48 protein-coding genes (1 of these 48 running past the window's edge) are annotated in these 57671 nt (G+C 29.2%); 20 read left to right on the forward strand and 28 right to left on the reverse strand.

Features of this window, described 5'->3' with window-relative positions; all coding sequences use genetic code 11:
• The 3 genes from R3342_RS05810 to R3342_RS05820 all read left to right on the forward strand — a co-directional run.
• The coding region (locus R3342_RS05810) for an Ig-like domain-containing protein (RefSeq protein ID WP_318938884.1) at positions 1-2835 on the forward strand (2835 nt) is incomplete at its 5' end.
• Between the two features lie 61 nt (positions 2836-2896).
• Entirely contained in the window at positions 2897-3823 is a 927-nt protein-coding gene (locus tag R3342_RS05815) for a type IX secretion system membrane protein PorP/SprF (protein WP_318938887.1), read from the forward strand.
• 25 nt (positions 3824-3848) lie between these two features.
• A complete protein-coding gene (locus R3342_RS05820; protein WP_318938888.1) occupies positions 3849-5414 on the forward strand; it encodes an OmpA family protein in 1566 nt (521 codons plus the stop codon).
• 268 nt (positions 5415-5682) lie between these two features.
• On the opposite strand, the gene gcvP is transcribed toward R3342_RS05820, so the two are convergent.
• On the reverse strand, positions 5683-8526 hold the full coding sequence (gene gcvP / locus R3342_RS05825; protein WP_318938889.1) for an aminomethyl-transferring glycine dehydrogenase: 2844 nt from the start codon (positions 8524-8526) through the stop codon (positions 5683-5685).
• Positions 8527-8664: 138 nt separating this feature from the next.
• On the opposite strand from gcvP, the gene R3342_RS05830 reads away from it, so the two are divergent.
• The gene (locus R3342_RS05830) at positions 8665-9513 is read left to right on the forward strand and encodes a hypothetical protein (protein ID WP_318938890.1); all 849 of its coding nucleotides are present in this window, start codon (positions 8665-8667) and stop codon (positions 9511-9513) included.
• A 63-nt stretch (positions 9514-9576) separates the two neighbouring features.
• On the opposite strand, the gene R3342_RS05835 is transcribed toward R3342_RS05830, so the two are convergent.
• Together R3342_RS05835 and R3342_RS05840 are read right to left on the reverse strand one after the other, a co-directional pair.
• Positions 9577-10350 (reverse strand): zinc ribbon domain-containing protein, encoded by a 774-nt coding sequence (locus R3342_RS05835; protein ID WP_318938891.1) that lies wholly within the window; start codon positions 10348-10350, stop codon positions 9577-9579.
• A 1-nt stretch (position 10351) separates the two neighbouring features.
• Positions 10352-11446, reverse strand: a complete 1095-nt coding sequence (locus R3342_RS05840; RefSeq protein ID WP_318938892.1) for a Nif3-like dinuclear metal center hexameric protein — start codon at positions 11444-11446, stop codon at positions 10352-10354.
• A 93-nt stretch (positions 11447-11539) separates the two neighbouring features.
• Between R3342_RS05840 and lpxK the strand changes: the two genes are divergently transcribed.
• Positions 11540-12577: a tetraacyldisaccharide 4'-kinase gene (lpxK, locus tag R3342_RS05845; RefSeq protein WP_318938893.1), complete on the forward strand. Its 1038-nt coding sequence runs from the start codon at positions 11540-11542 to the stop codon at positions 12575-12577.
• Positions 12549-13361 carry a purine-nucleoside phosphorylase gene (locus tag R3342_RS05850; RefSeq protein WP_318938895.1) on the forward strand — a complete coding sequence of 271 codons (813 nt, stop codon included), beginning with the start codon at positions 12549-12551 and terminating at the stop codon, positions 13359-13361. Before lpxK ends, R3342_RS05850 begins: the two co-directional genes overlap by 29 nt.
• A gap of 9 nt (positions 13362-13370) precedes the next feature.
• On the opposite strand, the gene R3342_RS05855 is transcribed toward R3342_RS05850, so the two are convergent.
• Genes R3342_RS05855 through R3342_RS05870 form a run of 4 tightly spaced genes read right to left on the reverse strand, consistent with a single transcriptional unit; the run spans position 13371 to position 16945 of the window.
• Entirely contained in the window at positions 13371-14261 is an 891-nt protein-coding gene (locus tag R3342_RS05855; RefSeq protein ID WP_318938897.1) for an exopolyphosphatase, read from the reverse strand.
• A gap of 1 nt (position 14262) precedes the next feature.
• Positions 14263-14751, reverse strand: a complete 489-nt coding sequence (locus R3342_RS05860; RefSeq protein WP_318938899.1) for a SixA phosphatase family protein — start codon at positions 14749-14751, stop codon at positions 14263-14265.
• Between the two features lie 35 nt (positions 14752-14786).
• Entirely contained in the window at positions 14787-15434 is a 648-nt protein-coding gene (pdxH, locus tag R3342_RS05865) for a pyridoxamine 5'-phosphate oxidase (protein WP_318938901.1), read from the reverse strand.
• 50 nt (positions 15435-15484) lie between these two features.
• Complete coding sequence (locus tag R3342_RS05870; protein ID WP_318938903.1) at positions 15485-16945, reverse strand: sodium:solute symporter; 1461 nt, start codon at positions 16943-16945, stop codon at positions 15485-15487.
• 77 nt (positions 16946-17022) lie between these two features.
• On the opposite strand from R3342_RS05870, the gene recR reads away from it, so the two are divergent.
• Together recR and R3342_RS05880 are read left to right on the forward strand one after the other, a co-directional pair.
• On the forward strand, positions 17023-17634 hold the full coding sequence (recR, locus tag R3342_RS05875) for a recombination mediator RecR (RefSeq protein WP_318938904.1): 612 nt from the start codon (positions 17023-17025) through the stop codon (positions 17632-17634).
• Positions 17635-17637: 3 nt separating this feature from the next.
• Positions 17638-18786 (forward strand): glycosyltransferase family 2 protein, encoded by a 1149-nt coding sequence (locus R3342_RS05880; RefSeq protein ID WP_318938906.1) that lies wholly within the window; start codon positions 17638-17640, stop codon positions 18784-18786.
• On the opposite strand, the gene R3342_RS05885 is transcribed toward R3342_RS05880, so the two are convergent.
• From R3342_RS05885 to R3342_RS05910, 6 genes are all read right to left on the reverse strand, one after another.
• The gene (locus tag R3342_RS05885; RefSeq protein ID WP_318938908.1) at positions 18779-20842 is read right to left on the reverse strand and encodes an acetate--CoA ligase family protein; all 2064 of its coding nucleotides are present in this window, start codon (positions 20840-20842) and stop codon (positions 18779-18781) included. The genes R3342_RS05880 and R3342_RS05885 overlap by 8 nt on opposite strands.
• Before the next feature lie 10 nt (positions 20843-20852).
• Positions 20853-21437, reverse strand: a complete 585-nt coding sequence (locus tag R3342_RS05890) for an indolepyruvate oxidoreductase subunit beta (protein ID WP_318938910.1) — start codon at positions 21435-21437, stop codon at positions 20853-20855.
• A gap of 10 nt (positions 21438-21447) precedes the next feature.
• A complete protein-coding gene (locus R3342_RS05895) occupies positions 21448-23064 on the reverse strand; it encodes a thiamine pyrophosphate-dependent enzyme (RefSeq protein WP_318938912.1) in 1617 nt (538 codons plus the stop codon).
• A 230-nt stretch (positions 23065-23294) separates the two neighbouring features.
• Entirely contained in the window at positions 23295-23846 is a 552-nt protein-coding gene (locus R3342_RS05900) for a CopD family protein (RefSeq protein WP_318938913.1), read from the reverse strand.
• A gap of 3 nt (positions 23847-23849) precedes the next feature.
• A complete protein-coding gene (gene hemH / locus R3342_RS05905) occupies positions 23850-24869 on the reverse strand; it encodes a ferrochelatase (protein ID WP_318938914.1) in 1020 nt (339 codons plus the stop codon).
• A 3-nt stretch (positions 24870-24872) separates the two neighbouring features.
• Positions 24873-25766, reverse strand: a complete 894-nt coding sequence (locus R3342_RS05910; RefSeq protein ID WP_318938916.1) for an AraC family transcriptional regulator — start codon at positions 25764-25766, stop codon at positions 24873-24875.
• A 270-nt stretch (positions 25767-26036) separates the two neighbouring features.
• Here R3342_RS05910 and hemA point away from each other — a divergent pair, with 270 nt between their 5' ends.
• The 6 genes from hemA to hemN are packed head-to-tail and all read left to right on the forward strand — an operon-like array spanning position 26037 to position 33597.
• Positions 26037-27302: a glutamyl-tRNA reductase gene (hemA, locus tag R3342_RS05915; protein ID WP_318938918.1), complete on the forward strand. Its 1266-nt coding sequence runs from the start codon at positions 26037-26039 to the stop codon at positions 27300-27302.
• Positions 27289-28869 carry a hydroxymethylbilane synthase gene (gene hemC, locus R3342_RS05920; protein ID WP_318938920.1) on the forward strand — a complete coding sequence of 527 codons (1581 nt, stop codon included), beginning with the start codon at positions 27289-27291 and terminating at the stop codon, positions 28867-28869. Before hemA ends, hemC begins: the two co-directional genes overlap by 14 nt.
• An 11-nt stretch (positions 28870-28880) precedes the next feature.
• Positions 28881-29846 carry a porphobilinogen synthase gene (gene hemB, locus R3342_RS05925; RefSeq protein WP_318938921.1) on the forward strand — a complete coding sequence of 322 codons (966 nt, stop codon included), beginning with the start codon at positions 28881-28883 and terminating at the stop codon, positions 29844-29846.
• A 47-nt stretch (positions 29847-29893) separates the two neighbouring features.
• Positions 29894-31183, forward strand: coding sequence for a glutamate-1-semialdehyde 2,1-aminomutase (gene hemL / locus R3342_RS05930; RefSeq protein WP_318938923.1), 1290 nt, complete (start codon positions 29894-29896; stop codon positions 31181-31183).
• Between the two features lie 6 nt (positions 31184-31189).
• Complete coding sequence (gene hemE / locus R3342_RS05935; RefSeq protein ID WP_318938926.1) at positions 31190-32218, forward strand: uroporphyrinogen decarboxylase; 1029 nt, start codon at positions 31190-31192, stop codon at positions 32216-32218.
• A 20-nt stretch (positions 32219-32238) separates the two neighbouring features.
• The gene (gene hemN, locus R3342_RS05940) at positions 32239-33597 is read left to right on the forward strand and encodes an oxygen-independent coproporphyrinogen III oxidase (RefSeq protein WP_318938927.1); all 1359 of its coding nucleotides are present in this window, start codon (positions 32239-32241) and stop codon (positions 33595-33597) included.
• 91 nt (positions 33598-33688) lie between these two features.
• On the opposite strand, the gene R3342_RS05945 is transcribed toward hemN, so the two are convergent.
• The 12 genes from R3342_RS05945 to R3342_RS06000 all read right to left on the reverse strand — a co-directional run bounded on the left by R3342_RS05945 (position 33689) and on the right by R3342_RS06000 (position 44170).
• Positions 33689-34090 carry a cytochrome c gene (locus R3342_RS05945; protein WP_318938929.1) on the reverse strand — a complete coding sequence of 134 codons (402 nt, stop codon included), beginning with the start codon at positions 34088-34090 and terminating at the stop codon, positions 33689-33691.
• Positions 34091-34149: 59 nt separating this feature from the next.
• Complete coding sequence (locus R3342_RS05950) at positions 34150-35052, reverse strand: hypothetical protein (RefSeq protein ID WP_318938931.1); 903 nt, start codon at positions 35050-35052, stop codon at positions 34150-34152.
• A 21-nt stretch (positions 35053-35073) separates the two neighbouring features.
• Positions 35074-36405 (reverse strand): NrfD/PsrC family molybdoenzyme membrane anchor subunit, encoded by a 1332-nt coding sequence (nrfD, locus tag R3342_RS05955; protein ID WP_318938933.1) that lies wholly within the window; start codon positions 36403-36405, stop codon positions 35074-35076.
• A gap of 12 nt (positions 36406-36417) precedes the next feature.
• Complete coding sequence (locus R3342_RS05960; protein ID WP_318938935.1) at positions 36418-37410, reverse strand: 4Fe-4S dicluster domain-containing protein; 993 nt, start codon at positions 37408-37410, stop codon at positions 36418-36420.
• Between the two features lie 384 nt (positions 37411-37794).
• Positions 37795-38217 carry a cytochrome c gene (locus R3342_RS05965; protein WP_318938936.1) on the reverse strand — a complete coding sequence of 141 codons (423 nt, stop codon included), beginning with the start codon at positions 38215-38217 and terminating at the stop codon, positions 37795-37797.
• A gap of 10 nt (positions 38218-38227) precedes the next feature.
• Positions 38228-39100 (reverse strand): hypothetical protein, encoded by an 873-nt coding sequence (locus R3342_RS05970; protein WP_318938937.1) that lies wholly within the window; start codon positions 39098-39100, stop codon positions 38228-38230.
• Complete coding sequence (gene nrfD / locus R3342_RS05975; RefSeq protein WP_318938938.1) at positions 39090-40412, reverse strand: NrfD/PsrC family molybdoenzyme membrane anchor subunit; 1323 nt, start codon at positions 40410-40412, stop codon at positions 39090-39092. Before nrfD (R3342_RS05975) ends, R3342_RS05970 begins: the two co-directional genes overlap by 11 nt.
• Before the next feature lie 2 nt (positions 40413-40414).
• Complete coding sequence (locus tag R3342_RS05980) at positions 40415-41392, reverse strand: 4Fe-4S dicluster domain-containing protein (protein ID WP_318938940.1); 978 nt, start codon at positions 41390-41392, stop codon at positions 40415-40417.
• A gap of 21 nt (positions 41393-41413) precedes the next feature.
• Positions 41414-41671 carry a hypothetical protein gene (locus R3342_RS05985; RefSeq protein ID WP_318938941.1) on the reverse strand — a complete coding sequence of 86 codons (258 nt, stop codon included), beginning with the start codon at positions 41669-41671 and terminating at the stop codon, positions 41414-41416.
• Positions 41672-41763: 92 nt separating this feature from the next.
• The gene (locus R3342_RS05990; RefSeq protein ID WP_318938943.1) at positions 41764-42612 is read right to left on the reverse strand and encodes a DUF5777 family beta-barrel protein; all 849 of its coding nucleotides are present in this window, start codon (positions 42610-42612) and stop codon (positions 41764-41766) included.
• Positions 42613-42628: 16 nt separating this feature from the next.
• A complete protein-coding gene (locus R3342_RS05995; protein ID WP_318938944.1) occupies positions 42629-43006 on the reverse strand; it encodes a hypothetical protein in 378 nt (125 codons plus the stop codon).
• A 96-nt stretch (positions 43007-43102) separates the two neighbouring features.
• The gene (locus tag R3342_RS06000; protein WP_318938947.1) at positions 43103-44170 is read right to left on the reverse strand and encodes a hypothetical protein; all 1068 of its coding nucleotides are present in this window, start codon (positions 44168-44170) and stop codon (positions 43103-43105) included.
• A gap of 400 nt (positions 44171-44570) precedes the next feature.
• Between R3342_RS06000 and R3342_RS06005 the strand changes: the two genes are divergently transcribed.
• The gene (locus tag R3342_RS06005; protein ID WP_318938948.1) at positions 44571-45887 is read left to right on the forward strand and encodes a dihydrolipoamide acetyltransferase family protein; all 1317 of its coding nucleotides are present in this window, start codon (positions 44571-44573) and stop codon (positions 45885-45887) included.
• A 58-nt stretch (positions 45888-45945) separates the two neighbouring features.
• Here R3342_RS06005 and tsaD read toward each other — a convergent pair whose 3' ends face one another.
• Positions 45946-46980: a tRNA (adenosine(37)-N6)-threonylcarbamoyltransferase complex transferase subunit TsaD gene (tsaD, locus tag R3342_RS06010; RefSeq protein WP_318938950.1), complete on the reverse strand. Its 1035-nt coding sequence runs from the start codon at positions 46978-46980 to the stop codon at positions 45946-45948.
• Positions 46981-47093: 113 nt separating this feature from the next.
• Here tsaD and R3342_RS06015 point away from each other — a divergent pair, with 113 nt between their 5' ends.
• The 5 genes from R3342_RS06015 (at position 47094) to R3342_RS06035 (ending at position 54922) form a co-directional block, all read left to right on the forward strand.
• Positions 47094-51503, forward strand: coding sequence for a translocation/assembly module TamB domain-containing protein (locus tag R3342_RS06015; protein WP_318938951.1), 4410 nt, complete (start codon positions 47094-47096; stop codon positions 51501-51503).
• Positions 51496-52395 (forward strand): sugar phosphate nucleotidyltransferase, encoded by a 900-nt coding sequence (locus tag R3342_RS06020; protein ID WP_318938953.1) that lies wholly within the window; start codon positions 51496-51498, stop codon positions 52393-52395. Before R3342_RS06015 ends, R3342_RS06020 begins: the two co-directional genes overlap by 8 nt.
• Positions 52396-52512: 117 nt before the next feature.
• Positions 52513-53499 (forward strand): 6-phosphofructokinase, encoded by a 987-nt coding sequence (gene pfkA / locus R3342_RS06025; protein ID WP_318938954.1) that lies wholly within the window; start codon positions 52513-52515, stop codon positions 53497-53499.
• Positions 53500-53545: 46 nt separating this feature from the next.
• On the forward strand, positions 53546-54538 hold the full coding sequence (gene gap / locus R3342_RS06030; RefSeq protein ID WP_318938956.1) for a type I glyceraldehyde-3-phosphate dehydrogenase: 993 nt from the start codon (positions 53546-53548) through the stop codon (positions 54536-54538).
• 21 nt (positions 54539-54559) lie between these two features.
• The gene (locus tag R3342_RS06035) at positions 54560-54922 is read left to right on the forward strand and encodes a methylglyoxal synthase (RefSeq protein WP_318938958.1); all 363 of its coding nucleotides are present in this window, start codon (positions 54560-54562) and stop codon (positions 54920-54922) included.
• A 1-nt stretch (position 54923) separates the two neighbouring features.
• Here the strand turns inward: R3342_RS06035 and R3342_RS06040 are convergent, their stop codons facing one another.
• Positions 54924-55304 (reverse strand): Rid family detoxifying hydrolase, encoded by a 381-nt coding sequence (locus R3342_RS06040; RefSeq protein ID WP_318938959.1) that lies wholly within the window; start codon positions 55302-55304, stop codon positions 54924-54926.
• Positions 55305-55395: 91 nt separating this feature from the next.
• Positions 55396-57671: the 3' portion of a putative LPS assembly protein LptD gene (locus R3342_RS06045; protein WP_318938961.1), read on the reverse strand. 313 nt of this gene lie beyond the right edge of the window; the window shows 2276 of its 2589 coding nt (coding positions 314-2589); the start codon falls outside the window, past its right edge — the gene reads right to left on this strand; it ends in the stop codon at positions 55396-55398.

A 57671-nucleotide genomic window follows, 5' to 3' on the forward strand; every position in this document is an offset into this window, starting at 1 on the left:
ACAGGAGGTAGTGTAGTAGCAACTCCAACTTTAAATAGTGTAGGCAGTGCAACATATTATGCAGAATACAGTAATGGTACATGTTCAAGTGTAAGCAGAACATCGGTAACCTTAACGATAACCGGAGCGCCATCCGCACCTGAAATTACGGGAGACTCTTCTGTATGTATGGGTTCAGAATTGTATTTAGAAACTACAGCTACAGGAACAATTACTTGGTATTCTTCTAATACAGATGTAGCAACTGTAAATGCAAATGGTGTTGTTACACCAGTTGCTCCTGGAACAGCAATAATAACATATATGGTTGAAAACTCTGAAACAGGTTGTAGTTCAATATCTGCAGGAAAAGAAATTAAAGTTAACGCTTTACCAGTTGGAAGTGATAAAGAATTAACTATTGATAGTGGAGATACATTAAATGAAATATTGACGACAAATATGTCTAATGTTACTTACGCTTGGCAAGCAGCAGATAATACTAACATTGTAGGAGAGACAACAGTTATGAGTTCATCATCAAGTATTACAGATACGTTAACTAATTTGACTGGATCTGTTCAGGATGTGGTTTATACTATTACGCCAACTTCAGAAGCAGGTTGTTCAGGTGATTCATATACTATTACAGTTCATGTGAATCCTAAGTTACCTACTATAAGTATTGATGATCAGTTAAATATAGCAGAAGGAAATACAGCGAATTTTACTGTAACTTTAAGTAATACATATATTTATGACGTTACATTTACAGTAAACACTGTAGATGGAACAGCGGTAGCTCCAGGTGATTATGTTGCAATTGTTAACCAAACATATACAATTCCGGCAGGTTCAACATCAGTTAATGTTCCAGTAACATTAAATAATGATAATATTTATGAACCTACTGAGTTATATCAAGTAGTTTTATCAAACGCAAAAATTACAACAATAGATACTCCAATAACAACTACTGATTTAGTTGGAGATGGTTCAATAACAAATACAACTGAAGCTCCAGTTGTTAGTATAGTAGCAACAACACAAGCAAGCGAACCTGATAGTAATGGATTGTTTACTATTAACTTAACAAATCCAATGAGTACTTCGACAACAGTAAGTTACACAGTAAGTGGTACAGCTACAAATGGAACAGATTATGAAACTATTACTAATTCAATAGTAATTCCAGCAAATACAACCAGTATCACAATACCAGTGAATGTTATTGATGATGATATTGTTGAAGGAACAGAGAGTGTTATACTAACATTGTTAAATACAGATAACACATCAACTATTACAACAGTTCCTGCTGATGCAACTGCTACAGTAAATATTACTGATGATGATTCTGCAAGTGTATCAATAAATGATGCACCAGTAGTTGTTGAGGGTTCAGATGTAGTATTTACAGTAACATTAACAGGTAATATTCAAGATGCCTTAACAGTTGACTTTTCTACTAATGACGGAACAGCGGTTGCGCCAGATGATTATACAACTCAAAGCGGAGTAGTTACATTTCCTGCAGGTTCTGTAAGTGGAGCAACTCAAACAGTGACTGTAACAACAATTGATAATAGTGTAATTGAGCCAACTGAAAACTTTACGGTGGATTTATCTAATCTAATAAGTTCAGGTTCTGCAAGTATTTCAGATAATCAAGGAATAGGTACAATAATAGATTTGGATATAGCTTTAGTTGATGATGCTACTAGTACAGATGAAGATACTTCAGTTGTGATTTCAGTATTAGAGAATGATACTTATGGATCTGACGATAGTGTTCAAATTACGGAAGTTACTAGTCCTTCTAATGGAACAGTTGTAATTAATGAAGACGGAACAGTAACTTACATACCAAATCCAGATTTTAATGGAGAAGATACTTTTGATTACACAGTTACGGTTACTAATTCAGATGAAAGTACCACAACAGGTACAGCTACTGTTACGGTAACAGTAAATCCAGTGCAGGATGCACAAGATGATACAGCAGAAACTACAGATCAAAATCCAATTGAAATAGATGTTTTAGCGAATGATACTTTTGACTCAAATACTAATCTTGAAATTACTTCAGTAACTACTCCTACAAATGGTAATGTAGTTATTAATTCAGGAGGAACAGTAACGTATACAGCGAATGAAGGTTTTTATGGAGAAGATACTTTTGAATATACTGTAACTGTAACAAATGCAGATGGAACCACAACTACGGAAACAGCAACAGTTACTGTAACAGTTACTTTATCTCCATTTGCAATTGATGATGAAGCCGTAACAGATGCAAATATTCCAATTGATATAAATGTATTAGATAATGATTATGATGAAGATGGTAATATTAACCCAGAATCAGTTGTAATTACAGAAGACCCATTTGATGGAACAGTAGTTGTTAATGCAGATGGAACTGTAACTTATACACCTAATACCGATTTTATAGGAGAGGACACATTTGTTTATCAAGTTTGTGATAATGATGGATTATGTGATACAGCAACAGTTACTGTAGTTGTAACAGGAGTATTAGCTGCAGAGTTAATAATTCCACAAGGTTTTTCACCAAACGGTGATGGTATACACGATGTATTCTATATACATGGATTAGTTAATTTATATCCTAATTTCCAATTACAGATTTATAATAGATGGGGTAATAAAGTGTACGATTATACTCACAATGGAAATCCAGATAGTGAGCCAAAATGGTGGGATGGATATTCTCAATCTAGAACAACATTGAATAAGAGTAGACAAGAACCAGTAGGAACCTATTTCTATGTCCTTCATTTTAATAAAGATGGAGCAAAACCAAGATCAGGATACGTGTATTTAAACAGATAAATTTAATAAAGTATGTAATAGCATAAATAATTTATGCTATTACATACCAAAAAATCCAATTATGAAAAGTATAAAATCCCTTTTAAAATTAAGTGTATTATTGTTTTCAGTAGTAACAATTTATGGGCAACAAGATGCCCAGTATACACAATATATGTACAATATGAATATATTGAATCCAGCTTATGCAGGTTCTCAAGGTACGCTAAGTATTGGCTTATTAGGAAGAACTCAGTGGGTTGGTATTGATGGAGCTCCAAAAACATTTACAGCATCTATTAATGCACCAATGAGCAAAAATGTTGGATTTGGATTTTCAGTGATAGCTGATAAAATAGGTCCGGTAAAAGAGCAAAATGCATATGCAGATTTTTCTTATACAATAAAAGTTAGTGATAAATCTCATTTAGCATTTGGTCTTAAAGGAGGATTTACGTTTATGAATGCAAATTTAAGTTTATTAGATTTAGGAGACAATGTTCCGGATGATTTGTTTACTAATGTTGATTTAAATAGAACATCACCAAATTTTGGAGTTGGAGCATTTTATTATACAAATAAATTTTATATCGGTTTATCAGCACCTAATATGTTAAAAACATTGCATTTTGAAAAGAAAGGTGGTGTGGTTTATAGAGCAGTTGAAGAAGTGCATTATTTTTTAACTTCAGGAATTGTATTTAGCCCTTCCGATAATTTAAAACTAAAACCTTCAATAATGTTAAAAGCTGTTAATGGTGCTCCGCCTTCTATGGATATTTCAGGAAATGCATTAATTCAAAATAAATTTGAATTAGGTTTATCTTGGAGAATAGACGACTCTGTTAGTGCGTTATTTAATTTGGCGATTTCACCAAATATTAAAATTGGTTATGCTTATGATTATACATTAACTAATTTAGGAGATTTTAATTCTGGATCTCATGAAGTGTTCTTTTTGTATAATATAAGCAATTCAAAATCAGGATTATCACCACGTTTCTTTTAACTCTTATTAAGTAAAAAATTTAACAATGAAAAAAATTTACACAATAGCAGTTTTTTTAATAGGATTTATAATCTCTTTAAATGCTCAGACGACTGAAGACCAATATTCAATTAAAAATTTGTCAATAAATACTGAACTTTCAAACTTTGGAACTTCTTTTTATGGAAGTGATAAATTAATTTTTTCACAACCAGTAAAAAGAAAATTCATTATTAATAATGTATGGAAACCAAATAATCAACCATATTTAGATTTATATATTGGAGATATTCAAAAAGATGGTGAAATTTCTAATATTAAGAAATTTTCTAGTAAATTAAACACTCGCTATCATGAAGCTGATGTTTGTTTTTCAAAAGATAAAAAAACAGTTTACTTCTCAAGGAGTAATTTTCAGAATGGGAGATATAAAAAAGATTCATTAGGGGTTAATAGAATTAAACTTTTTAAAGCAGTTGTTGGGCCAAATAATGAATGGACTAATGTAGAGCCTTTACCTTTTAATAATGATAATTATTCTGTTGGGCATCCAGCACTTAGTGATGATGGAAAAACACTATATTTTATATCTGATATGCCAGGTACTTTAGGTAAAACAGATATATTTAAAGTTGCTATTAATAGTGATGGTACTTATGGAACTCCAGTAAATTTAGGGCCAAAAATTAATACTCCAGAACGTGAAATGTTTCCTTTTGTTTCTGGAAATAATGAATTATATTTTTCATCTGATGGAAGAGAAGGTTTTGGTATGCTAGATGTTTTTAAAGCAGCCATTAATAACGATGGAACCTATGGAGGTCCTGTGAATTTAGGAGGAGAAATAAATAGTGATAAAGATGATTTTGCATTTATAATTGATAATAAAACTCTTAAAGGTTATTTTTCTTCAAATAGAAGTGAAGGAAAAGGAGATGATGATATTTATTTCTTTAAAGAAATTCCAGTTATTTGCAAGCAAAATGTAAATATTGTTGTTATAGACAAACAAACAAAAGCTGCAATTCCTAATGCAGTTGTTAGTATTACAAAAAATGAGGAAGATCTTCCTGATGTAACTGTAGATAAAGATGGAAAATATTTATTTGTAGCAGATTGTGATACTAAATATAGTTTTGCAAGTAATAAAATGGACTATTTTTACCCTGCCGTATTAAAAACAATTACAACTTCTTCAAAAAAAGATGATGTACAAACTGTTGTTTTAGAGATGAATAGAGAGTTAATTAATCTTAATACAATATATTTTGATTTTGATAAATATAATATCAGACCAGATGCGGCCGTTGAATTAGATAAGGTAGTGGCTTATATGAAAAAATATCCTACTTTAAAAGTAGAAGTTGGTTCACATACAGATTCACGTGGTTCATTTAAATATAATGAAAAACTTTCAGAAAAGAGGGCAGAATCTACTGTAGAATATATTGTTTCAAAAGGAATAGATTCAAGTAGGATTACAGCTAAAGGGTATGGAGAAAGAAATTTAGTTAATAAATGTTCTGATGGCGTTAAATGTATAGAAGAAGAACATCAACTAAATAGACGTACAGAATTTGTAATTACAAATCCTGAGTTTATTAAAAATTAAACATTTAAAAATAATAATTTTAAAAATATAAAATTCTAATGGTTTTAATATATCACATTAAAGATTATACTACAGTTGTGGGGACGACGATATCTTTAATTTATTAAAACTGTTGGTTTTCTTTTGGGTGTAATTATAAGAGTGCTAAATAATATACTACAGTTGTGGGGACGACAAATATTATTACTTTTATTTAAGCACCTATATAGAAAAGAAAAGTCTCGAGATATTTCTCGAGACTTTTCAATTTTATTAAAATTTAATTGTATTATACGTAATCTTCAATTGGGTTGCAGGAGCAAATTAAATTTCTATCTCCAAAAGCATTATCAATTCTAGCAACTGCTGGCCAAAATTTATTTTCATTTAAATAAGGTAACGGAAAAGCAGCTTCTTTTCTAGAATAAGGATAATTCCATTCATCAGAAGTTACCATTTCTTGAGTATGAGGTGCATTTTTTAATGCAGTGTTTAAATTACCATTATCTAATGCATCAATTTCACCTTTTATACTAATTAAAGCATCACAAAAACGATCAAGCTCTTTTTTGTTTTCACTTTCAGTAGGTTCAATCATTAAAGTGTCATGAACAGGAAAAGAAACTGTTGGAGCATGATAACCATAATCCATTAATCGTTTAGATACATCAGTAACATCTGCTCCTTTAGCTTTAAATTCTCTAAAATCTACAATCATTTCATGTGCTGCAAAACCATTTTCTCCTGCGTATAAAATTTTAAAGTGTTTTTCTAATCTAGCTTTTAAATAATTAGCATTTAAAATAGCATATTTAGTAGCTTCTTTAAGTCCTTTGGTTCCAAGCATTTTAATATATCCATAGGAGATTAAAAGCACTAAAGCAGATCCCCAAGGTGCAGATGAAATAGCACTTATTGCTTTTTCACCGCCTGTTTTTACTATTGGATTAGAAGGTAAAAAAGGAGCTAAATGTTTTGCTACACAAATTGGACCAACTCCAGGACCTCCACCACCGTGAGGTATTGCAAATGTTTTATGTAAATTTAAATGGCAAACATCAGCTCCAATAGTTGCAGGATTTGTTAATCCTACTTGAGCGTTCATATTTGCACCATCCATATAAACTTGTCCACCGTTTGTGTGAATAATTTTAGTAATTTCTTTAATAGAACTTTCAAAAACACCATGAGTAGAAGGATAAGTAACCATTAACGCTCCTAAATTATCTTTATGTAATTCAGCTTTTTCACGTAAATCATCTACATCTATATTACCAGCTTCTGTAGATTTTGTAACTACAACTTTAAAACCAGCCATAACAGCTGATGCAGGATTTGTTCCGTGTGCAGAAGAAGGAATTAAGCAAATATTTCGATGTTTATCTCCGTTTGCTAAGTGATAGGCTCTAATTACAGATAAACCTGCATATTCTCCTTGAGCACCTGAATTTGGTTGTAATGATGTTGCATAAAAACCAGTAATTTCATTAAGTGATTTTTCTAAATCTGCAATTACTTCTTGATAACCTTGAGCTTGGTTTAAAGGAACAAATGGATGTACATTTCCCCAATTTGGCCAACTTAAAGGCAACATTTCAGTAGCGGCATTTAATTTCATAGTACAAGATCCAAGTGAAATCATAGAGTGATTTAGTGATAAATCTTGACGTTCTAATTTTTTTAAATAACGCATCATTTCAGTTTCTGAATGGTATTTTTCAAAAACTTCATTAGTCATAAAATTAGATGTTCTTTTAAAATCTTCTGGTATCTTATTTTCAATAACTGTATCAAATTTTACTATTGATTTTCCTTCTGCTTCCGCTAAAATTTTAAGAATTTCATTAACATCTTCTAAACTAGTAGTTTCATTTAAAGAAATATTAACTACATTTTTTTCAGGATATAAAAAGTTAATTTCTCTTTTTTCTGCAATTTCTTTTACTTTATTATCATTGGTAACTTTTACAGATAAAGTATCAAAAAATAAAGTGTTTTGCTGAACAAGTTGTAATTTTTTTATTCCTTCATTTAAAGTATTTGCTAAATTATTAATACTTGAAGCAATATATTTTAAACCTTCAGCTCCGTGATAAACACCATACATTCCCGCCATTACAGCCAATAAAACTTGAGCGGTACATATATTAGAAGTTGCTTTTTCCCTCTTAATATGTTGCTCACGCGTTTGTAAAGCCATTCTAAGAGCTCGCTTACCAGTTCTGTCTTTTGAAACTCCAATTATTCTTCCAGGAATGTTACGTTTATAACTTTCTTTTGCAGCAAAATAACCTGCATGTGGACCTCCATAACCCATTGGAATTCCAAATCGTTGAGTTGTTCCTACAACAACATCTGCTCCCCATTCACCTGGAGGTGTTAATAGTACTAAACTTAATAAATCAGCAGCAACTGCAACTCTAATTCCGTTTGCATTGGCTTTGTTTACAAAGTCATTGTAATTAAAAATTTGACCACTTTTTCCAGGATATTGAACTATTGCTCCAAAAAAATCATTCGAAAAATTGAAATTTTGATGATTGCCAATACTTAATTCAATTCCAAGCGGAATGGATCTTGTTTTTAAAATACTTATGGTTTGTGGCAATAATTCTTCAGAAACGAAAAATTTACTGGTTCCTGATTTTATTTGATTGCGGCTTCTAGTATTAAAAAGCATAATCATAGCTTCTGCAACAGCAGTTCCCTCATCTAATAAAGAGGAATTAGCTAAAGGTAATCCTGTTAAATCACTTACAATTGTTTGGTAATTTAATAGTGCTTCTAATCTGCCTTGAGAAATTTCAGCTTGGTAAGGAGTGTAAGAGGTATACCAACCTGGATTTTCTAAAACATTACGTTGAATTACACTAGGTAATACGGTTGGGTGATATCCTAAACCAATATAATTTTTAAATAATTTATTTTTATTGGATAATAATTGAATTTTTCTAAGATATTCAAATTCACTGATAGCTTTTGGTAAATTTAATTCATTTTTTAAGCGAATATCAGTTGGAATTGTTTTATCAATTAGTTCGTCTAAGGAGTTTACTCCTATAGTTTTAACCATTTCTTTAACCTCATTTTCCTGCGGTCCTAAATGTCTCAAAACAAAAGAATCTGTTTTCATTTATATTAGTTGTGTGAGTTAATTTTAAGCACACAAATTTAATTAAAATTAACTAATTCATATGCTAATTTTATCACTTAATATACCTTATATTAAATTAATATATTTAGATAAAAATCAAAAAACTACATTTGCGTAATGAATGGTTTAAAAAAAATATTTGATTTTTATATTTTTAGTAATATACACGTAGCTATAGCTGGATATTGTATGGCAAAAGTTACACTATTAAAGTTTGACGTAAATTCAAATTTAGTTCCTTTACTTATTGGATTTTCTATTATTATTTCCTATAATTTTATACGTTATTTTGAAATAAATTCGAAACGATTAGGTTGGTTTAAGTCTTGGTTTTTCGAAAATAAAACTAAACTAGTTTGGATTTCTGTTTTGTCTTTTTTAATGTCAATTTACATCGTTTTTTTTACTGAATTTAATATTGAATCTTTACTTGTTGTAATTCCATTTGCTTTTATTACTTTTTTTTACGCAATTCCATTATTTAAAATTGGAAAGTTGCACATCTCTTTCAGAAATTTTCCCGCAATTAAAATATTTAGTATTGCAATAGCTTGGGCAGGAGTTACAGTTTTATTTCCATTGTTAGAAGCTGGATATCATTTTAATTATGATGTTTATTTAGAATTTTTTCAACGTATATTAATTTTAATAGCTTATACAATTCCTTTTGATATTAGAGATGTTTATTTTGATGACAAAGAATTAAAAACAATTCCTCAATTAGTAGGAGTTCAAAAATCTAAAATTTTAGGAACAGTTCTATTGTTGTTATTTGTTTTAATAAGTTTATTTAAAAATAGCTATTTTGAAAAAGATGTTTCATCTGATGTTGTAATAGCAATTGTAACTGTTTTGTTTTTATGGAATTCTACAGCTAAAAAATCTCGGTATTACACAAGTTTTTTTGTGGAAGCAGTTCCAATTATTTGGTTTTTAATACTCCTTGTATTTTATAATAATATATAAAAAGCTATAAAAAAAACAAAGGTTTCCAATTGGAAACCTTTGTTTTAAATATGTATTTGTATATTACTTTAGTAGTTTATTTATTTTTTCTTTTTCTTCTTCAGCTAATGCACCATCTACTAAAATTCTACCACTATGTTCGTCAATAATTATTTTTTTTCTACTTGCAATTTCAACTTGTCTTTGTGGAGGAATTGTAAAGAATGAACCTCCAGAAGCACCTCTTTCAATAGAAACTACAGCTAAACCATTTCTAACATTCTCTCTAATTCTATTATATGCTTTTAATAATTTTTCATCTATTAAATTAGCATATTCTTCAGATTTTTTAAGCAATAAAGTTTCTTCTTTAACCGTATCTTTCATAATATCTTCTAATTCAGCAGATTTATGTTTTAACTGGTCTTCTTTTTTAGAAATCAATTCTTTGGTAGTGACAATTACTTCTTTTTTTTGTTCAACTTTTGCTTTAAATTCTTTAATTCTTTTTTCAGCAAGTTGAACTTCAAGTTCTTGATATTCTATTTCTTTACTTATAGAATCAAACTCTCTATTATTACGAACATTTTTTTGTTGTTCGTTATATTTTTTAATTAATGCTTTAGCTTCTTCAATCCCTAATTTTTTTGCAGCTATGTCGTTATTTAAATTCTCTACATCTGTATCTAAATTAGATAGTCTTTTGTTTAAACCAACTATTTCATCTTCTAAATCATCAATTTCTAAAGGTAATTCACCTCTAACATTTTTAATTTCATCTACACGCGAGTCAATTAATTGTAAATCGTAAAGTGCTCTTAATTTTTCTTCAACGGTAACTTCTTTCTTTTTAGCCATATTATAAGTAATAAATTGGATTGGTGTTTTTATTTGATAAAACGATTGCAAAATTAGGAAATTTTTTTGTAAGAATATCAACTAAAAGATTTTTTGTGAATTGTTCACTTTCATAATGTCCTATATCTGCAATAATTAACTTGTTTTCAGCTTTATAAAACTCGTGGTATTTAACATCAGAGGTTATATAAGCATCTGCTTTTGCACGAATTGCTTGGTTAATTGCAAAACTGCCTGAGCCTCCTAACACAGCTACTTTTTTAATTGGTTTTCCTAGCAACTTGGAGTGACGAATGCATTTTGTTTGCATGGTGTTTTTTACAAATTGTAAAAAATCAGTTTCACTTTTAGGTTTTTCAAATTCACCAACCATTCCAATACCTATTTCTTTATTTATATTTTCTAATAAAATAATATCGTAGGCTACTTCTTCATAAGGATGAGCTTGTAAAAGTGCTTGAATAATGTTTGCTTGTTTGTGTTTTTCAAAAATAACGCTAACCAAAACTTCATTTTCAGTATGTAAAACACCTTTTTCTCCTAATGTTGGGTTGGAGTTTTCATTTCCTCTATAAGTTCCATAACCTTCGGTATTATAACTACATTGGTCATAATCTCCAATATTTCCAGCGCCAACATTAAACATTGCTTGTCTAACTTTTTCTACATTTTTAGTTGGCACATAGGTGATTAATTTTTTTAAGGTGTTTTTTTGTGGAATTAAAATCTTTCTGTTTTTTAAACCTAAAACTTCACAAATTTTAGCATTTACTCCTTGAAACGAATTGTCTAAAGCAGTGTGCATTGCATAAATAGCTATGTTATTTTGAATTGCTTTTAAAACTACTCGTTCTACATAATTTTCACCATTTAATTTTTTTAAGCCTGAAAATATAATTGGATGAAAACTTACAATTAAATTGCATTTATGTTTAATAGCTTCATCTATGGTGATTTCTAAAGTATCTAGCGTTACCAAAACACCAGAAACTTCAGTAGAATAATTTCCAATTAGTAAGCCAACATTATCAAAATCTTCTGCGTAATTTAAAGGAGCTATTTCTTCAATGCAATTAGTGATATCTTTTATTTTCATCCTAAATTTAGATTTGTACACAAATATAATTCAGCTTTTAAAGTTAACCTAATTATATAAAAATTAATAATATGTTTTGTAAATTCGCAGTCAGTGAATTTTATAAGAAAAATAGCGTTCCCTTTTTCCTTTTTGTATAAAGGGATAACAAGTTTAAGAAATTATTTATTTGATAATAATTTTTTAAAATCAACGGAATTTGATATTCCAACTATTGTGGTTGGAAATTTAAGTGTTGGTGGAACAGGAAAAACTCCTCAAATTGAATATCTGATTAGATTATTAAATGAAAAATATAAGGTTGCGGTTTTAAGTAGAGGATATAAACGAAAAAGTACAGGTTTTGTAATTGCCGATGACAATTCAAATGCTGAAACTATTGGAGACGAACCGTATCAGTATTTTCAAAAATTTAAAAATATTACGGTTTGCGTAGATGCAGATAGAGTTCATGGAGTAAATCAAATTTTAATAAATAGACCAAAAACAAAAGTTGTATTGTTAGACGATGCTTTTCAGCATCGGAAAATTAAAGGAGGTTTAAATATTTTATTAACTTCTTTTGGTAGTTTATATAGTGAGGATTATTTATTACCTAGCGGTAATTTAAGAGAATCTTCATCAGGTGCAAAAAGAGCTCAAATAATTGTAGTAACAAAATGTCCTGAAAAATTAACTGAAAACCAGCAGTTAGAAATCAGTAAAAAATTAAATCCAGAAGCAAATCAAACCATTTTTTTTAGCACAATTAGTTATGATTCTGTTTTGAAAGGAGTTAATAATTTAGCTTTGGAGGATATAGATGACGCTGAAATTTTATTGGTTACCGGAATTGCAAATCCAACACCATTACTAAACTATTTGAAAAATAAGAATATAAAATGCAAACATTTAAAATTTAATGACCATCATCATTTTACCAATCAGGATATTACTATTATTAAAAAGGAATTTAGCAAGATAACTTCAAATAAAAAGATAGTTTTAACTACGGAAAAAGATTATGTTCGTATCTTTGCTAAATTGCCAAATGTCTATTACATTGCTATAAAAACATCATTTATTAATCATAAAACAGATTTTGATAATCTTATAAATACATATGTGGAATCAAGTACAAGAAACCGTTGAGTTTTTAAAAAATAAAGGGATTACAAGTCCAGATTTTGGAATAATTTTAGGAACAGGTTTAGGAAATTTAGTTAGTAAAATAACTATTGATGTTAAAATACCATACAGTGATATACCAAATTTTCCGGTATCTACAGTGCAAGGACATTCAGGAGCATTAATATTTGGAAAAATAGGCACAAAAAAGGTGCTTGCAATGCAAGGGAGATTTCATTTTTATGAAGGTTGGCCAATTGAAAAGACAGTTTTTCCGGTGCGAGTAATGAAATATTTAGGAGTTGAAAATTTAATAGTTTCTAATGCTTCTGGAGGTGTAAATTCTAATTTTTCTGTTGGCGATATTATGATTATCACAGATCATATAAATTTAATGCCAGTACATCCATTACATGGTAAAAATGAAGATAGATTTGGACCAAGGTTTGTAGATATGCATGAAGCTTATAGTAAAAAAATGATTGCAAAAATGGAACTAGTGGCTGAAGACTTAAATATACCAGTTCAAAAAGGGATTTATTTGGCTTTACAAGGACCTACATTTGAAACTCCAGCAGAATATAAAATGGTTAAATTACTTGGTGCGGACGCTGTTGGGATGTCTACAGTCCCAGAAGTAATAACTGCAAAACATATGGGAATGACTTGTTTTGGTATTTCTGTAATTACAGATTTAGGAGTGGAAGGTACAATAGAATCTGTTTCACACGAAGAGGTTCAAGAAGTAGCAAAAAACTCAGAAAAATTAGTTGGTAAATTGGTTGAGGAATTTGTTAAGCAAAACTAAATTACTTTACTATAATTTATTAAAATACAGATTTTTTATAATTCCATCTGCTAAACCAATTTTTGGTACATGAATTTTATGTGAATCACTCCATTTCATTGCGGAAATATAAATTTTTGTTGCCGGAATTATAACATCAGCTCTGTCAGGATTTAATCCTAAAACAGTAATTCTATCCTCATAACTCATGCTACTTAAAAATTCATATTGAGCTTCTAAATAGTGTAAAGTTAATGTCTTACCTATTGGTTTTTCAGACATTTTAAAAAGTTTATTTATATTTCCTCCAGAACCAATTACCGATAGGCTTCTTAGGTGATGTGTGTTTTCTTTAATCCATTTTTCCATAGTTTTCCAAATGAATTGTTTAGATTCTTTATTTAGTAATCGTACTGTTCCAATTTTAAAGGATTTAGAGTTAATTATTTTTCCATTTGAAAATACAGTTAATTCAGTACTACCTCCACCAACATCGACATATAAATACGATTTTTTAACATCGATAATAGTAGATAAATCTGTTGAAAAAATAATTTCAGCTTCTTTCTTTCCGTCAATAATATCAATTTCAATACCTGTAGAATTAAAAACAGATTTTACAATTTCTACACTATTATTAGCTTCTCGCATAGCCGAAGTTGCACATGCTTTATATTTTTTGACGCCATGAACATCCATTAATAAGCTAAAAGCTTGCATTGCTTTTTGCATTCGAATGGCATTGTTTTCAGATATTTCACCTTTTAAAAAAGCATCTTCTCCTAATCGAATTGGAACTCGAACTATTGCCGATTTTTTGAAAACTGGAGCAGGTGCATTATTTTCGGTGATGACATTTACAACAAGTAGTCTAATTGCGTTAGAACCAATATCAATACCTGCAAGTTTCTCAATTTTCATATTATTTGTAATTTTTTGGAAAATCTGTTAAAAAAGTTTTACCAGATTTTATGTTTTTCCAATGTTCAGTTTCAAATTCTATTCCTATTACACCACAAGTAGGAACATGATTTAATAGCTTACTTCCAAATTTATTTACAAAATCGCTAATACCATGGTCGTGACTAAAAATTATAGCTGAATCAAAACTGTCATCTAATGCTTTTACGGTTTTAATTAAATAACCATCGCTAAAGCTGTATAACGATTTGCTGATTCTTAAATTTGCAAGAGGGTAATTAAAAGAATAACTAAAAATCATGGCTGTGTGTAGTGCTCGGTTTGCGCAACTTGAAACAAAAACATCTGGCCGTTCAATTTTTTTTTGTAATACAGATGAAATTAAATAAGCATCGTTTATACCACGTTTTTTTAGTGGCCTATCAATGTCATTAATACCTTCATACTCCCAAGAAGATTTAGCATGCCTAACAATGTAAAGTTTTTTCATAGGTTGTGTTGTGGTTTCTTTTCAAATATAAGAAATCAAGGAGCTAATCTATCTATTTTCCAGTCATAATTTTTTTGTAATGTATAAATTATTCTGTCGTGCATTCTGTTAGGTCTTCCTTGCCAAAATTCCATACTTATTGGTTTTACAATAAATCCACCCCAAAATTCAGGGCGAGGAATTTCTTTGTTTTTAAATTTATTTTCAAAAAAAGTTAATTTATCGTCTAGATATTTGCGAGAAGGTACAATTTTACTTTGGTTGGAAGCCCAAGCACTTAGTTTACTTCCATCAGGTCGAGTTTCAAAGTAACCATCCGATAAGTTTTCAGCAATTTTTTCAGCTTTACCTTTTATTATAACTTGACGTTCTAAATTATTCCAAAAAAAAGATAAACATACTTTAGGATTTTTTAAAATTGCTTTTCCTTTTTCACTATTATAATTGGTGTAAAAAATAAACCCTTCCCAAGTATATTTTTTAAGTAAAACTGTTCTGTTTTTAGGATAACTATCTAATCCAATAGTTGAAATATTCATTGCGTTTGGTTCTATATTTCCACCAAACTCCTCAACTTCATAAAACCATTTTTGAAAAAGTTCCATCGGATTTTCCAAAACTTCTTTTTTTGAAAGTTCTCGTTTTTTATAAACTTTTCGATAATTACTAAGGTCTTGTTCCATATAACAAAAATAAAAAATCTTTTATAGGAAGTGTCTTTTACACGGTTTTATTATTTAGATTTTTGAAGTAATAAAAGTCCGGTAAAAGTTATTCCTGCATTTACTATTAATAATTCATAACCAAAAACATAACCGTTTAATAATTGTATAGAATATGCATTAATTAAATAAGTTAAAGCAACGGATACTATTGCAACTAACCAAACTAAATTGTCTTTAATAGGTATTTTGGTAAAAATTCCAAAAGCAAAAATTCCTAATAAAGGACCGTATGTGTAAGATGCAACTTGCAATAAGCTACTAATTACATTATCTTTTAATAAATATTTAAAACTGATTATTACTAAAATTAAAACTATAGAAATGCTGATATGCACCTTTTTACGAATGGCTTTTTGTCTATTTTTTGGTTTGCTTTCAATATCTAAAAAATCAATACAATACGATGTTGTTAATGAGGTTAAAGCACTATCAGCACTAGAATAAGCAGCGGCGATAAGTCCTAAAATAAAAAGAACTGCTATTGCCATTCCTAAATTACTTTGTAAAGCAATTTCAGGAAAAAGTAAATCGGTTTTAACACTACCATCTACAATAGGTATAGCAATGTTAAATTTATGAGCATAAATAAACAATAAAGCACCTAGAGATAAAAATATAAAGTTTACAATAATTAGAATAAATCCTAATGACAATACATTCCATTGCGCTTCTTTTGTGTTTTTACAGGTTAAGTTTTTTTGCATCATATCTTGGTCTAAACCTGTCATAGCAATTGCAATAAACATTCCTCCTAAAATAGATTTTACTGCATATTTTTTATCGTTAAAATCGTCTAAAAACCAAATTTTACTGTAATGTTTAAATTCTGTAGAAGCTAGTAAATCGGTTACAGACCAATTTAATTGATTAAGAATAATGTTTATTGAAGCAAAAACAGCAACTAACATAAACAAAGTTTGCAAAGTATCTGTCCAAACAATAGTTTTTATTCCTCCTTTAAAAGTGTAAATCCAAATTAAAAGAATAGATAATATTACGGTAATTTCAAACGGAACATTCCATGCATCGAAAATAAAATATTGCAAAACCGAAGCAACTAAAAATAATCGAAAGGAAGCTCCTAAAACCCGAGATACAAAAAAGAAAAATGCACCAGTTTTATGTGTTGAATTACCAAATCTAATTTTTAAATATTCATAAATTGAAGTAACTTTTAATTGATAATAAATAGGAATTAAAATGTATGCAATAACCATATAACCAAACAAATAGCCAATTACCACTTGCATATAACTAAATTGAGAGCTTTGTACCCAACCAGGAACAGAAATAAACGTAACTCCAGAAAGCGAAGCTCCAATCATTCCAAAAGCAACAACATACCAAGGCGAATTTTTATTAGCTTTAAAAAAAGTTTCGTTGTTATCGTTTTTTCCTGTAAAATAGGCTATTAGCAATAAAAATCCGAAGTAAGTTAGTATTAGTAAAAGAATATAAATTGGTTTCATTTAATGCTATAAGTGTTTGGAATAACAAAGAAACTAAAATTATTGAGAATATCGTTTCATAATATTACATTTGCTGTATGAATTTTTCGTCAAAACTTTTAGAAAATGCAGTAAATGAAATGGCTCAGTTTCCAGGAATAGGAAAAAGAACTGCATTACGTTTGGTTTTACATTTATTAAAACAGCCAAAATCTCATACACATAGGTTGTCAAACTCTTTAAATAATTTAGTTGATGATATTAAATTATGTGGTAAATGTCATAATATTTCTGACCAGGAAATTTGTGAAATTTGCAGAAATACATCAAGAAATGAAGAAATAGTTTGTGTTGTTGAGGATGTGCGAGATGTAATGGCAATTGAAAATACAGCGCAATATAAAGGATTGTATCATGTTTTAGGAGGTAAAATATCACCAATTGAAGGTGTTGGCCCCCAAAATTTAACTATTGATAGCTTAATTAATAAGGTAAAAGAAGGAACTATTAAAGAAGTTATTTTTGCATTAAGTTCTACTATTGAAGGGGATACTACCAATTTTTATATTTTTAAACAATTAGAAAATTTAGAGGTTAAAACCTCTACAATTGCCAGAGGCATTTCTGTTGGAGACGAACTAGAATATGCGGATGAAATCACATTAGGAAGAAGTATTGCTAACCGAATTCCTTTTGAAAAATCATTATAGTTAATGGATATTTCTGTAGTTATTGTAAATTATAATGTAGCTTATTTTTTAGAACAATGTGTTTTAAGTGTTAAGGCTTCTTCCACTAATTTAAATGCTGAAATAATTGTAGTTGATAACAATTCTACAGATAAAAGTTGCGAATTGCTTTCTGAAAAATATCCTGAAATAACTCTTATTCAAAACAAAAAAAATATTGGTTTTTCTAAAGCTAATAATCAAGGAGTTGCAATAGCTAAAGGAGAGTATGTCTTAATTTTAAATCCTGATACTGTTATAGCAGAAGATACTCTAGATAAAATTTTTGCCTTTGCTAAAATAAAAAATAATTTTGGAGCTTTAGGTGCAAAACTAATTGATGGAGCTGGTAAATTTTTACCTGAAAGTAAACGAGGAATTCCTACGCCTCAAGTTTCTTTTAATAAACTATTTGCAATTTCTAGTAAGCGAACTGGGAAATATTATGCTACACATTTAGCAGAAAATGAAAATGGTATTGTGGATGTTTTAGTTGGTGCTTTTATGTTTATAAAAAAATCTGTTTTTAATGAAGTAAAAGGTTTTGATGAAGATTATTTTATGTATGGAGAAGATATTGATTTGAGTTATAAAATATTAATAAAAGGATATCAAAATTATTATTTTTCTGAAACTTCCGTAATTCATTACAAAGGCGAAAGCACGAAGAAAGATATACAATACCTAAAGTATTTTCATAAGGCAATGAAAATATTTTATAAAAAACACTTTAAACTAAATAAAGTGTATGATTTTTTTATGAGTTTTGGTATTGAACTCTGGTTTTTGCTTAAGTATTTTAAATTTAAATTACCATCTGAAAAGGCAAAACAAATTGAAGCCGTTTTATATTTTGGGAAAAATAGAAAAATAGAAAACTATTTTAATAACAAAACCTTAGTTGTTTCAGAAAACTTGTTAAATCAGTTTGAGGAAATAAAAGAAAGAATTAAAAGGGATCATATTGATACTTTAGTTTTTGACAATGATATTTGTTCAAATGCTCAAATAATTGAACATTTTGAAAAACTAAAAAACGAAAAAGTTTCTTTTAAAATTCACCCAAAACAAACCATGTTTTTAATTGGAAGCATGAGCGCTACCAATAAAGGAGAAATTAATTTTATTAGTTAGTTTTTTCAATTCTTATTCTAGCATCAACAGCAATAATTTCTTCAGAATTTCCTAATAATGGATTTAAATCTAATTCCATAATTTCAGGAGCAATTGTAACTAAATTGGAAATTTTTGTAATAATTTCTGCAAATAAATTTTCGTTAATTCCTTTCTGATTTCTAACACCTTGAATTATTTTATATGATTTTAAATTGTGAATCATATCTTCTGCTTCATTTATTGAAACAGGAGCTAATGCTGCAGTAACATCTTTTAATACTTCAATGTAAATTCCACCTAAACCACATAAAACCAAATGTCCAAAATCACCTTCTTTTTTTGCTCCAATAAATAGTTCGGTTCCTTTTTTCATCGGTTGAATTAAAACACCTTTTGCGCCTTCAATTTTCATTATTTTATCGAAAGAAGTACTTAATTTTTCAAAGGAATCAATATTTAAAATTATGCCACCAACATCCGATTTATGAATTGGCCCAACAATTTTCATAACTATAGGAAAATCTGTTTTTTCTACAGCATTTTTACATTCTTTAACAGAGGAACAAATATATTCTGAAACTACTGGTATTTTCGATAATTCTAATAATTGTTTTACCTGTTTTGGCGTTAAGTAACCGTTAGTTGCTGAAGCAATAAGATTTCTTATTTCTTTTTGATTACTACTATTTAGTGGTTGAGTATCTTTATTAGTTAAATTAGTAATACGAGTTTTTGCTAACGCATTTCCAAAAATTACTTCATCAGGGAACATTACATTTCCTTTTTCAACAAAATAATCAATTTCTTTTTTAACATTTACAACGGATGGTAATACTGGAAAAATTGGCTTTTTGCAGGTTTTCATTTTTTCAGATAAAATATCATACACGTCATACACTTCAAATAAACCTGGGCTACCAAAAATTACTACCATAGCATCTATTTTAGAAAACTCATTTTCGCAATAATCTATAATAGTTTCTAATTGTTCAGCAGTACCAGTTGCTAAAAAATCAATAGGATTTGAAACGGAAGAGCCTAAAAATAATTTTTCAAGTAATTCTTTACTTTTTTTGTTTTTAATTTCAGGGACATTTAATCCGTTTTTAGATAATGCATCGGTAAGCATAACTGCTGGTCCGCCGGCATGGGTAATAATAGCAATATTTTTTCCTTTTAATTGTGGTAGCATAAAAATAGAAGCAACTGTAATTAGTTCATTTCTACCGTGGCATCGTACAATTCCAGCTTTTTTAAATAAAGCATCTACAGCAATATCAGAATTTGCTAAAGCACCTGTATGAGAACTTGCAGCTCGGCTTCCTGCAGAAGAGCTACCTGCTTTAATTGCGGCTATTTTACATCCTTTTTTAATTAAAGAGCTTGCGTGTTTTAATAATTTTTTAGGATTGCCTATACTCTCAATATATAACAATTTAACTTTTGAACTTTTGGTTTCATCAAAAGTTACATCTAAATGTTCTAATACTTCTTCTACACCAATTTGAGCAGAATTTCCTACGGAATATACACTTGAAAAAGTTAAGCCACTAGCCATAGCAGCTTCAATAATAAAAACAGCAGTAGCACCAGATCCTGATATGAAATCAACTCCTTTTTTATCTAGTTTAGGAATTGGAGTGGTAAAAACTCCAGCGTAATTTTGATTAATTAAACCAATATTATTTGGGCCAAGTAAACTTCCGCCAACAGCATTTATTTCATTTACAATTGCTTCTTCTAATAATTTTCCTTCTGCATCTTTTTCACTAAAACCTGCTGAAAATATAATAAATCCTCTAGTATTTTTTTGTTGTGTTAACACCTGAATAGTTTGTAAAGTAAATTTAGCGGCAATTGCAATAATGGCTAAATCTATCTGTGGAATTTCAGTTACGTTTTGATAACATTTAACCCCTTGAACTTCTGTTTCCTTTGGGTTTACAGCTATTAGCGTTCCTTTAAATTGATGATCTATTAAATTTTTAAGAGCATTACCTCCAGGGGTATGGATGTTATTGGATGCACCAATAACAGCGATGCTTTTAGGTTCAATTAGGTTTTTGTGTAACATTTACAAGTGTTTAAGAAACAAATTCGTTTGCTATTTCTTTTCCTTTATTAAAAGCGTCTATATTTTTTTTAACTATACGTTCTCCTTTTCTTTCAAATAATGATTTAATTGCATTTAATAAACTTTCTTCACTTAAAGGAAGTAGGGAAGAAGCTGCACCAACCAAAACAATATTAGTAGCTCTAGAATTTCCTAAATCTTTAGCTATTTTTTTAGCGTCAATTAAAATGTGATTAGGATGCGTTTTAATTTCTTTATAAAGCGTTTCTAATTCTGGATAATCTGCAATATTTTCAAACGGATTAGAATCGGTAACTAAATAACCATCTTCCTTTAAAAAAGGTAGATAGCGTAAAAGTTCCATAGGTTCAACAGAAATAATTATATCTGCTTTTCCTAGAGGAATTAAATCTGAAAAAATTTCTTTATCTGAAATACGAACATGACTTTGAACTGCACCTCCTCGCTGGCTCATTCCGTGTACTTCTGATTGTTTTATATTTAGGTTAGAAGCCAAAGCTGCGGTATCTAAAACAGCCGCAATAGTTAAAATTCCTTGTCCGCCAACACCAGCTAATATTATATTTGTTTTCATTCTTTTTAATTTAGTTTAAAGTAACGGATTTAATTTCTTTTAATTTATCCTTTTTTTCTTTAGGAAGCTGAACGCAAGGACGTTGTGCAATAACCACTGATAGTCCTTTATGGTTAATTTCATCTCGTATTACTCCAATATTTTTTTCTAAATTTTTATGAAGTGGAGTTATTATTTTTAAGTGATTTTCATCTACTCCAATTCCTTTACAAATATCAATTAACCTTCCTGAAGCGGAAGAATCTTGGGCACCTGTCATTGCAATTGCAGAGTTGTCAGAAATAATCACGGTAATTGGAGTGTTTTCAATAACAGCATCTAATAATCCAGTCATTCCTGAATGAGTAAATGTAGAATCACCAATAATAGCAATAGATGGATGAATTCCTGCGTCTGAGGCTCCTTTAGCCATAGTAATTGAAGCTCCCATATCAATTAATGTATTTATACTTTTGTAAGGAGCTAACACGCCTAAAGCATAACAACCTATATCTCCAAAAACTTGTTGGCTTCCCATTTCTTCACTTAATTTATTAATTGCTTCAAATAAATCTCGGTGAGCGCAGCCAACACATAATTCAGGTGGTCTTCCTGAAACTATTTTTGGTGTTTTTTCTTCATTTTTAGCTTCAAAACCTAATGCTTTCGCAATATTATCAGGATTTAATTCGCCAACTCTATTAATATAACCATTAAGTTTTCCTAATACTTTTTTATTTTCTCCTAAAAAATCGGTTAATAATTCTTCAATAAAAGGATAACCTTCTTCTAAAACCAATATTTTATCACAATTATCATATAATTGTTTTAATTTTCTTTTTGGTAATGGATATTGTGTAATTTTTAATATTGGGAAAGGGCAATTACTATCTTCAAAATTTTCCATCAAATAGTTATAAGCAATTCCTGATGCAATAATACCCATAGAGTTATCGGTTCCTTCAATTAATTTATTAAAGGTGCTTTTTTCAGAATTTTCTCTAATATCGCTTTGAATATCAACTAAATGTTGATATTGGTTTCTGGCGTGCATTGGAATTAACTGAAATTGATGTGGATTTTTTGGTAAGTGAATAGTGTTTTGTATTTCACTTTTTAAAGTTTCAACACCAGCTCTAGAATGTGAAAGTCGTGTTACCATTCTTATCATAACTGGTAAACCTAATTGTTCAGATAAATCAAAAGCATGTCTGGTAATAGTGTACGCTTCTTGTTGATTAGATGGTTCTAAAATTGGTATCATAGCGAATTTACCATAATAACGAGAATCTTGTTCGTTTTGTGATGAGTGCATTGATGGATCATCTGCAACTACCACAACTAAGCCTCCGTTAATTCCTGATACGGACATATTCATAAACACATCGGCAGCTACGTTTAAACCAACATGTTTCATAACGGTCATAGCTCTTTTTCCAGCATAAGACATGCCAAGTGCGGCTTCCATAGCTGTTTTTTCATTAACAGACCATTTAGAATGAATATTTAATGCTTTCGCAGTTTTAGATTTTTGTATGTACTCTGTTATTTCTGTAGATGGAGTTCCAGGATAAGCATAAACACCTGATAATCCGGCATCAATAGCTCCTTGTGCTAATGCTTCGTTTCCTAATAAAAGTTTTTTCATAAAATCACATTTATATATTAGTAGTTTTGTGACTGTAAAATTAGATATAGCAAATGGTAATTAAAATGACTTTAATCATTTAGTAACTTATAACACATTGATATTTAGATTATTAAATATTCTATTTTAACCTAAATATATTGCATACTGTTTAAGGTATTGTATATAAACATGTAAAATATTTATGAAAATAAGGGAAATATTGAGTATTTGTTAAAAACAGAAAATGTTTACTTTGTATCCCAATTGTTTTTGCTTCTTACGGTTTTGTATAATTTAATTCCAAGCATAAGTAGAATGGATACGCCAACAATTCCTAAAACACCAAATACCCATCCTAAAGCATCTTTTAAAACTACTAAAAATACACAAGCGAATAATATTACAGTTGCAACTTCATTCCATATCCTTAAACTAAAAGAAGAGTATTTTAAATATCCTTTGCTAGTTTGGTTATACATAATTTGGCACGACCAATGGTAAGCAAAAAGTAATGCAACAAAACTTAATTTAATAAGCATCCAATTTGTTTTAAGCCAAGCAGGATTTAAAATTAATAGCCAAACGGCAAATAATGTAGCTAAAATTGCTGAAGGCCAAGTTATCATGTACCAAAGCCTTTTAATCATTAATTGATATTGTTTGGTTAAAATTAGTTTTTCTGGTTCAGGTTTTTCCTCGGCTTCTTTAAAATAGATAAATAAACGAATAATATAAAAAAGTCCGGCAAACCACGTAGTTATAAAAATTATGTGTAAAGATTTTATGTAAAGGTATTCCATAATTTAAGAAATATTTTTCCAATCTGTTATCCAGTTTACTAAAGTTTTTGCCCAATCGTCATTGTCGTTTAAGCAAGGTATGGTTACAAATTTTTCTCCTCCATTTTCAAGAAAAGATTCTTTACCTTCCATTCCGATTTCTTCTAAAGTTTCTAAACAATCGGAAACAAAAGCTGGAGTAACAATTGCTAAGTTTTTAATTCCTTTTTGAGCGTAAAGTTCAATAGTGTCACTAGTATATGGTTGTAACCAAGGATCACGACCTAATCTTGATTGGAAGGATGTGCTGTATGTTCCTTCATTTAAATTTAATTCTTTTGCAACTAATTTAGTGGTTTCATAACATTGATGTCTATAACAAAATTTGTGAGCAGTTGATGGAGTGTTGCAACAGCTACCATCTATTTTACAATGTGATTTTGTAATATCAGACTTTTTGATGTGTCTTTCAGGAACTCCGTGATATGAAAAAAGTAAATGTTGAGGTTTAGTTTTGTCTATTTCTTTCTGGATGCTTTTGCTTAATACAGCTATATAATCAGTTCTTTTATAAAATGCAGGAAATTTTGTTAGTCTTATTTTAGGATGGTGTTTTTTTATAATTTCATCTGCTAAAACCTCAATAGTTTCCGTAGTAGCCATGGCAAATTGCGGATATAAAGGAATCAATAAAATTTCGTCAACTCCTTGTTTTACTAAGCTATCTATTCCTTTTTTAATAGAAGGATTACCATATCGCATTGCAAGTTCTACAGGAATATCTGAATAATCTGCTACTTTCTTATGTAATCTGTTCGATAATACAATTAAAGGAGAACCTTCATTCCACCAAATTTTTTTATAAGCTGCTGCAGATTTTTTTGGACGAGTGTTTAAAATAATTCCTTTAACTAATAAAGTTCTCCAAATTAATGGAATATCAATTACTCGTTTATCCATCAAAAATTCCCCTAAATATTTTTTAACATCTTTAGTAGAAGTACTATCTGGCGAACCAAGATTAACTAATAAAACTCCTTTCATAAATTAAGAATTTGAGAATTTTTTTGGTGTTATGCCAAATTTGCGTTTAAAGGCAGCTATAAAGTGGCTTGAAGAACTGTAGCCTAACTGTGCTCCAATTTCATTGACATTATATTTTTTTTCAATTAGCAATGATTTTGCTAAATCCATTTTATAATTTAATAAGAATGTGAATACAGGAACACCATAAAATTCTTTAAAATCAGATTTAAGTTTTTTAATGTTTAATCCAACCTGCTTTGCTAATTCATTTAAAGATGGAGGATTGTTCATGTTTTCAATAACAATTTGTTTTGCTTCTTTTATTTTACCGATAGTTTCTTCACTCGAAATATAAGGACAACTTTCTGTATTTGTGTTTTCTGGAGCGCTATAGTAATAACTTAATAATTCATAAATTTTACCTTTTATATATATTGAACGAAGCTTTCCATTAATATTTTTAGTAGTTAACTGTTTTAAAATTAATCTAATAGTTGGATTTATTTCTTTCGGTTCAATAATAGGCTTATTGGTATTAAAACTTGCAAAATTTATTAGGTAATTACTGTCATCTGAAAATAAAGAGTGAAAATATTCCACAGAAATTAAAATACAAATTAACTCAGATTTTGGAGCTAAATTGAATAAAACATTCATTTCTTTATCCTTAAAATATACCATGTTTGAATCGGTATCAGATAAATTTATTGCACAATGCTCCATATTAAAAGCAACACTACAGGTATGCTTTAAACAAAAGAATAGTTGAATGTAATTATCTTGTAAATTAATTTTAAACAGTTCATTTTCAGTGTTTAAATTGCTAAAATAAAGCACTTTAAATTCATCTTTTTGATTAATAATACAATGAGTACTTTTGTCGATGTTTTTATATTTATCTAAAGAGTTCTTCACTAATGATTTTTGTTGTAAATAAAAGTTAAATACAAATGTAGGTATAAAATTCGATTTCCGAAAAAATCAAGCGTTAATAATGAAACTGATATTTATCATATAAAATTTCCCTTAAAACACTGATTTATATCATTTTTTATACGCAAAAATAGTCGGTACTTGCGTAGTGAAAAATCAAGTATAACTTATAACGACAATAAAAGTACTTTTCTCGACGTTTTGTAATAAAACTTAATTGTACTTTTGTCGATATTTATTGTTAATAATCTTATGGAGCAAGAAAATACAGTAACTAAATTATATAATGTTGGTATAAGCTACAAAAAAGCCGACGTTAAGGTTAGAGGAACATTCAGCATCACTAAAGAAAATCAAATTTTATTATTAGAAGACGCAAAACAAAATGGCATAGAAGGTCTTTTTGTTTTATCTACTTGTAATAGAACTGAAATAACAGGTTTTGCAAAACATCCTTTTGAATTAATTAGCCTTTTAATTAAATATTCTAATGGAAGTGTTGAATCTTTTATACCGGTTTCAAATGTTTATAAAAACAAAGATGCAGTTGAGCATTTGTTTAGAATTGGAACAGGTTTAGAAAGTCAAATATTAGGAGATTATGAAATAGTTGGTCAGTTAAAAGCAGCATACAAACAAGCAAAAAAATTAGGAACTACAAATGCCTATTTAGAGCGTTTAATGAATTTGGTTTTACAAGCAAGTAAAGATGTAAAAAATAATACTAAACTTAGTTCAGGAACAACTTCTGTTGCTTATGCAGCAATTCAATATATTATTGATAATGTTCAAGATTATAACAATAAAAATATCCTAATTTATGGTTTAGGTAAAATTGGGCAAAATACTATTAAAAATATTTTAGAATATACAAACAATAAAAGTTTAACGGTTATAAACCGAACTCAAGAAAAAGCAGTTCAATTCGCTTCTGAATTTAGCGGAATTAAAGTAGCTGATTTTAATGAGTTAGAGAATGAAATAGAAAAATCGGACATATTAATAGTTTCTACAGGTTCAAGTAAACCAACAGTAACTGTAAATCAGTTAAAAAGTAAAAGACCAAATTTGGTAATTGACTTGTCTATTCCTTCAAATGTAGATTTAGCGGTTAAAGAACTTGAAAATACCAACTTAATTAATGTGGATGAATTATCTGAAATTACAGATAAAACGCTTCAAATTAGAGAAAACGAAATTCCACATACAGAAGAAATTATAAAAAAATATAAAGCAGAATTTAACGAATGGATTTCTATAAGAAAATATGTACCAGCAGTTAATGCGCTTAAAGAATCATTAAAAGCAATTCAATACGATGAAATTGATTTTCATTCCAGAAAAATCAAAGATTTTAATGTAGAGCAAGCAGAATTGGTTACTTCAAGAATGATTCAAAAAATTACTACCCAATTTGTGAAACATTTAAAAGACGAAAACACTTCAGTTGATCAAAGCATTGAAGTAATTAGTAAAATGTTTCATATTAATGAATTAAGTATACATGAAAATAATTAGAATTGGAACTCGTTCCAGTCAATTAGCAATGTGGCAAGCTAATACCGTTGCACAACAATTAGAACATTTTGGACATAAAACGGAAATAATTAAAATTGATTCTATAGGAGATATGGTTTTAGATAAACCATTATATGAACTAGGAATTACAGGAGTTTTCACCAAAAATCTAGATGTTGCATTATTAAACGATAAAATTGATATTTCCGTTAATTCTTTAAAAGATGTGCCTACAAAAATGCCAGAAGGCATTGTGCAAGCTGCAGTTATAAAAAGAGGAGATTTTAACGATGTTTTGGTATTAAAAAAAGATGATAACTTTTTTGAAAACCCAACAGCAACAATAGCAACAGGAAGTTTGCGTAGAAAAGCACAATGGTTGCATAGATATCCAAATCATAATATAACAGGTTTGCGAGGTAACGTAAATACTCGCCTACAAAAGTTAGAAGATAACGATTGGGATGGAGCTATTTTTGCAACTGCAGGTTTAAAAAGATTAGATATTTTACCTGAAAATCATATGAAATTAGATTGGATGGTTCCAGCGCCAGCACAAGGAGCAGTTATGATTGCAGCTTTGGCTAAAAATGAAGAAATTCTTGAAATATGCAAAGAAATAAATAACGAAGAAACCGAAAAATGTATTACTATTGAACGTAGGTTTTTAGAAGTTTTAGAAGGAGGTTGTACAGCTCCAATAGGAGCATTAGCAGTTTTAAGAAACGATAAAATTAAATTTAAAGGCGTTTTATTTAGTCCAGATGGAAAAAATAAAATTGAGTTTTTTAAAGAAGTTGAGGCTAATAATGTTAGTGATTTAGGAGAATATGCTGCAAAATATATTTTAGAACGAGGAGGTAAAAAATTGATGCGTCAGATAGAAGAAGTAGAAAAAGAAATTCAAATTTTTTCAACTAAAACTTTATCTGTTGAACAAATCAAAAATCTTAGTTCAGATATTGGAGTTACTATGAGTGATTTTATAACCGTTAGAAATAATCGATTAAAAAATACAGTAGTTAAAAATCCTCTTAAAAATGTAATAATTACAAGTCAAAATGCAGTAGAGGCTTTATTACATAATTTTACTAAAAGTGAATTAAATTTTGGTAATATTTTTTGTGTAGGAAGAAGAACTAAACAATTAATAGAAAGAAAAATTGGTAAGGTTACACACTTTGAAAATTCAGCAAAAAAATTAGCCGATTATTTAGTTGAAAATTTGAAAGAAAAAGAAGTGACATTTTTTTGCGGAGATATTCGAAGAGAAGATTTGCCTAATATTTTGAGTGAAAACAATATTAATGTTAATGAAGTTATTAGTTATCAAACGCTATTAACACCAAAAAAAGTGGAGGAAAAATATAAAGGAATATTATTTTTTAGCCCATCAGGAATTCAAAGTTATTTGCAAAAAAACACAGCCGATTCTAAAATAGCTTTTTGTATTGGCGAAACAACAGCAAATGAAGCTAAAAAGCATTTTAAAAATGTAAATGTTTCATCGCTTTCAACTGTAGAAAGTGTATTAAAATTAGTAAATACCCATTTTAAAAAAATATAAAATTGTAAATTATGTTTAGAACCAGACGCTTACGTAAAACGGAAAATATTCGTCGATTAGTTAGAGAAAATAAACTATCTGTAGATGATTTAATTTATCCTTTATTTATTGAAGAAGGAGAAAATATTGAAACAGAAATAGTTTCTATGCCTGGTATTAAGCGTTATTCTTTAGATAAAGTTTCTAAAGAACTAGATGAAGTAGTGTCTTTAAATATTCCAGCAGTTTTACTTTTTGGAATTCCTAAAGAAAAAGATGAGGTTGGTTCAGAAACTTGGAATGATAACGGAATTATGCAACAAGCTGTTCGTTTTATCAAAAAAAATTATCCAAGTTTATATGTAATTACAGATGTTTGTTTTTGCGAGTATACAAGTCACGGACATTGTGGTGTTATACATGATAACGATGTAGATAATGATGCAACTTTGCCAAATATAGCCAAGCAAGTTATTTCACATGCAAAAGCGGGTGTTGATATGGTTGCTCCATCAGGAATGATGGACGGAATGATTGAAACTATTCGTGAAGCTTTAGATAATTCAGGATTTCCTAGCCTTCCAATTATGTCTTATGCGGTAAAATACGCATCAGCATTTTACGGACCGTTTAGAGATGCAGCAGATTCAGCTCCAACTTTTGGAGATAGAAGAACGTATCAAATGGACCCATCAAACCGAGATGAAGGAATGCGTGAAGCAACTTTTGATGATCAAGAAGGCGCTGATATCTTAATGGTAAAACCAGCTTTATCTTATTTAGATATTATTAGAGATTTAAAAAATAATTTTGACCGACCAATAGCTTGTTACAATGTAAGTGGAGAATATGCAATGGTTAAAGCAGCTGCTCAAAAAGGGTGGATTGATGAAGAACGTGTTATGATGGAAAGTTTGCTTTCTATGAAAAGAGCTGGTGCCGATATTATTATAACATATTTCGCAAAAGATGTTGCTAAAGTTTTAAGTAGAAGGTAGTTGTAAATAAATCTACGGTTGCTTAAAAAATCAAAAAATAAAATAAAATGAAATTAGAAAAGTCACTTGAATTATATACTAGAGGTAAAAGACATTTAGTAGGGGCAGTAAATTCTCCTGTTAGGGCTTTTAAATCTGTAGGAGGAATTCCATTATTTATTGACCATGCTAAAGGAAGTAAAATATATGATGTAGATGATAATGAATATGTAGATATGGTATTGTCCTATGGCCCAATGATTTTAGGGCACAGAAATAACTATGTGGATAAAACCATAAAAAAATACTTAAAAAACGGATATACTTTTGGAGCTTCTACTAAAGGAGAAATTATTTTATCAGAAATAGTTTGTGAAGCTTTTCCAGGGATGGATAAAGTTCGTTTTGTGAACTCTGGTACAGAAGCAGTTTTAAGTGCAATTCGTTTAGCACGTGCTTTTACAGGTAAAAGTAAAATAATAAAATTTTCTGGTTGTTACCATGGACATTCTGATGCTTTACTAGTTGCAGCAGGCTCAGGTTTAGCAACTTTAAGTATCCCAGGAAGTAAAGGAGTTCCGGATGAAGCAGTAAGAAATACTTTAATTGCAGAATACAATAATATTGATTCTGTGGAAAAACATTTAAGAAAAGATGATGTAGCAGCAATAATTATAGAACCTATTGCAGGAAATATGGGGGTTGTTTTGCCAACTAAACATTTTATAGAAGAGCTAAATGAGTTGACAAAAGCAAGTGGTGTTTTATTAATTGTGGATGAAGTTATGACTGGCTTTAGGTCAAAATTTGGTGGAGCTCAAGAATTATTAGGCTTACAGGCAGATATAACTTGTTTAGGTAAAGTTGTTGGTGGTGGTTTTCCAGTTGGAGCTTACGGTGCAAGAAATGAAATTATGGAAATGGTTTCGCCTTTAGGAGATGTTTATCAAGCAGGAACATTATCAGGAAATCCTATTGCTATGGCAAGTGGAATAGCAACTCTAAAGGAATTAAAAAAACAAAATCCTTATAATGATTTTGACAAAACAGCTGCTTTCTTAGAACGTACTTTATTAGATGCAGCTAAAGAAAATGGAGTTGACCTTCAGGTAAATAGATTTGGCTCTATGCTAAACGCATTTTTTACTAAAGAAAAGGTAGTAGATTTTAAAACTGCTCAAACTAGTGACACTAAAAAGTTTAAAACATTTTTTTGGAAAATGATTGAACATGGCGTGTTTTTACCTCCTTCGCAATTTGAAGCATGGTTTTTAAGCACAGCAATGTCTAAAAGAGATATTTATAAAGTTAGATCGGCAATACAAATAGCAATGAAAGAAGTTGCTGATAAAAGTTAAAATTAGATGACAAAAATAAAAAACGATTTATTTTTAAAAGCCTTAAAGGGAGAAACTGTTACTCGTCCTCCAGTATGGATGATGCGTCAAGCGGGAAGATTTTTACCTGAATTTAGAGCAATTCGTGAAAAATATGATTTTTTTACTCGTTGTAGAACTCCTGAATTAGCTTCAGAAATAACAGTACAGCCTTATCGAAGATTTGGTATGGATGCAGCTATTTTATTTTCGGATATTTTAGTAATTCCACAAGCAATGAACATTGAAGTTGAAATGAAAGCTGGAATAGGACCTTGGTTACCAAAACCAATTCGTAGTCAAAAAGATGTAGATGAAGTTATAGTTCCTGATGTTAAAGTTGAATTAGGTTATGTGATGGAGGCAATTAAAGCAACTAAAGAATTATTAAATAATGAAATTCCTTTAATTGGTTTTGCAGGTTCACCTTGGACAATTTTGTGCTATTGTGTACAAGGACAAGGCTCAAAAACATTTGATAAAGCTAAAGAGTTTTGTTTTACGCAACCTATTGCTGCTCATACTTTATTGCAAAAAATTACGGACACAACAATTGCTTATTTAAAAGAAAAAGTAAAAGCAGGAGTTAATGCAGTTCAAATTTTTGATTCTTGGGGAGGTATGTTATCTCCAGTTGATTATCAGGAATTTTCTTGGAAATATATCAATCAAATAATTGAAGCTTTAAAAGATGAAGCTCCAGTAATTGCCTTTGGTAAAGGTTGCTGGTTTGCTTTAGAAGAAATGTCAAATTCAAATGCTTCTGCATTAGGTGTTGATTGGACAATAACACCTAAAATGGCTCGAAAATTAACAAATAACAGTATTACGCTTCAAGGTAATTTTGATCCTGCACGTTTATTGTCACCACCTTCAGAAATTAAAAAGATGGTAAAAATTATGATTGATGAATTTGGGAAAGATAAATACATTGTAAATTTAGGTCACGGAATTTTGCCAAATATTCCTTTAGAAAATGCAAAAGCATTTATTGATGCTGTAAAAGAATATAATTAACAGCTCAAATTAAATTAAAAATGACAAACTTAATTCAAAAATATAATATACCAGGACCAAGATACACAAGTTATCCTACAGTTCCTTTTTGGGATAAAGAAGGAATTTTAGTTGATGACTGGAAAAAAACGGTTAAAAAATCTTTCAAAGAAAGTAATGATGTAGAAGGAATTAGCTTATACATTCATCTTCCTTTTTGTGAGAGTTTATGTACATTTTGTGCTTGTCATAAAAAAATAACTAAGCGTCATGAAGTTGAAGAGCCATACATTGAAACCGTTTTAAAAGAATGGAATTTATACTGTGATTTATTAGAGGAGAGACCAAAAATTAGAGAAATTCATTTGGGTGGAGGAACCCCAACATTTATGTCTTCAGAGAATTTAAAAAAACTAATTAATGGTATTTTTAAAAGAGCTGATAAGTTTAAAATCTTTGATTTTAGTTATGAAGGACATCCAAATCATACTTCAGAAGAACAATTACAAACTTTGTATGATCTAGGTTCACGCAGAAACAGCTTTGGTATTCAGGATTACGATCCTAAAGTTCAGAAAGCAATTCATAGAGTTCAAAGTTTTGAACAGGTTAAAAAAATTCATGATTTATCAAGAAAAATAGGATATGAATCTATTAGTCATGATTTAATTTTTGGATTACCATTTCAAACGGAAGAGAGTATAAGAAATACTATTAAAAATACAATTGCTTTAAAGCCTGATAGAATTGCTTATTATAGTTATGCACATGTTCCTTGGATAAAAGGAGTAGGGCAGCGAGGATTTGAAGATAGCGATTTACCAAAAGATAATGAAAAACGTTATTTATACGAATTAGGAAAACAGTTATTTTTTGAAAATGGATATGTTGAAGTTGGTATGGACCATTTTGCTTTACCAACAGATTCATTGTATAAAGCAATGGAGTCTAAGAAATTACATCGAAATTTTATGGGCTATACTGCTGGAAAAACAGAATTGATGATAGGCTTAGGAATGTCTTCAATTAGTGATTCATGGTATGCTTTTGCTCAAAATGAAAAAGATGTAGATGATTATACTTTGCGTGTAAATAAAGGGGAATTACCTGTTTTTAGAGGCCATTTATTAACCGAAACCGATTTAATTATTAGAAAGCATATTTTAAATTTAATGTGTAATTTAGAAACGGAATGGAAAATAGGTTTAGATGCTAAAGTTAAAGAAGGAATAATAAAACGTTTACAGCCAATTATTGAGGATGGTTTACTTGAAGTTACTGAAGATAAAGTAACTGTTAATGAAAAAGGTAGAATGTTTGTGCGTAATATTTGTATGGCATTTGACTTAAGATTGATTGAGAATAAACCAGATACTCGAATATTTTCAATGACAATTTAAATTTAATTATTTTTTTATAGCAAAGAGTCCAAACAAATTTGTTTGGACTCTTCTATTAAGATTAGCTATTACTATAGCTAAAGTAGTATATTTATTCAGCTAATGTTCTCATGTAATGAACAACTAGCCACATATCTTCTTCATTAGGTATTTTCTTTTCAAAATTTGGCATATCTTTTCTTCCAAAGTAGCTTTTATAAAATAAAGCACCATCTGATTGAGCTTGGTATTCTGCAGAAGAAAAATCTCCTAAATCACCATCAACTTCATCAGCTTTTGGTCCATCACCAAGACCTTCTTTACCATGACAAGATTTGCAGTGTTTTGAATATAATGATTTTCCAATAGCTATATTAGATTTGCTAGCTTCTGTTGGATTTTTCATTTTTTGATATTTTTCTGGAACTTTCCATTCTTCTTGATCGGATTTAGTAAATGCAAAAAGACCGAAACATATAACGCTTATGGTTACAAAAATTTTTAGTGTTTTCATGTGAATTAAATTTTAGTTTTATAAATTATTAAAAATTGCATTGTTAATGCTTGTTATAGTTACTCTTCTGAGTTTAAAATCAGTTCTTTTCCTTCCTTGCTTATTTTAAATAGGTTAATAATTGTGTACATATAATTGGCCCAAACACCTACTAATAATATAGTAAGTACTATATACATCCACAACGGAGCAGCTTTGGACCATAGCGTATTTTTATTCTTCTTAATTTCTTTTTTAAATACTCCCCAGTTTGCAGATTTTTCTTGAATTACATTACCAAAATCATCACTGTCTTCAATAGATGAATACACAATAATATTATTGTTTGCATCCCCAGGAATATCCGTTGGAAATTCAAATTCGTACTTGCCATTTTCTATGGTTCCTTCTTTAATTTTCATATTAGAAAGCATACTTTTGATAGAAATAATAACTTCTGCTTCTTCAACTGGAGTTTTAACACCAACACTATCAATAGTATATGCGGTTATAATACCTGTTTTTACGCTGTCAATTTCTTTTAAATTTAGTTCTAGGTTTATATCTTTTACTGCAATTTCACTATCTTCTTCATCTATAGCATCAGTTCCTTTAAACTCTGCTTTTAAATTAATATATCCGTTTTTATCGGTTAAATAATTTTGATTTTTTTGAAGCACTAGTTGAGCAATACCTTCTTTAGAAGTTTTTGATGTTCCTAATAATTTTTCGTCTTCATTTAAAGTGTTATAAAAATTAATTTCGGCATTATATACAGGAACTTTATCTTTTCTATTCTTTTTATTTTGACCAATAAAACTTACTTCTAACAATCTAGAATTGTCTTTTTGTTTTACTGTTTTAAACTTAAATTTCATTCGGTAATTACTGGCATCGGTTTTTTGAGCAAAACCATTTGTGATAAAGCACAATGCAACAATAAAAGAAGTGATAAAATTATATTTAAATAAGTTACTTTTCATAATTTCTAATTTTACTGTTATCTATTCTGATTTTAATTTAGCATCATTTATTTCTCTTTCTCTATCAATAATACCTGATATTGGTACTACAGGAATAAATTTAATTATTAGTGTGAATAATAATAAGAATGATGCAATACCTGCAAAAGTTAAAGACCATTCAACCCAAGTTGCGGTATAATGTATAAATTCTGGGCGTGTATCTTGAATTGGTAAATACGGAGTTTCTAAAGTTGGAATTACTATTAAATAACGATTTAGCCATAGTCCTAAAACTCCAATTACAGCGGCAAATGTTATTAATTTAATAGTTCTTAACTTTTTAATACTTAAAATAACTAATGGTAGAATTACACCAAGATAATTTGCAAAAATAAATTCCCAAAAATATCTGTCAAATAAGGTTTCTAATAAATTAATATCTCCAGATTTGTGACTAAACCATTTTGCAAAATAATCGCTAAAAGTAAAGTATCCATATAATAAAGATATTATTAAAAAGAACGCTCCAGCCCATATAAAATGTGATCGAATAATGTATTTTTCTAAATTAAAATACTTGCGCGTTAAATACATAGCTATTATTATTACGCATATTCCAGAGTATAATCCTGCAACAATAAAATACGGAGCAAAAATTGTACTATTCCAACCAGGTTGAAGTGTTAAACTAAAAATCCAAGCAAGAACTGTGTACGCAACAATTGCCATCGCAATTACCATTTTAGACATAGTTCCTGTTATTTTATGAAGTTTTTTACGCTGTGTGGGTGTATCTTGATAATTTGCTGCTAAAAACCGATACAGTTTTTTTCTCCATATAGGAATATTTAATTTTTTACTATCTCTTAAAATTGCAAAGTCAGGAATAAAAGTGAGATACAAATAAATAAAACACCCAATTAAATCTGTAATAATTGCAATGATATCCCAAGTAATAGGGGATTGAATTCTAGGATATATAAATAAGAAGTATAATCTATCTAATCTTCCAATACATAATAAAATAAATACCGGACCAACTATTATAGATAAAACAGTTATAATTTCAACAATCCTTGATACTGAAGTTTTCCAAGGAGTTTTATAAAAATGTAATAATGCAGAAATAAATGCTCCTGAGTAGCTGACTCCTACAAAAAAGATGAAATTTATAATATAAAGTCCCCATACAACATTATTTCTCATTCCTGTAACGGCATGTCCTTTAATAACTTGAAGAGCAAATGCATATAAGCCCACTAAAATTATTGCTAAAAGTACTCCGATCCATATTTTAGTAGTGAATCTAGTTTTTTCTAACATTGGAGAAAATTCTTTAACTAATTCTCTTTTTCTAGTTTTTACGTTCATAATAAAGAGTTATTAAAGTTTGATTTTTTTTTGTTTTATTAATTCTTGTACGTATGGAACATCTTTATATCGTTCTAATATTTCTTTGTCATGATCAAATCCACGTTCTAATGGAAATTGTTTATTAACAGGAGGCAAATAGTAGACATTAGGTTTGGTTCCTAAATGTTCTAAATAGCGATATCCGCCACGATCATTTATTAATTCAGAAAAACGAACAGTTTCTTCTCCATTGGTTACAATATCTTCGTTTTTATCTCCAAAATAAATTACACCCATTGGGCATGATTGAGCGCAATAAGGTAATTTACCTTGTCTTAATAAATCAGGACAAAAATCACATTTCATAACAGTTCCTTCTGCTGCAGGAACTTGTGTTTCTGGAGAGTATGGCTGTGATTTGTCTTCAAATTTATTTTTTGGTCCCCAATTAAATTCTCTTGCAGAATATGGGCAACTAGTCATACAAAATTTACAACCAATACAGCGTTCGTTATCAATTAATACAATTCCATCATCACGTTTAAATGTTGCTCCTGTGGGACAAACGGTAACGCAAGGTGGTTCATCACAATGGAAGCAAGGTTTAGGAAACCAATACGGATCGCTTTCTTCATTGTTTTGAATAAGTTGCACCTTCATAAACTCTTCATGGTAGTCAAGGTTATGTCCTTTTTGACAACCCTCTACACACTTTCTAGCATTTTTACATTTAGCTAAATCTATAACCATTACAAATTTCCTGTCGGGTATGCCTTTTCTAGCTTCGGCAGGGGTTATAAGTGCTTCAGGGTATTTGTTAATATTTTCAGCGTCAACCTCAACCATTTTACCATCTGGCGTTAATAATCTAACTTTCTCTCCTGAAGTTTTTTCTTCTTCTCCAATAGAGGATAAGTTTGATATTAATGAAGTTCCTGCAACTACAGTAACACTAGACATAAGTCCTAATTTTAAGAAATTACGTCGGTTAGTTTTACTTTTTTCAGTTTCTTGCTTTTTCATGATTTTAAATATTTCTCAATTTTACTATCGTAAATATGTAGATATGTTAATTTTTAGCTACTATAAAGGTATTAACATAAGTTAAGTCAAATAGTGATAAAAATCATTTTAGAAAAATTTATATAAAAAAAATGCGAAACAGTAAGTAGTTTTTGTTACATAAAACCACAATAAAAGAGAGTTATTTATTTTATTTCAAATAAGAAAATAATCTATTATAAAATTGGTTTTTGAAGAAGTTAATTGAAGCCAAAAATAAATTATAAAAACTTATAATTAGTTGGTATTTTTTAATGTTATTTAAATTGTATTTATTAAATCTTTTTTAAAAAAAGAAACCCGAACATTTTTGTTCGGGTTTCATCTATATTCAGGGTTAGTTTATTATTCTTTCAAAGTTCTCATGTAGTTGATTATTAACCATCTATCTTCATCATCTGGTAATTTCTTTTTGAATTCTGGCATATCATCTCTACCAAAAGTAGTTTTATAAAACAAAGCTCCATCACTTTGAGATTGGAATTCTTCTGATGAAAAATCTCCTAAATCTCCTTTTTGTTCATCTGCTTTAGGTCCATCTCCATAACCTTCTTTACCATGGCATGATTTACAATGTTTCATGTATAATGATTTTCCAATTGCAGCATCTGTTTTTGGCGCTATTGGGTTTTTCATAGTTTCATATTTTGCTGGCACTACCCATTCTTTCTCTTGTAAAATTGTAAAAGAAAGTAGAGCAAAAGATATAACCCCAATAATGGTTAAAATTTTAGTTGTTTTCATGTTTTTAGTTTTAATTGTTTTCATTTTTTTATTTTTATGATTTTGATAATTTGAATAAATTAAATATTAAATATATTATTATGCCCCATATACCAAATGTTAATAGATTTGGAAATATAAGCAAAAATAATGGTGTTTTGTCTCTACTTGACCACATTTCACGCTTGTAAAAGTCGGTATTCTGAACTATTTTGGTTCCTATAGGCGCATTTAAAATTGCTTTTACAGTTCCATAACTGTCACTATCTGCTAAAACTACTTCAAAAGTCAAATTTCCATCAATACCTGGTATATCTTTAGGTATAGATACAAGGATTGTACCATCTTCATCTGTAGTGTAAAAATCTTTACCAATTTTAAGAGGTTTAAACAATCTTTGCACCTGTACGTTTAATGCAGCGTTACTTACAGGAGTGTTATTTGCTGCATCAATTAAAGTGGCAGATATATAATTAGTGCTATCTTTTTTTACAATAGAAGCATTAATATTAGCATTTTTAAAACTCAAGCTTTTTGAAGCTCTTTTAAACTTTTTATCGCCTTTAAATTTAAAATTAATAGTATAAGTTTTTGAAGTATCGGCTTTTAATTTATTTAAGCTTTCTAATTCAAACTTACTTTTACCCATCATATTTGTTTTGGTAGAACCTAATTTATAGATTGAATCGCCAACTTCATTGGTAACTTGAAGTTCTATATTAGGTACATCAACATATTCTTTATTAATTCTTGAAATAGCTTTAACATCAAAATAAATAGAACCATCCATTATTTTAACATAACTAACCTTTAATCTAATTTTATTTTTTTTATTTTTTTGAGCATTTGCATTGAAGCTGCTACCAATAATAAATAAGGCCCAAATAAAAGTTAGAAAAAGGAATCTAAAATTTAGTCTAATTTTCATGATTCAATTTTTTTTGGTTATTTAATTCTTCCTGTTCCTCTGCTGTTCTTTGAATAGGTATAATTGGTAAATAGCGAACTAAAACAGTAATAATTAGTAGCGCCATTGCTAAAGTTGCAATAGTTATTATCCACTCATGCCAACTAGGAAAATAATGCTGCCAAGATTTTGGAACTCCTTGTATTGGTAAAAATGGGTGTAATAGGGTTGGTGTAACAATTAAATATCTTTTCCACCAAGATCCTAAAACCACTAATAAACCAATAAAAAACATTGGTAATGGTTGTCTTCCTTTTTTAAAGAATAATGCTATAATTGGTATAATTAAACCACCAATCATAACAAACCAAAATAGAGGTGCAAATCTACCTGTTATCAATACGTTTAAATGCGTAATTTCTTCTTTTTTAGAAGTAAATTCAGGTATTAAGTATTCATTAATGTTAAAATAGAGGTATAATAAACAAGCTAAAGCTAAGAATTTACCTAATCTGTCAAAATGAAGATCAGTAATATAATTTTCTAACCTGTATGCTCTTCTAACAATATAAACTACAGTAACTAAGGCTCCAATACCAGCTACAGCAGCTCCAGAAATAAAATAAGCTCCCATGTTAGTGCTATCCCAACCAACTCTAAATAAGGTTGAAAATAACCAAGCATCAATGGTTTGGAGCATAAATCCAGCAGGGATAATTAACAAAGCAATTATTTGAATTGATTTAAGTTGAATTTTGGTTTGTTTTTCACTTCCTGTCCAGTTTAAAGAAAGTTTACCATACCATTTACTTAGTTTTGGGTTTTTATCTTTAAAGTATTTCTTTAAAAGAGCAAAATCTGGTAATAAAGGGAAGTATAGTAATAATAAACTAATTGCCATAAAAGTTGGTATTATTATTACATCCCAAATAATTGGAGATTGCATTCTTCCGTGAATAAACAAGTTTAATAATCTATCAGGTCTTCCCATATCAATCATAATGGTAAGTCCTGCCATAATAATTGCCGCCACAGAAATTATTTCGGCTATTCTAACTATTGGAGTTCTCCAAGAATTATTTGTTAACCTTAAAACTGCAACTGTAACTGCGCCAACAAAACTTGTAGCAACAAAAAACACAAAGTTTGAAATATAAATTCCCCAAAGAGCATAATCATTTAAATTAGTAACAACAAGCCCTCTAACAATTTGATCTATATAAGCAATTATTCCTAAAATTATTATAATAATTAGAGAACTTGTCCAAATAACCCCAGATTTTCCAAATTTTTGAGGAGCTAAATCCTTAAGAAGTATATCGTAATTTTTCATAATTATTCAGGTTTTTTATCAGATTTAAATTCACTAAAGTTATCTAAACCTTTCTCAAAATCTACTAGTCGATTAACTGGAGGTAAGTAATAAACACTAGGTTTTGTTCCTAATCCTTCCATTAATCTATAACCATCTTTATCTTTCAATAATTTGCTTAATCTAAAAGTTTCATCGCCATTAGTAACCGTATCTTCATATTTATCTCCAAAATAGAATACGCCATTTGGACAAGCAGTTACACAATGAGGCAATTCATTTTCTTTTATTAAATGTGGACAAAAATCACATTTGTCTACAGTTCCTTTTACACTTGGTAAACCAGCATATTCAGGGTTGTAAAATTCTTGATGTTCCATATGCATATCCATAGCCATAGTAATTTCTCCTTGGTCTGGTTCACTCCAGTTAAATACTCGAGTAGAATATGGACAAGCTGCCATACAGAAACGACAGCCAATGCAACGTTCATTATCTATTAATACTAAGCCATCTTTTCTTTTAAAAGTTGCTCCTACAGGGCAAACGGTTACACAAGCAGGATGATCGCAATGCATACAAGTTGTAGGCATCCAATAAGGTGCGGTATCTTCATCTTCTTGCATTTTATGTACTTTAAGCCAAGGATTATCTCCAGTAATGAAATGGTTTTTATTGCAAGATGATTGGCATTTTAATGCGTTTTTACATTTAGCCAAATCAATAACCATTACAAATTTTCGATTAGGAATTCCTTCGCGTACGTTATATTTTATATGTTCTGGTTTGTTGTCAATCATTTCTACAACCTCTGATGAGTCTACTTCAATCAGTGAACCATCTGTGGTCATTAATTCCATTTTATCTCCAGAATCTTTTGTTTGAGCATTTAAAGCGGATACTATTTTAGACAACCCTATACTACCTATTGCAGTCGCAATACCCAATTTTAGTCCTTTGTCAAGAAATTTACGTCTTGAGTCTTTATTATTATTTTCCATGATTTAGGTAATTAAGTAAGATTATAGTTTTTTGTTTAACCAGTTAAGGAATGATTTGTTTGAAACATTTTTCTTAACAATAGTTGATTTTTTTAAAGCACTAACCTTAACTTTTACAGCTGTACCGTCTGGTTTTAATAAAGTTTGATATTCTTCCTCGCTGTCTAAAATGGTATTTTCTTCAGTTGTAGTTTTGCTGAAACCAATAAAAGGAAGTAATAATGAACTTCCTAATAAAGGAAGCATGCTTCTTCTTGAAATTCGATTATTTTTCTTCATTTTTAATTATTATTAATTAGTAGTAGTAAAAAAACAGTAAAGCAAAATATAAAGTTGAGACTTTAATATTTTGTTTTACTGCCTGCATTTATTTAAAAATTATAAACTCTTGTAATATTGAATCCAATCATGAAATCTCCATTAAAGAAATTATTTTGGTTAAACATTATATTTTTTTGTTGTACTAATCCGTTGTAATTTGTTAAGATAATTTGAAAAACGTGAGCAGATGTAGCAAATTCAGTTGCTATACTTATGCCTGGTTCAGGTTTTACAGAGCTATCAAATTTTGTAACGGGTTGTGTGTAATCAAATACAATTGCTGTTTGAGGGCTTATTTTTATTCTACCTCCAAAAGCAATAGCTACCATATCATTTTTCATTGCTGGTTTATCTACTAAGTTATAATGAGATACACTTGGAGCAAGTTGAAAAGATATATTTGGGCTAAATCTTTTAGCAATAATTATTTGGTTAAAATAAGAGTATCTATCTTGTTTTAAATTGAAATTTTCTTTTTTAAGAGCACTAACAGTAAAATTTCCGTAATAACTAACGCTAATAGGCATTGTATTAGATCTAGTTTGTCTTAACAAAGCTACTTTCCAGTTAAAATCTTGTAGTCTATCAAATTTAGTGGTTCCATATCCAATGGTCAGTCTGTCTAAAATAGCATAGGATAAACCAATTCTAATATTTGAAGGAGCCCAAAAGCCTGCCATATCATTGCTTCCACCATTAATAACTCCAAATCTATGTGCCATTTGAACGTCTAATGTGTTTTTGTTAAACAATACATTACTAGCATTATCAATTACTGTAGCTGCTTCAAAGGCTGATCTTTCTAATTTTTCTTTTACTTTAACAGAATCCTTTTTCTGGGCAATAGCTAAAAAAGGAACTATTAAGAAAATAAGAAATAATTTTATGTGATTTTTCATGTTTTTATTCTATTAGTTAATTATTTAATGCTCCTTGGTCGATCCAGTTTTTTACTAAATTTATTTTAGTAGTAGGCCATTTTGATCCTGGAGGCATTAGAGAAGCTCCCTCACCTAAAAGCGATTTGTATAAAACACTAGATTGAGAATCATTAGGAACAACAAATCCGTTTAATAAACTTGTATATGAATTGGCATCTCGTAAATCTGGAGCTGTATTTCCGCTATGACAACCAACACATTCAGACCATAATGGCATTATATCAGTTGCATACGATATGACAGTATCTCCACCACCATTATCTGGAACTATTTCAGGATAATCATCATAATAACATGAGTTCATGAAAAGCCCTACTATAATGGCTATGAGAAATTTAATTAATTTTTTCATTTGTATATTTTTTAAAAAAGTAACTTTTAATTTAATGTAAAAGTGCAAGTTTGATTTTAGCACTTTTACATTAAATAGGTGCTTCTTATTTATATATTATTGTTGTAAAACTTCAATAGCATTTTTAATAATAGCTTTTGAGTAAGTAGGGTTGTGGATACCATTACTTTTATCTTCTAAAATATAAAGATAGTTCCAAGCTGCTTCTGAAGCGCTAATATCAAAAGTTCCTTGTACAGGGCTTCCGTCAATAACAATTCCTGTTATTGGGTCTCCATTTGAATCAACACCTTGTACATTTGCTAATAAACCTGCTAAAGTTGTCATATCATCTGCTAAACCAGCTACTTCTGTAGGTGCTCCACTTGTATGACAAGTTAAACAAGCTTCTTCTGTAACGTTCCAAGTATGTGCCCCTTCAGTATCAGAAGTAGATTCTCCCATATGACATGCAATACATGATGCACCTGTTCTGTGAGTAGCAGAACCAACACCTGGGTAACCTGTTGTTCCAGGTATTAAGGAAGCGTTTAAACCTTCTAATAGGGTAGATTGTGGTCCATGGTGTGGCCCCCAATGTGTACTAGTAATTGTAAATGTACCATTACCATCGTCTGTTGGAGGAGCTGTTCTTGGTTGGTGACAATTAACACAAGTGTTACTTGCTCCCATATCAATGGAATATGAAGGGTCAACAATTAAATCAACAGGCATAAGACCTTGTCTAAGTGCATAATCATATCCATCATTAGCAAAATCAAAAGAAGTATGTGTACTGTGGCAAGTGACACAAGTTATATGTTGATCAGCATCTGGATAAGCATCTCCAGTAACGCTACCTGTTTCCATATAGTCTATATAACCTTGACTAGTGTGACATTGTGTACATGAACTTCTGTTTCCGTATTGAGAAAGTTTTCTACCATCATACATAGTAGTTTCAATAGCATGTTTTGATAATAAATAGGTAGATTCAGCGTGTTCTTTGTTTGCAGTATTGTGACATGCAATACACTCTGTGGTACCATCAACACCGTCAACACCATCCACACCATCTGTACCTGCAGTTCCTGGAGGACCTTGTATTGGTTCACTTGTACACTGGATAAACATAAAACTTGATGCTAAAATCATCAAGAAACCTAATAGCCTTACATTTTTCATAATAAAATATTTATTTAAATAATAATTTGTTTGTTAAATTTTAGGTAAAGTTAAATACAAATAACAACCAAAATAATGACATAAATCATATTCTAAAAATTTATAAAAAACTATAAATCAGTATGTTAACTATTATTTAAACTGAGTCTATATAAATTTATATGAAATCAAAGGTAATAAAAGTTACATTAAAATGTTAATTTGTTAAAAAGTGTTAAATTAAAATTATGGAAATACTTTTATACATAATAATTTATGTATAATATGCTTTTATGTATTAAAAAGGTGTAAATTAATAGTTTATAATTGGTTATTAAAAAATGGGATAAGTAAATGAGATGGTATTTAAATTTTAATACCTTTTAATTTTTTGTAAATTTGCAAATCTAAAAAAAAATCAATGGCAAAATTTGAAGTAAAACTCCCAAAAATGGGCGAAAGTGTTGCAGAAGCAACCATAATATCGTGGTTAAAAAATGTAGGCGATACAGTTGAACTAGATGAAACTCTTGTCGAAATTGCTACAGATAAAGTAGATTCAGAGGTTCCAAGCGAAGTAGAGGGTACTTTATTAGAAATTAAGTTTGAAGCAGATGCCGTTGTTAAAGTTGGAGATACTATTGCAATTATTGAAACCGCAGGAGAGGATAATACCGAATTAGAAGTTGATGAAAAAGTTTCTAACGAGGAAGCGGAACAAATAGAAGAAAAAGTTAATGAAACAATTGAAGATAATACCATTGAAAAAGTTTCTCTATCGGGTAAATTTTATTCGCCTTTAGTTCGAAATATAGCGGAAAAAGAAGGCGTTTCTATGGATGAATTAGAAGCTATTATTGGTACAGGAAAAGATAATCGAGTTACCAAAAATGATATTTTAGCTTATATAGAAAGCGGTAGAGAAGTTTATAAACAAAATGTTTCAAAAGAAGAAAAAAATATTGTAGAAGAAAGTACTAAAACAGTTAAATCTGAACCAAAAGTTTCTACTCCTGTTTCAGTTAATGGTACAGATGAAGTGATTGAGATGACTAGAATGGGTAAGTTAATTGCGCATCATATGGTGGCATCGGTACAAACTTCAGCACATGTGCAATCTTTTATTGAAGTAGATGTAACTAATATTGTTAAATGGAGAAATGCAGTAAAAGATAAGTTTTTTGCTCGTGAAGGAGAAAAAATTACGTACACACCTATTTTTATGAAGGCGGTAGCAAAAGCTATTAAAGATTTCCCAATGATTAATATTTCTGTAGATGGAGATAAAATTATAAAAAGAAAAGCTATTAATTTAGGAATGGCAGCAGCCTTACCTGATGGAAATTTAATTGTGCCAGTAATTAAAAATGCTGATCAATTAAATTTAGTTGGAATGACTAAATCTGTTAACGATTTAGCTAATAGAGCTAGAAAAGGACAATTACAACCTGATGAAATTCAAGGAGGTACTTATACAGTTACTAATGTTGGTAGTTTTGGAAGTGTTTTTGGAACGCCAATTATTAATCAACCACAAGTGGCTATTTTAGCATTAGGAGCTGTTAGAAAAGTTCCTGCAGTTATTGAAACACCTGAAGGAGATTTTATAGGAATTAGACATAAAATGTTTATCTCACATTCTTATGATCATAGAGTTGTTAATGGCGCTTTAGGAGGAATGTTTATTAAAAGTATAAAAGAAAATTTAGAAGCTTGGGATGTAAACGCTAAGTTTTAAATAAACTAATATGATACAAAAAAGCCTTCCATTTTAAATGGAAGGCTTTTTTTTGCTTTCAATTATCGCTTACTTTTAATCTTGAAGTTGCGGTAATATTTGTTTCTGAAAAATTATTTTTTAAATACTTTAAATACCCAGCAATAGCTATCATACCAGCATTGTCTGTAGTGTATTCAAATTTTGGAATGTAAGTAGTCCAGCCTAATTTTTTTTCGGATGCTTTTAATTCTTTTCTAATTTCAGAATTAGCACTTACACCACCAGCAATTGCAATTTGCGTAATTCCAGTTTTTTGCACTGCTAATTTAAGTTTGTCAAATAATATTTCAACAATTGTTTTTTGAATTGAAGCACAAATATCATTTAAATTCTCTTTAATAAAATCAGGATTTTCTTTTACCTTTTTCTGAATAAAATATAGAATACCAGTTTTTAAACCACTAAAACTAAAATTCAACTCATCAACTTTAGGTTTTGTAAATGTAAAAGCATTTGGATTTCCTAATTGTGCGTGTTTATCAATTAATGGGCCACCAGGATAAGGTAATCCCAAAATTTTAGCAGATTTATCAAAAGCTTCGCCAACTGCATCATCTAGCGTTTCTCCAAGCACTTCCATAGTAAAATAATCACTAATTTTTACTATTTGTGTATGTCCACCACTAATAGTTAAACACAAAAAAGGAAAAGTAGGTTTTGGTTGATTTTCTTCTTCAATAAAATGGGCTAAAACGTGTCCTTGCATATGATTTACAGCAATTAATGGAATGTTTAAAGCTAGTGAAAGTGACTTTGCAAAAGAGGTTCCTACCAATAATGAACCCATTAATCCAGGTCCACGTGTAAAAGCTATGGCATTTAAGTCTTTTTTATCGATATTTGCCTTTTGAATTGCTTGTTGAATTACAGGAACAATATTTTGTTGATGAGCGCGTGAAGCTAATTCAGGAACAACACCGCCATATTTGGCGTGAACTTCTTGATTTGCTATAACATTTGAGAGTATTTTTCCGTTGTAAATAACAGCAGCACTGGTATCATCGCAAGACGATTCAATACCAAGTATGTAAATAGATTTATTTTTATTCATTAATTAATTATTAAGGCATAATAATTGCCATAAAAAATGCAAATTTAGCGTATATCAAACGAACTAAAAAAATACTGTTTAAAATTTTAAGTATTTTACTGCTTCTTGTAATAGTGGTTAGTATTTTACTGTCTTTTCCTTCCGTTCAAACTAAATTAGGGAAAAAAGCAACAACCTATTTGCAAAAGGAGTTTGATGTTGCAATTAGTATAGATAAAGTTGATTTATCTTTTTTAGGTAAAGTACAATTAAAAGATGTTTATATAAAAGATCATCATAACGATACTTTAATTTTTGCTAAAAATCTAACCACCTCTATTTTAAGCTATCAAAAAATACTTAATAATAGAATGGAGTTTGGAGGAATTTCTTTAAGTGATTTTAAACTTTTTATTAAAACTTATAAAGGTGAAAAAGATGATGCGTTATCTATTTTTGTAGATAAGTTTGATGACGGAACTTCCACAGGAAAACCATCTGGTTTTTTGTTAACCGCAACAAAACTGCATTTTAAGAACGGTTTTGTATCCGTTTACGACGAAAATATAGATGAAAAACCACTTGATTTTAAGCAGATTAGTGGAAATTCAAAGCATTTTGTTATTCAAGGCCCAAATGTTTCTACCAAAATTATCGATTTATCTTTTATAGAAAATCATAATTTATTAATTACAAGTTTGGCAACCGATTTTTCGTACACTAAAAAAAATATGGAGTTTAAAAATACGTTGTTGCAAACTAAAACTTCAAAAATTAAAGGAGATATTGAATTTAATTATAAAATAGAAGATTTCTCAGATTTTAATAACAAAGTAAATTTAACCGCAAACATTAAACAAGCAGATGTTTCATTATTAGATTTAAAACATTTTTATAATGAATTAGGAACAAAAGATGTTTTACATTTTTCCACAGAAATTAATGGACAGTTAAATAATTTTACAGCAAAAAATCTAAAATTAGTTAGTGATGAAAATGCAATTATTAACGGAACACTTACCTTAAAAAATTCGTTTAATCAAGAAAATGGATTTTCATTAAAAGGAAATTTAACCAATTTAACTTCAGATTACAATCATTTAAAATCTCTATTGCCAAATATTTTAGGTAATAAATTACCAACCTCTTTTAAAAAACTAGGAAGATTCACATTAATTGGAGCAACATATGTTACTAGCAATTTAATTGATGCTAATGTGTCTATTAATTCCGATTTAGGAGAAGTTGATGCAGATTTAGAACTTACTGATATTGAAAATATTGATGATGCTTCTTATAAAGGGAATGTTAAATGTACTGATTTTAATTTAGGCGAATTATTAAATAATCCATCGGTAAAAACATTTTCTATGGATGGAGAAGTTGAAGGTTCAGGCTTTACTTTAGAAAAAATAAGTAGTTCAGTTAAAGGAGTAATTTCTAAGTTTGATTTAAACAATTATACCTATAAAAATATTACTATAAATGGTGTTGTAAAAAATCAGCATTTTAATGGATCTATGGAAGTTAATGATGCTAATATTAAACTGAACTTTAAAGGGTTAGCTGATTTTTCTTCTAAAATTTATCAATTCAATTTTAAGTCAATAGTTGATTATTGTGACTTAAATGCAATTCGCTTTTATAAAAAAGATAGCATATCTAATGTTACAGGAGATATTGATATAAATGTAAAAGGAAACTCAATTGATGATTTGGTTGGTAAAATTAACTTCAACAATTTTTTATACAGAAATTCAAAAGACAATTACTTTTTTAAGAATTTTAATATTACATCAACCTTTCAAGACAGTATTAGAACCATTAAAGTAAATTCTTCAGAAATTATTGATGGAAAAATTAAAGGCAAATTTAAATTTGATGAATTGCTTAATTTAACACGAAACTCTATAGGAAGTATTTATACAAATTATAAACCTTTTGAAGTTTCTCCAGGGCAAAAAATTGACTTCAATTTTAAAATTCACAATAAAATAGTTGAAATATTTTATCCTGAAGTTCAACTTTCGCCTAATACCACAATTAGAGGTAAAATTGTAGCAGACAAAAATCTATTCAGATTAACGGTAAAATCGCCAAAAGTTATTGCGTTTAAAAATAATATTGAAAATTTAAAAGTTCAAATTGATAATAAAAACCCAATTTTTAATACACAAGTTTTAATAGATAATATAAATTCTAAATATTATTCTATAAAACAACTAAAACTGGTAAACATTACTTTAAATGATACTTTATTTTTTAGAACTGAATTTAAAGAGGGAAGGAAAGATGAGGATAAATATAATTTAGCGTTTTATCATACTTTTAATCCAGAAAAGCAATCGGTTTTTGGCGTAAAAAAATCTGATTTTACCTATAAAAACAAAAAATGGTTTATTAACGGAGCAAATAATATTGAAAATAAAATTGTGTACGATAATAATACTAAAGAAACTATTATAAAACCATTTGATATTACATCGAATAAGCAAGAGATTTCCTTTTCTGGAAAAATTAAAGATAGTATATCCAAAAATATCCAGTTTAATTTTAACAATGTACAATTAGCAAATGTCACTCCTAAAATTGATAGTTTAGATTTAAAAGGAACTATAAACGGAATTATAAATTATTCACAAGTAAAAAAACAAGTACGTCCAACAGCAAATTTTGAAATCAGTGATTTTAATATTAACAAATCGGAACAAGGAAATTTAAAAGTAAATGTAAATGGCGATAATTCTATTACTAAATATGGCGTTAATGTTTCTCTAGAGCGAAATAATAAAAAGACATTGCTAGCTGTTGGGAATATTGATTTTACTCCAAAAAAGCCAACTATTGAAATGAATATTGACTTCGAAAAGTTTAAATTAAATGCTTTTAGTCCTTTAGGAGAAGATGTATTTACCAATTTTAGAGGATTTGTTTATGGTAGTACTAAACTTTCGGGTTTATTAGAAAATCCAAATATGGATGGCGAACTATATTTAGATCAAGCGGGATTATATTTTCCGTATTTAAATGTTGATTATGATTTTGATGGGACAAGTATTATTAGTTTAAAAAATCAAACTTTTAATTTTGAAGATGTTACTTTAAAAGATAAAGCATATCAAACCAAAGGAAGTTTAACAGGAACATTATCGCATCATAATTTTGATAATTGGAAGTTAAATTTAAATATAAATACCAAAAATTTATTAGTATTAAATACCAAAGAAGAAGAAAATTCACTCTACTATGGCGCTGGATTTTTAGCAGGAAATGCAAAAATACATGGATTTACAGATGAATTGGTAATTAATGTAGAAGGAAAAACGAATAAAGGAACTCATTTTGTAATTCCAATTAGTGATGTAAAAACAGTAGAAAGTACGCAATTAATTAGGTTTGTTAATAAAAATAAAACCGAAGATGATTCTAAAAAAAGGAGAGAGTTTATTTCAGAAAAACTAAAAGGACTTTCTATTAATTTTGATTTAGATGTTACTAAAGATGCTGTTGTTGAAATGGTGTTAGATAAAGCAACTGGAAGTTTTTTAAAAGGAAGTGGAACAGGAAATTTACAAATAAATTTAGATACAAAGGATAAATTTGATATGTATGGCGATTTTATTGTAGATAATGGCGTTTATAATTTTAAATATGGAGGATTTATAAATAAACCATTTACAGTTAAAAGAGGAGGAAGTATTTCTTGGAGTGGAAATCCATACACTGCAGATATTAACTTAGAAGCTGTTTATCGAGTATCTGCAAATCCAAAATCATTATTGGAAAATATAACTACAAACCGTAAAATTCCAATTGATTTGATAACTCGTTTTTCAGGAGAATTGTTTAACTCTAAACGTAGTTTTGATATTGAAATTCCAAATTCTAGTTCTACAGTAGCATCAGAGTTAGCGTTTAAATTAAATAATAACGATAATAATACCAAAACAATTCATTTCATATCCTTATTAGTTTCCGGTAGTTTTTATAATGAAAATGATATTACAGTAAATAGTAATGCAGCTTTATACGGAACAGGTTTTGATATGTTATCCAACGCTTTTGATAATATTTTTAACAAAGCAGACAGTAAATTTAGACTAAAACCAGTATATACCGTTGGAGAAAAGAGCAGAGTTGATAACCTAAATATAAATGATCAATTAGCATTAGCTTTAGATTATCAGGTAAACGATAGAATTTTAATTAATGGAAAAGTAGGAGTTCCTATTGGTTCAAAAAAACAGTCTAATGTAATTGGTGAAGTTAATGTTGAATTCTTAATGAACCAAGCAGGAACACTTAGATCTTCTATATTTAATCGTCAAAACGAAATTCAATATACGGAGGAAGAAGAAGGTTATACGCAAGGTGTAGGTTTAAATTATCAAATTGATTTTAATAATGGAAAAGAATTATTAGAAAAATTAGGACTTAAAAAGAAAACAGTAAAAGATACCACAAATATTAAAAAAGGTATAGATTCTTTAGCTAAAAAAAGAAAATTAATAAATTTTAAAAATAAAATTAACAAAAATGAATAAACCAACATTAGTAGTATTGGCTGCAGGTATTGGCAGCCGTTATGGTGGACTTAAACAATTAGATACATTTACAGAACAAGGAGATACTATTCTCGATTTTTCTATTTACGATGCAATTCAAGCAGGATTTGGAAAAGTCGTTTTTATCATTAGAAAAAGTATAGAAAATGAATTTAAAGCATTTTTTAACCCTAAATTAGAAGGTAAAATTGAAGTGGTTTATGTTTTTCAAGAAATTGAAGATATTCCTGAAAAATATAAAGATAATCAAAGGAAGAAACCTTGGGGAACAGGGCATGCTTTATTGATGGCGAAAGATGTAGTTTCCGAAAATTTTGCAGTAATAAATGCCGATGATTTTTATGGAAGAGAAGCTTTTGAAGTAATGGCAAAAAAACTAATGAAAACAGATAAAACTTCAAACAACTTTTCTATGATGGGATATGTATTAAAAAATACAGTTTCTGATTATGGATTTGTATCTCGTGGAGAATGTAAGGTTGATAATAACTTTTTAACAGGTATTACAGAAAGAACACATATTGAAAAAGTAGATGGAGTTTTAAAATTTGAAAATGAAAATAAAGAGTTGGTTAAAATAGACGAAAACACAATTGTATCTATGAACTTTTTTGGGTTTACACCAACCTATTTTAATATTTCTTCTTCGTTATTTGAAGAGTTTTTAGCTGATAATTACAAAGACCCAAAAGCAGAATTTTTTATTCCATTAGTTGTAAACCATGTTATTGTAAATAATTTAGCCACAATGGAAGTTTTAAATTCAAATGCACGTTGGTTTGGTGTAACTTATAAACAAGATAAAGACTATGTAACTTCAGAAATAAATAAACTTAAAGAAGCAGAAATTTATCCTAAAAATTTATGGTAATGTATTGATTGTTAGTTTTTTTAAATTGTTTTTTTGATAAAATAAAGTAGAAGCCAAAAAAAGAACTATTTGTTATTCTAAAATTAAAAATTTAATTATAATTTAGCATTTATCTCTATGGGGAAAAAAATTAAAAAAATAGGAGTAATGACTTCTGGTGGAGATGCACCAGGAATGAATGCAGCCATAAGGGCTGTTGTTCGCGCATGCTCCTATTACAACGTAGAATGTGTAGGTATTTACCGCGGATTTCAAGGTTTAATTGAGGGAGACTTTGTTGCTTTAACAGCTCGTAATGTTAATAATACTATTAATAGAGGCGGCACTATTTTAAAAACAGCAAGATCAGAAGAATTTAGAACTAAAGAAGGTAGAGAAAAAGCATTTAAGCAACTGCAAAATGCAAAAGTTGATGCCATGGTTTTAATTGGTGGTGATGGAACTTTTACTGGGGGAATGATTTTTTACGAAGAATATAAATTTCCTAGTATAGGTATTCCAGGTACTATTGATAATGATATTTTTGGTACTACATCAACTATTGGATTTGATACAGCTTTAAACACAGTAGTTGAAGCAATTGATAAAATAAGAGATACGGCAAGTTCACATAATCGTTTGTTTTTTGTAGAGGTTATGGGAAGAGATGCTGGTTTTATAGCATTAAATTCAGGTGTTGGTTCTGGAGCTGAAGAAATTTTAATTCCTGAAGAAGATTTAGGATTAGATCGTTTATTAGAATCTTTAAAAAGAAGTAAACGCTCAGGGAAATCTTCTAGTATTGTAGTAGTTGCCGAGGGTGATAAAATAGGTAAAAATGTATTTGAGCTTGCTAATTATGTTGAAGAAAATTTACCAGAATACGAAGTAAGAGTTTCAGTTTTAGGGCATATGCAGCGAGGAGGTAGTCCAAGTTGTTTTGATAGAGTTTTGGCAAGTAGACTAGGAGTGAAATCTGTGGAATTATTATTAGACGGAAAATCTAATTTAATGGTAGGTTTAGTAAATAATAAAATTCAAACTACAGATTTAGATAAAGCAGTAAAAGGACAACATCAAATTAATAAAGAGTTATTGCGAGTTAGTGATATAATGTCTATTTAATTACAAGAACAAGAAAAACTTCAAGAAAAATATCAATTCAAATTAGATGGTTAAAATTGGAATTAATGGTTTTGGAAGAATTGGTAGAATTGCTTTCAGGTCAGCTTTCACTAGAAATAACATAGAAGTTGTTGCTATAAACGACTTGTTAGATGTAAATTATTTAGCATACTTATTAAAATATGATTCTGTTCACGGTAAATTTAAAGGAACTATTGAAGTAAAAGATAATTTTTTAGTGGTTAATGGGAAAACTATTAGAGTTACTTCTGAAAGAAATCCAGAAGATATTAATTGGAAACAAGTAGATGTAGATTATGTAATTGAATCTACAGGATTATTTACAGATAGAGAAAAAGCAGCTTTACATATAAAAAGTGGCGCAAAAAAAGTAGTTATTTCAGGACCTTCTGTAAATGCTCCAATGTTTGTAATGGGAGTTAATCATAAAGATTTAACTAAAGATGAGGCTATTTTTTCAAACGCTTCATGTACCACTAATTGTTTAGCTCCAATTGCTAAAATTTTAAATAAAAAATTTGGAATTATAGAAGGTTTAGTTACTACAGTTCATGCAGCTACAGCTAGCCAAATTCCAGTAGATGGCCCAAATAAAAAATGGCGAAGAGGTAGATCTGCAATAAATAATATGATTCCAACAACTACTAATGCTGCTTCAGCAGTTGTTACCATAATGCCAGAGCTTAAAGGTAAACTATTAGCCATGGCAGTTAGGGTTCCAACAGTAGATGTTTCTTTAGTTGATTTAACAGTTCGTTTAAAAAAATCGACTAGTTATGCAGAAATTTCAAAAACAATAAAAGAAGCTTCTGAAAATGAATATAAAGGCATTATAGGATATACTGATGATGAAGTTGTTTCTCAAGATTTTGTATCGGAACCGAAAACTTCTGTTTTTGATGCTAAAGCAGGTTTAGAATTAAACCCTAATTTTTATAAATTAATTAGCTGGTATGATAATGAATTTGGGTATGCAACCAAAATTGTAGATTTAATTGAGTATTCCGATTCTTTATAATAAATTTTCTATCTTTAAATTATGGAAATAGCAATAATAGCACATGATGGTAAAAAAGCAGAAATGATCCAATTTTTAATGGATTTTAAAGCAACTTTATTAGCTAAAGATATTCATTTAGTGGCAACTGGTACAACTGGTAAAAATGCAGAAAAAGCTGGTTTTGTGGTTAAAAAATATTTATCAGGGCCATACGGTGGTGATGCACAAATTGCTGCAAGAGTTGCAGAAGGAAATACGGATATGGTTTTCTTTTTTAGAGATCCTTTAGACAAACATCCACATGAGCCTGACATTGCAATGCTAATGCGTTTATGTGATGTGCATAATGTTCCATTGGCAACTAACCCTGCAACTGCTGAATTATTAATGAAATCAGTTTAAATTATTTTACTGCTATCATAGAAATCTCAACATTTACTGATTTTGGTAATTGAGCAACTTCAACCGTTTCCCTTGCAGGTGCAGTTTCAGTATTAAAATAGTTTCCATAAACTTGATTTATAGCTGCAAAATTATTCATATCTGAAATAAATATGGTTGATTTTACTACGTTTTCAAAAGTTAAATTTACTTCATTTAAAATAGCTTTTAAATTTTCCATAACTTGTTTTGTTTCTTCTTCAATAGAATTTAAAACTAATTTATTTGTGTTTGGATTTAAAGCTATTTGACCAGAAATATATAAAGTTTCACCTGCTAATGTAGCTTGGTTGTATGGTCCTATTGGTGCAGGAGCTTTTTTTGTAGTTATAATTTTTTTCATGATATAAATTTTATCAATTGTATTAATTCAAAGATAAATAGAAAAGGAGACGTTCAAAATTTTATTCAATATAAATATTAAATGTTTAAATTTAGAAAAGCCTTCTGTCTGGCACTTGTCTTTTATCGTATTTTAAATCACTAAGCATAGATGATTTTACTCCAATAAAGAAATAATAAGTTTGCCTAGTTCCAAAAGGAACCCAGTTGAAGTTTAATTTCCAACTATCTAAATCGCGAGAAAATCTTAATTGCGTATAAGAAAATCCTTGATTTTTAATGTCATATCCAGAAGAAAAACCTACTTTCCATTTAGGTGTTAAATCTATATCTCCTGAAAACATTAATGAATTAGAAGAAATTTCATTTTGCCTATTTGTATTTATATAATTTAATGAATAAGCTAATTTAAGAGTCCAAGGAAAAGTAGCATTGTATAACTTGGCTTTTTTTGTTTTAGATTCGGAATCTTCATTATTATTTATTCTATTACTAACATTTAAATTATCTCCAAAAATACCATCCGAATTATTAGCATTTGCATTCTGTTGTTGTTTACTAGTTTTTCCTTTTGATTTCTTACTTGATAAGGAATAATTCATAGTTAAACCAGCATTGGTAAGTCTAAATAAACTTCCTCCATTATTAATATTAAAGGTGTTTATTCTTACTCCAGAAGCATTTATTGCATAAGGATCTAGTGTAGCATTAATGTTTAAATTAAGTTTTTTATTGAAAAAATCGGTGCCAGCAGTCATTCTTACAGGACTCCATTTTAAAGAGTCAGCAGCCATATTATAACTTGCAGAAAGGTTTAAATTGTTAATTAGAGTTATTTTTTCTGGTTTGGCATCCGTAGAATCTTTAGGCATAACTTTTGCCTCTAAAGTGTTGTTAAGTGAAAAATTTAAACTGTTGGATAAACTTTTGCTAGGGCTACCATAAAGTCCATTAGCAAATGGAGAATATTCTAAAATATCATTTGGATCTGCACTTTGTTGAACGCTTTCATAATAATTACTAAAATCAGGTTTGTATCCATAAGAAATGCTTGGTCGCATTACATGGCGAATTGCTTGTAATCTTCCTTTTTTAAATTTAAACATTCCATAAATTGTTGTTGTTAATGAAACACCAGCAGAATATTCTCTAAAAGCATTAAATCCACTAATTGTATCTGTAACTATGGTGTTTTCCGTTGCATTATAGGTTTTGCTAATTTTGTCGAAATTCCAAACTTCTTTATAATTTGCACTAGGAGATAAAGTAAAGAATTTAAATAATTTCATATTTGTGCTGAAAGTAGCATTTTGTTGAATCCCTGATTTTGCATTATTAAACATCTCTTTTTTTAAGAAGAATTTATCTGAAGTATTTATTTTATTATCTCCTTTTAAAGAATAAGTTACTCCTAATTTTTGCAACGCATTTTTTTTAGCTCCTGTTTTAGAAACAAATGGATAAATACGGTCCATATTAATTTGTAAGGATGGTAACGACATTATAATACTTTCCGTATTGGTATTCTGAGAATGGGTTACAGATAAAGATAAATTAAAAGGTGTTCCAACAAATTTTTTATAATACGAAATAGAGGAACTTAATGTGTTATTTAAGAAAGCATTAGAGTTATATTCATTTAAAGATTGTCGGTAATATTTACTACTTCCCATGTTTACAGAAGCTGAAAATCTAGAATTAGGACTTGCTTTAGTGTCCTGACTATGATTCCATCTAATATTATAATTTGTAGTTCTTGAATAATCACTTAAACCACGTAAACTATTTATCAAGTTTTCGTATCTAAAACTGAAAGATCCACTAAATTTATATCGTACAGCATAATTTGATTCTGTTCTAATTCCCCAACTTCCATTAGTATAAACATCTCCTAAAACAGCCAAATCCACATAATCATTAATAGCCAAATAATAACCTCCATTTTGTAAAAAATAACCTTGTTGATTGTTCTCTCCCCAAGTTGGCATTAAAAAACCAGACATGGTTCCTTTGGTTAGCGGAATGTATGCAAATGGAAGAAATAAAGGCGTAGGAACATCAGAAATTACTAAATTACTAACTCCAATTACTAATTTTTTATTGGGTACAATTTTGGCTTTATTAGTTTTTATATAGTAATCTGGATTTTCTTTTTCGGAAGTTGTAAATTTTATGTTTCTAACAAATATAGTAGAATCATTTTCTTTTTTTGTGGTTTCACCTTTTATAATAACACCTTGTTGTTCAGTTTGTAAACCCCAAATTTTAGCTTTTTCAGTTTTAAAGTTGAAAACAATAGAATCTTGTTTAGTTTCTTCATTTCCTTGTTTAAAAATTGGTTTTTCTTGATATACTCCAACCGAATCTT

Origin of the sequence: Lutibacter sp. (assembly GCF_033723435.1) — a bacterium.
In the GTDB taxonomy this organism is placed as follows: Bacteria; Bacteroidota; Bacteroidia; order Flavobacteriales; family Flavobacteriaceae; genus Lutibacter.

Bases quoted from the DNA above. Each gene is read 5' to 3' on its own strand.
- R3342_RS05815 (WP_318938887.1), top strand. From the start codon at position 2,897: ATGAAAAGTATAAAATCCCTTTTAAAATTAAGTGTATTATTGTTTTCA.
- R3342_RS05820 (WP_318938888.1), top strand. From the start codon at position 3,849: ATGAAAAAAATTTACACAATAGCAGTTTTTTTAATAGGATTTATAATC.
- gcvP (WP_318938889.1), bottom strand. From the start codon at position 8,526: ATGAAAACAGATTCTTTTGTTTTGAGACATTTAGGACCGCAGGAAAAT.
- R3342_RS05830 (WP_318938890.1), top strand. From the start codon at position 8,665: ATGAATGGTTTAAAAAAAATATTTGATTTTTATATTTTTAGTAATATA.
- R3342_RS05835 (WP_318938891.1), bottom strand. From the start codon at position 10,350: ATGGCTAAAAAGAAAGAAGTTACCGTTGAAGAAAAATTAAGAGCACTT.
- R3342_RS05840 (WP_318938892.1), bottom strand. From the start codon at position 11,446: ATGAAAATAAAAGATATCACTAATTGCATTGAAGAAATAGCTCCTTTA.
- R3342_RS05850 (WP_318938895.1), top strand. From the start codon at position 12,549: ATGTGGAATCAAGTACAAGAAACCGTTGAGTTTTTAAAAAATAAAGGG.
- R3342_RS05855 (WP_318938897.1), bottom strand. From the start codon at position 14,261: ATGAAAATTGAGAAACTTGCAGGTATTGATATTGGTTCTAACGCAATT.
- R3342_RS05860 (WP_318938899.1), bottom strand. From the start codon at position 14,751: ATGAAAAAACTTTACATTGTTAGGCATGCTAAATCTTCTTGGGAGTAT.
- pdxH (WP_318938901.1), bottom strand. From the start codon at position 15,434: ATGGAACAAGACCTTAGTAATTATCGAAAAGTTTATAAAAAACGAGAA.
- R3342_RS05870 (WP_318938903.1), bottom strand. From the start codon at position 16,945: ATGAAACCAATTTATATTCTTTTACTAATACTAACTTACTTCGGATTT.
- recR (WP_318938904.1), top strand. From the start codon at position 17,023: ATGAATTTTTCGTCAAAACTTTTAGAAAATGCAGTAAATGAAATGGCT.
- R3342_RS05880 (WP_318938906.1), top strand. From the start codon at position 17,638: ATGGATATTTCTGTAGTTATTGTAAATTATAATGTAGCTTATTTTTTA.
- R3342_RS05885 (WP_318938908.1), bottom strand. From the start codon at position 20,842: ATGTTACACAAAAACCTAATTGAACCTAAAAGCATCGCTGTTATTGGT.
- R3342_RS05890 (WP_318938910.1), bottom strand. From the start codon at position 21,437: ATGAAAACAAATATAATATTAGCTGGTGTTGGCGGACAAGGAATTTTA.
- R3342_RS05895 (WP_318938912.1), bottom strand. From the start codon at position 23,064: ATGAAAAAACTTTTATTAGGAAACGAAGCATTAGCACAAGGAGCTATT.
- R3342_RS05900 (WP_318938913.1), bottom strand. From the start codon at position 23,846: ATGGAATACCTTTACATAAAATCTTTACACATAATTTTTATAACTACG.
- hemH (WP_318938914.1), bottom strand. From the start codon at position 24,869: ATGAAAGGAGTTTTATTAGTTAATCTTGGTTCGCCAGATAGTACTTCT.
- hemA (WP_318938918.1), top strand. From the start codon at position 26,037: ATGGAGCAAGAAAATACAGTAACTAAATTATATAATGTTGGTATAAGC.
- hemC (WP_318938920.1), top strand. From the start codon at position 27,289: ATGAAAATAATTAGAATTGGAACTCGTTCCAGTCAATTAGCAATGTGG.
- hemB (WP_318938921.1), top strand. From the start codon at position 28,881: ATGTTTAGAACCAGACGCTTACGTAAAACGGAAAATATTCGTCGATTA.
- hemL (WP_318938923.1), top strand. From the start codon at position 29,894: ATGAAATTAGAAAAGTCACTTGAATTATATACTAGAGGTAAAAGACAT.
- hemE (WP_318938926.1), top strand. From the start codon at position 31,190: ATGACAAAAATAAAAAACGATTTATTTTTAAAAGCCTTAAAGGGAGAA.
- hemN (WP_318938927.1), top strand. From the start codon at position 32,239: ATGACAAACTTAATTCAAAAATATAATATACCAGGACCAAGATACACA.
- R3342_RS05945 (WP_318938929.1), bottom strand. From the start codon at position 34,090: ATGAAAACACTAAAAATTTTTGTAACCATAAGCGTTATATGTTTCGGT.
- R3342_RS05950 (WP_318938931.1), bottom strand. From the start codon at position 35,052: ATGAAAAGTAACTTATTTAAATATAATTTTATCACTTCTTTTATTGTT.
- nrfD (WP_318938933.1), bottom strand. From the start codon at position 36,405: ATGAACGTAAAAACTAGAAAAAGAGAATTAGTTAAAGAATTTTCTCCA.
- R3342_RS05960 (WP_318938935.1), bottom strand. From the start codon at position 37,410: ATGAAAAAGCAAGAAACTGAAAAAAGTAAAACTAACCGACGTAATTTC.
- R3342_RS05965 (WP_318938936.1), bottom strand. From the start codon at position 38,217: ATGAAAACAATTAAAACTAAAAACATGAAAACAACTAAAATTTTAACC.
- R3342_RS05970 (WP_318938937.1), bottom strand. From the start codon at position 39,100: ATGAAAATTAGACTAAATTTTAGATTCCTTTTTCTAACTTTTATTTGG.
- nrfD (WP_318938938.1), bottom strand. From the start codon at position 40,412: ATGAAAAATTACGATATACTTCTTAAGGATTTAGCTCCTCAAAAATTT.
- R3342_RS05980 (WP_318938940.1), bottom strand. From the start codon at position 41,392: ATGGAAAATAATAATAAAGACTCAAGACGTAAATTTCTTGACAAAGGA.
- R3342_RS05985 (WP_318938941.1), bottom strand. From the start codon at position 41,671: ATGAAGAAAAATAATCGAATTTCAAGAAGAAGCATGCTTCCTTTATTA.
- R3342_RS05990 (WP_318938943.1), bottom strand. From the start codon at position 42,612: ATGAAAAATCACATAAAATTATTTCTTATTTTCTTAATAGTTCCTTTT.
- R3342_RS05995 (WP_318938944.1), bottom strand. From the start codon at position 43,006: ATGAAAAAATTAATTAAATTTCTCATAGCCATTATAGTAGGGCTTTTC.
- R3342_RS06000 (WP_318938947.1), bottom strand. From the start codon at position 44,170: ATGAAAAATGTAAGGCTATTAGGTTTCTTGATGATTTTAGCATCAAGT.
- R3342_RS06005 (WP_318938948.1), top strand. From the start codon at position 44,571: ATGGCAAAATTTGAAGTAAAACTCCCAAAAATGGGCGAAAGTGTTGCA.
- tsaD (WP_318938950.1), bottom strand. From the start codon at position 46,980: ATGAATAAAAATAAATCTATTTACATACTTGGTATTGAATCGTCTTGC.
- R3342_RS06020 (WP_318938953.1), top strand. From the start codon at position 51,496: ATGAATAAACCAACATTAGTAGTATTGGCTGCAGGTATTGGCAGCCGT.
- pfkA (WP_318938954.1), top strand. From the start codon at position 52,513: ATGGGGAAAAAAATTAAAAAAATAGGAGTAATGACTTCTGGTGGAGAT.
- gap (WP_318938956.1), top strand. From the start codon at position 53,546: ATGGTTAAAATTGGAATTAATGGTTTTGGAAGAATTGGTAGAATTGCT.
- R3342_RS06035 (WP_318938958.1), top strand. From the start codon at position 54,560: ATGGAAATAGCAATAATAGCACATGATGGTAAAAAAGCAGAAATGATC.
- R3342_RS06040 (WP_318938959.1), bottom strand. From the start codon at position 55,304: ATGAAAAAAATTATAACTACAAAAAAAGCTCCTGCACCAATAGGACCA.